Origin of the sequence: Streptomyces sp. BBFR51, from assembly GCF_044591655.1 — a bacterium.
Taxonomy (GTDB): Bacteria; Actinomycetota; Actinomycetes; order Streptomycetales; family Streptomycetaceae; genus Streptomyces.
The window spans coordinates 901,828-957,279 of sequence record NZ_CP172448.1; the positions used below are offsets into that span (position 1 = coordinate 901,828).

The following is a 55,452-nucleotide window of genomic DNA, read 5'->3' on the forward strand; positions in this document are numbered from 1 at the left end:
GCCAGTCCGCGGCCTGGTCGGGGATCACGCCGGGCACGTACACGGTGATCGTCATGTGCTCGAACAACAGCACCGCCGGTACCCAGACGGTCATCGTCTCCTCGGCGCCCTCGCCCTCGGCCTCACCCAGTCGCTCCGCCACCCCCTCCCCGTCCGCGTCGCCGGGTGGTGTCATGGGCGGTCTCGGCGGGGCCGTCCAGGACTACGGCACGGCCACCCTGGTGGCGGGCGGCGCGCTGGTGGGCACCGGCGTCATCGCCGCGGCCTGGTTCCTGCGCCGCCGCTCGAAGCCGTACCGCTTCTGAGCGGGGCGGGGCCCCGGATGAGACGGGCTGCCGCGGTCAGGTCCGTTCGTCGGCGGGCAGCTCGGGGAACTCCGCCAGCGCGTGCCTGAGCCACTGGGTCCAGAACGTCTCCAGATCGATGCCGGCCCGCAGCACCAGGTGCCGCAGCCGGTCCTCGGCGCTGTCCCGGCCGGGCGGGAAGTCCCGCTCCTGGATCTCCTCGTACTCGGCCAACTGCCGTTCGTGCAAATCCAGATGGCGTCGCAGATCCGCCTCGACACCGGCGGTGCCGACCACGGCGGCGGCACGCAGCCGCAGCAGCATCGTGTCCCGCAGGGGTTTGGGGTCGTGTGGGGCGGCGGTCCAGCGGGCCAGTTCGGCGCGGCCCGCCGGCAGCACCTCGTAGGACTTCTTCTGCCCGCGGGCCGGCTGCTGGCCGGGCAGTGCGCGGATCAGGCCCTCCGCTTCCAGTTTTCCCAGCTCGCGATAGATCTGCTGGTGCGTCGCCGACCAGAAGTAGCCGATCGACCGGTCGAACCGGCGGGTCAGCTCCAGCCCCGACGACGGCTTTTCGACCAGGGCGGTGAGGATCGCGTGCGGGAGTGACATGCGCTCATCCTAGGGACGCCCCCGCACCGCCCGGACCGCCCGCTACAGCGCCGCCGCCAGCTCGGTGCCCTGCTTGATCGCACGCTTGGCGTCCAGCTCGGCGGCCACGTCGGCACCGCCGATGAGGTGCGCGGCGCGCCCGGCGGCGACCAGCTCGTCGTACAGGCCGCGGCGCGGCTCCTGGCCCGTGCACAGGACGATCGTGTCGACCTCCAGCACGGTGGACTCGTCGCCGATCGTGAGGTGCAGTCCGGCGTCGTCGATCCGGTCGTAGCGCACGCCGGGGACCATGGTGACGCCGCGGTGCTTCAGCTCGGTGCGGTGGATCCAGCCGGTGGTCTTCCCGAGCCCGGCGCCGACCTTGGACGTCTTGCGCTGGAGCAGGTGGACGGTGCGCGGCGGCGCGGGGCGCTCGGGCGCGGCGAGGCCGCCGGGCGCGCGGTAGTCGGTGTCGACGCCCCAGAGGCGGAAGTACGTCCCGGGGTCCTCGTGCGCCTTGTCGCCGCCGTCGGTGAGGTACTCGGCGACGTCGAAGCCGATGCCGCCCGCGCCGAGGATCGCGACCCGGTCGCCGACGGGCGCGCCGCCGCGGAGCACGTCGAGGTAGCCGACGACGCTCGGGTGGTCGGCGCCGGGGATGTCCGGGGTGCGCGGGGTGACGCCGGTGGCCACGACGACCTCGTCGTGGCCGGCGAGGTCCTCGAGTCCGGCCCGGATGTTCAGGCGTACGTCGACGCCGTGCGCCGCCAGTTGGGTGCGGAAGTAGCGCAGCGTCTCGTCGAACTCCTGCTTGCCGGGGACCTTGCGGGCGACGTTCAGCTGGCCGCCGATCTCGCTCGCGGCGTCGAAGAGGGTGACCTCGTGGCCGCGTTCGGCGGCGCTGACCGCGCAGGCGAGTCCGGCCGGACCGGCGCCGACGACCGCGACGCGCTTGCGCCGCCGGGTCGGGGTCAGGACCAGTTCGGTCTCGTGGCAGGCGCGCGGGTTGACCAGGCAGGAGGTGATCTGCCCGCTGAAGGTGTGGTCCAGGCAGGCCTGGTTGCAGCCGATGCAGGTGTTGATGGCCTCGGGCCGGCCGGCGGCGGCCTTGGCGACGAAGTCGGGGTCGGCGAGCATCGGGCGGGCCATCGACACCATGTCGGCGGCGCCCCCGGCGAGCAACTCCTCGGCGATCTCCGGGGTGTTGATCCGGTTGGTGGTGACCAGCGGGACGCTCACCTCACCCATCAGCCGCCTGGTCACCCAGGTGTAGGCGCCGCGGGGCACGGAGGTGGCGATGGTGGGGATGCGGGCCTCGTGCCAGCCGATGCCGGTGTTGATGATGGTCGCCCCGGCGGTCTCGACGGCCTTGGCGAGGGTGATCACCTCGTCGAGGGTGGAGCCGCCGGGCACCAGGTCCAGCATGGACAGGCGGTAGACGACGATGAAGTCCTCGCCGACCGCCTCGCGCACCCGGCGGACGATCTCGACGGGGAAGCGGGTGCGGTTCTCGTAGGAGCCGCCCCAGCGGTCGGTGCGGTGGTTGGTCCGCGCGACGATGAACTCGTTGATCAGGTACCCCTCGGAGCCCATGATCTCCACGCCGTCGTATCCGGCCTCGCGGGCCAGGCGGGCGGTGCGCACGTAGTCGTCGATGGTGCGCTCGACCTCGGCGTCGGTCAGCTCACGCGGCACGTGCGGGCTGATCGGGGCCTGGAGCGCGCTCGGGGCGACCAGGTCGGCGTGGTAGGCGTAGCGGCCGAAGTGCAGGATCTGCAGGGCGATCCGGCCGCCCTCGCGGTGCACGGCGTCGGTGACGACGCGGTGCCGCTCCGCCTCCGCCGCGGTGGTGAGCTTGGCGCCGCCCTCGTACGGCCGGCCCTCGTCGTTGGGGGCGATGCCGCCGGTGACGATCAGGCCCACTCCGCCACGGGCGCGGGCGGCGTAGAAGGCGGCCATGCGCTCGAAGCCGCGCTCGGCCTCTTCCAGGCCGACGTGCATGGAGCCCATCAGGACCCGGTTGGGGAGCGTGGTGAAGCCCAGGTCGAGCGGGCTCAGCAGGTGGGGGTAGCGGCTCATCGGGCCCTCCGTGCGCGGTGACGTGCCTCTGTTGTAGAGGACGGCCGCCCCTTTTTGCAACTAGTTGCACAAGAGGGCGGCGCACGCCACACTGCCGCGCCCGGCGGGCCTCGTCAGCGACTCCTGAGCCGCACGTGCAGTTCCCGTTCCTGGTCTCCGGAGGCCATGCTCAGGTCCTGCACGGTGAACAGGGAGTCCAGGGTGGTGCGGAACCTCTCGATCGCCCAGTAGCCGCCCTGCACGTCGGCCTCCACGGACGCCCCGAGCCCGGCCGGGTCGCACTCGCCCCGGTGGGCGTCGGCCACGTCGAAGGTGCCGAGCCACACCGTCGGGCGCACCTCGTCGTACTCCCGGGTCACGTCGCCGGCGTGCCGGTCGGAGGAGAAGCGCGCGCACAGGGTGTCGAACACGATCCGGGCATCCTCCTTGCTGCACCCGCTCAGCTCCACCGAGACGGACTCGGGATGCAGTCGCTCACCGTCCATCGTGATCGCTCCCTCTCGCAGTCATGCCCTCGCGTGGTCATGCCCTCTCGCAGTCATGGCCCGTACCACCAGAAAAGCACCACCCGCGGCCCGGCGCGAAGGGGCCGGTTCAGTTCCGGGTGAACCGGTAGGTCTTGCTGTCCGTCAGCACGCAGAAACCGGGCGAGACGACGATCACGCGCAGGGTGCCGCTGCGGCGGTCGTAGTCGATGCCCTCCGCCTCGAAGCCGCCCGAGCAGGCGCTGCGCAGGGGCAGCTGCCGCAGGGCGGTGACGTGGCCGGTCACGTCGGCGGTCCCGTTCGGCGCCGCGGACAGGTCGATCCTCAGCAGCGGCTTGGTGATGCCGAAGAGAGCGCCCTCCGGGTCGTCGGAGGAGCACAGCAGCGTGGTCGCGTCGAGGAAGTCGCAGCCCTGGACGTCGCGCACGGCGTGGTCCAGGTGCACGGTGGCCGCCTGCGGGAGGTCCGCGGAGGGCGAGGTGGCGGGATTGACGCCGGGGGTCGGGAAGACCAGCAGGCGGCTCATGGTGCCCCACTCGCCCGCCAGCATCCACTGACCGTCCGGCGAGATGGCGGACCAGGAGTTGTTCAGCGCCTCGCCGGGGCTCAGCGTGTGCACGTACTCCGCCCAGCCTCCGTCCGGCGCCTGCACGCGGAACATCTTCGTGTTCCCGTCGTCCCGCTGGTACGGCTCGACGTAGTGGCCGTCGTACGAGGCGTCGGGGTCGCCGACGTGGTTCCAGCCGCGGGTGCTCAGGCCGAGCGGGATGGTGCCGATCCCGGTGTAGCGGTTGGGGCTGCCCGCCGGAACCTCGACGGAGGCCAGGCCCTGGCTCTCGGTCAGCGGGTCGGCACGGTCGGAGCCGACCTCGGTCCAGGTGTCGGCGGCGGGAGCGGCCGCCTCCGCCGGGCCGGTGAGGCCGAGGGAGAGGGCGAGGGCGGCGAGTCCGGTCAGGGCTGCGTGACAACGTTGCCGGGCGCGCAGGGGCATGGGGGCTCCTCGTGGGGGTGGCCGGGCGGCACGGGCGGGCGTGGGGCACTCGGCCGACAGTCTGGACTGCCCGCGAGGTCATGTACAGACCAACTCCGGACGCGCTTCGTGCGGCGGTCGCCGCCCTGCGGGGAGATGCTGGAAGAAGACGGCAGAGCCTCGGAGAATCGGCCCTGTGCGCGGTGGAACGCGATAGAACAAGGGAGTCGGCATCAAAGGGCGTGCCGCGTCGACGGTGAAGGCGGGGCGTGGAATGGGTACAGCCGGGGCTGCCGGGTTCGACGGCGACGCGTCGCCGCGCGGACCGGTGCGGCCCAGCGGGCTGCTCGACCTGCTGAACGTGGCCTCGATCGTGCTGGACACCAAGGGCCGGATCGTCCTGTGGAGCCCGCAGGCCGAGGAGTTGTTCGGGTACTCCGCTCCCGAGGCGCTGGGACAGTACGCCGCCCGCATCATGGTCGACGAACGCCATCTCGACCTGGTCGTGAAGCTGTTCGAGGACGTCATGAAGACCGGCCGGAGCTGGGCCGGTGCCTTCCCCGTCCGGCACAAGGACGGCGGGACCCGGCTGGTGGAGTTCCGCAACATGCGCCTGCTGGACGACCGCGGGGACGTCTACGCCCTGGGGCTCGCCGCCGACCAGTCGATGGTGCGCCGGCTGGAGCGGGACGTGGCCCTGTCCACGAGGATGATCATGCAGTCCCCGATCGGCCTGGCCGTCCTGGACACCGAGCTGCGGTACGTCTCGGTCAACCCGGCCCTGGAGCGCCTCAACGGCGTCCCCGCCGGGGATCATCTCGGCCGGACGATCCGCGAGGTGCTGCCGCAGGTGCACGCCGATCCGCTGGAGGCGGCGGCTCGCGGGGTGCTGGAGTCCGGGCTGCCGGTCGTCGACCAGCCCGCGACCGGGCGGACCCCCGCCGATCCGGACGAGGAGCACGCCTGGTCGGTCTCCCTGTACCGGCTGGAGGACGCGCTGGGTGCCGTGCTGGGCGTGGCCGTCTCGGTCACGGACGTCACCGAGCAGCACCGGACGAGCGCCGCAGCCGAGGCCGCGCGGCGCCGGCTGGCCGCCGTGGCGGACGCCTCCGCGCGGATCGGCACCACGCTGCGACTGGACCGCACCGCCTACGAGCTGGCCGACGTGGCCGTGCCGGGCCTCGCCGACATCGCGGCCGTGGATCTCCTGGACGCCGTGGTGGAGGGCAGGCGCAGCACCCTGGGCCCGGCCGAGTCCGCGGTGTTCAGGGCGCTGGCCGTGCGGGCGGACGACGCCCGGGACGCGCTGCGGGCGGCCGACCGGCCCGGCCAGGTCGCCCGGTACGGGCCGGACCGCCTGGTCACCGAGTGCGTGCGCACCGGCCGGGCGGTGATGATGGCGCGGGTGACGCAGGAGGACCTGCCGCGCATCGCCCGCTCGCCGGAGGCGGCCGAGCTGCTGCGCCGGGCGGGCGTGCACTCGTACCTGGCCGTACCGCTGATCGCGCGCGGCGAGGTGCTCGGCGCCCTGGACCTGAAGCGGATCGCCAACCCCCTGCCGTTCGACGAGGACGACCTGTTGCTCGCCCGGGAGCTGGCCGCGCGGGCCGCGCTCCAGATCGACAACGCCCGCTGGTACCAGAACGCCCGCGACACCGCCCTCACGCTCCAGCGCAGCCTGCTGCCGAGCCATCCACCGGTGACGGGCGGCCTCGAGGTCGCCTCCCGCTACCAGCCGGCCGGGGCCACCAGCGAGGTCGGCGGCGACTGGTTCGACGTGATCGAGCTGGAGGGCCGCAAGACCGCCCTCGTGGTGGGCGACGTGATGGGCAGTGGCATCGCGGCGGCGGCCTCCATGGGGCGTCTGCGGACCGCGACGAACACCCTGGCCGCCCTGGAGCTGGACCCTGCGCTGCTGCTCGAGCACCTGGAGCGGACCACCGCGGGCCTGGACCAGGCCATCGCCACCTGCCTCTACGCCGTCCACGACCCGCACCGGCGGCAGTGCCTGATCGCCAACGCGGGGCATCTGCCACCGGTCCGCCTGCGCGCCGGCCGGCCACCCGAACTGCTCGACCTGCCCACCGGGGTGCCGCTCGGGGTGGGCGGCGTCGCCTTCTCCACCACCGCCGTCGACCTGGAGCCGGGCGACCGGCTGGTGTTCTACACCGACGGTCTGGTCGAGACGCGCCGGCATCCGCTGGACGAGCGGCTGGACGCGCTACTCGCCCTCCTGGAGGGGCCGGACCGCCCCCTGGAGGAGGTCTGCGACCTGCTGCTGCGCACCCTGCACGAGCCGGAGAACTCCGACGACGTGGCCCTGCTGATCGCCCGGGCCACACCGCCGTAGCGCACGGTGGACGCGGTCAGCCTCCGACGCCGATCACCACATGGGCGTACAGCTCCTCACAGACCGCGAGGCGGGTCGTCAGGCCGGCCCGGCGGAAGGCGTCCACGGCCGCGGGTGCCTGGCGTTCGCTCGTCTCGACCAGCAGGCAGCCGCCCGGCGCGAGCCAGCGGGGCGCCGCGGCCGCGACCCTGCGCAGTACGTCGAGGCCGTCGGCGCCGCCGTCGAGGGCGACCAGCGGTTCGTGCTCGCGGGCCTCGGCGGGCAGCAGGGCGACCTCGTCGGTGGGGACGTAGGGCACGTTGGCCGCGAGGATGTCCACCCGGCCGCGCAGCGCCTCGGGCAGCGCGTCGAACAGGTCACCGGCGTACACCCGCCCGCCCACGCCCGCGAGGTTGCCGCGGGCGCAGCGCACGGCGGCCGGGTCGACGTCGGCGGCGTGCACCTCGGGCCGGTCGAGCGCGGCGGCCAGGCCGGCGCCGACGGCACCGGAGCCGCAGCACAGGTCCACGACGACGGTCGCGTGCGGTGCGTGCGCGAGGGCCTCGGACACCAGGAACTCGGTGCGGCGGCGGGGCACGAAGACACCGGGGGCGACGGCGATGTGCAGGCCGCGGAACTCGGCCCAGCCCAGGACGAGTTCGAGGGGCAGCCCGGTGACGCGGCGGTCCACCAGCGCGGTGAGTTCCGCGGCGGTGCCGGCGGCGCTCAGGAGAAGCTCCGCCTCGTCCTCCGCGAAGACGCAGCCGGCGGCGCGGAGCGCGGCCACGACGGAGTCACGCGAAGGGAGGGCGGCGGAGAAGAGGGAGGGCGAGGGGGACGCGGGAAACGTGGGAGGCATGGAAGCCGAGAGCCTTTCGGGAACCGAAGGGCGCTCTCGCGGTCACCCGATGCCGGTGACCGCACTGCCGTGGGGTGAGAGCACCCGGACCGACACAGCGGTAATGGGTCTCACCTCCCTGGCGTCCGGCGGCCGGGGCTGTCCGCGGCCGCCGGTCACACTACCTCAGGTGATCAGCCGCCGTCGGCCTTCCCCGTCAGGTTGTCCGGCCTTCCCCGTCAGGTTGTTCGCCCTTCCCCCTTCAAGTTGTACTGTGCAACTGGCAAGGCGGAGGAGGACCCGTGACGGCTGCCGAGACGCCGGACGAGACGGCGGTCGCCCCGGGCGAGCGCCCGGCGGACGCGGCCGTGGAGACCATCCAGCGCGAGATGACGGCCTTCGCCCGCCGAGCCCGGGCCTTGGCGGGGCGCATGCATCCGGAGCTGTCCCTCGTGTCGTACACGCTGCTCGGGCATCTGGAGGAGCGGGACGGCCACCGGGCCACCGACCTGGCCGCCCACTACGCCCTGGACAAGTCCACCGTCAGCCGCCAGGTGTCCGCGCTGGAGCGCGCCGGGCTGATCGAGCGGCGCGTCGACCCGGACGACCACCGCGTCCAGCTCCTGCACCTGACGCGGGCCGGGCGGCACATCCTGGCCCAGGTCACCGAGAGCCGGCGGACGGCCGTACGGCAGCGGCTCGTGGACTGGCCCGAGGAGGACCTGGTCCGCTTCGCGGCGTATCTGGAGCGGTACAACGCGTGGCAGGGTGCGCCGCGAGGTGACGACGAGGCCTGAGCAGCACTCCGGGGCACGTACCGTTGACCGGGTACGCACAGATCACACCGGCCGCGGGCAGCCCGCCCCACGGCCCGAAAGGCCCCACCGCATGAACACCACCCGAGGCTTCACCGGCCGCCCGCGCGCCGCCCGGCCCGGGCTGCCGCCCGGCCAGTACGACGCGGGCGAGGACTGGCCCGTCCTGTCCGCCGAGGTCACGCCCGACATCGAGCCCGCCGACTGGACCTTCCGCGTGGGCGGTCTCGTGGCCGAGCCCCGCACCTGGGACCTGGCCGGGGCCCGTCTGCTGCCGACGTCCGGGTACGCGGGCGACATCCACTGCGTCACCGGCTGGTCGAAGTTCGGTGTGCGGTTCGGGGGCGTGTCCCTGGACGCCTTCCTGGACGCCGCCGGTCCGCTGCCGTCCGCCACGCACGCCGTCGCCCACGCGCACACCGGCTACACCGCGAACCTGCCGCTCGCGGACCTGACCGGCGGACGGGCCTGGATCGTGTGGGAGTACGACGGGCAGCCGCTCGCCCCCGAGCACGGCGGCCCGGCGCGGCTGGTGGTGCCGCACCTGTACTTCTGGAAGAGCGTCAAGTGGATCGCGGGTCTTGAGCTCCTCGACCACGACGAGCCGGGCTTCTGGGAGCAGAACGGCTACCACGCGCGCGGCAACCCATGGCAGGAGCAGCGGTACTCCGGTGACTGAGACAGCCCCGCACACGACGGGGGCCTTCACTCCCCCGACCCGCTTCGCCGTGCCCGGACGCATCGAGGTGACCGGCCAGGTGGCCGGGGTGTGGCAGACGGCCACGCTCACGGAGATCCGCCGCGAGACGCCCCACGCGTCGACCTTCCGCCTCGCCGTGCCCGGCTGGGCGGGCCACCTGCCCGGCCAGCACCTGATGCTGCGGCTGACCGCCGAGGACGGCTACCGGGCCCAGCGCCACTACTCGCTGGCCTCCGCGCCGGACGACTCGGGCCACATCGAGCTGACCCTGGACCGCGTGCCCGGCGGAGAGGTGTCGGGCTGGTTCCACACGGTGGCGCGGCCCGGCGACCGGATCGAGGTGCGCGGCCCGCTCAGCGGATTCTTCGCCTGGCCGGGCGACCGGCCCGCCCTGCTGCTGGGCGCCGGTTCCGGTGTGGTCCCGCTGATGTCGATGGTCCGGCACCACAGGGCGCTGGGTCTGACGGTGCCGGTGCGGCTGCTGGTGTCCGCGCGCGGCCCCGAGGAACTGATCTACGCCCGCGAGTTCGGCGCGGAGACGACACCCGTGTTCACCCGCAGCGCGCCGGCCGGCACCCCCGTGGGACGGTTGTCGGCCGCGCACCTGGCGCCGCTCCTGGCCGAGGCGCCCGCCGGCGGCTGGGAGGCCTACGTGTGCGGATCGAACTCCTTCGCCGAGCACGCGTCACGGCTGCTGGTGGCGGCCGGACAGCCCGTGGACCGGATCCGGATCGAGCGCTTCGGCTGACTCGGGACCCGGACGTGCGCCGGATCCTGAGCGAGGCACGCCGGACTGGGTACCAGAACAGTGCGGGCACTCGCACACGTGGCGCGACACGGAGGCGCGGCGGCCCCCGCGCTCTGACGGCCGCCCGTCCGCTCCTCCGGTCGCGGTGATCGCGGGGAGGTCGACATGCGAACCCGGGTACGCGGCTGGCGCTGGCGGCGCAATCCGCTGCGGCGCCGGTCGGACGTCGTCGAGGCGTGGACCGTGGTGGTCGTCGCCCTCCTGCTGTTCGTGGGCGCACCGCTGCTCGGGGCCGCCACCGCCTGGTGGGGGTACGGGCAGGCCCAGGCGATCGTCGCGGAGCAGCGGGCGGAGCGGCACCGTGTCCGGGCCACGGTGGTCGACAAGACGTCCGACACCCTGTCGTCGAGCCAGCTCGGCGGTCAGCACTCGTATCGCGCGACCGTGCGCTGGAGCGCGCCGGACGGCACGGAGAAGACCACGACGGCGCGGGTGCCGACCGGCACCCGGCACGGGGAGACGGCCGACGTGTGGCTGGACTCCCACGGCAAGAGCGTGCCGCCGCCCTCTGACGGTGCCGAGGTCTGGCAGCACAGCGCCACCGTCGGCTCGTTCACGGCCATCGGGACGGCGCTCACGGTCCTCCTCGCGCACCGCGGCGTACGGGCTGTGGCCCTGCGGCACCGCATGACGGAGTGGGACCGCGACTGGGCCCTCACCGAGCCGCAGTGGACGCACCGCCGGGCCTGACGGCGCCCGGCCCGCGCGGTCCGCGTGAACGGGCCAGACCTGGTGGGCCCGTGGGGCGCTCACGTACGGTGTGATCATCCGCACGGTCCGGCACATCTCCTCGCGAAGGCGGTTCTCGATGGCCCTGTTCGACCTTCCGCTCGACGAACTGCGCGGCCACCGCAGCGCGTCGGCCGAGCCCGAGGACTTCGACGCGTTCTGGGACAAGACGCTCGGGAAGGCCCGCGAGCACGACCTGGACGCCCGCTTCGAACCGGTCGACACGGGACTGTCCACGGTGCGGGTGTACGACGTGACGTTCGCCGGGTTCGGCGGCCACCCCGTGAAGGGCTGGCTGACCCTGCCGGCCGCGACGGCCGAGCCGTTGCCGCTGGTCGTGGAGTTCGTCGGGTACGGCGGCGGGCGCGGACTGCCGCACGAGCACCTGCTGTGGGCGTCCACGGGCCGGGCGCACTTCGTGATGGACACCCGCGGCCAGGGCAGCGCCTGGGGCGGCGGTGGCGGGACCGCGGACCCGGTCGGCGGCGCCCCCGCGTACCCGGGCTTCATGACCCGCGGCCTGGACGCCCCCGAGAACTACTACTACCGCCGGGTCTTCACCGACGCCGTGCGCGCGGTCGAGGCGGCCCGCTCCCATCCGCTGACCGACCCGGCCCGCACGGTGGCGCTGGGCGCGAGCCAGGGCGGCGGCATCACGATAGCGGTGGGCGGCCTGGTGCCGGACCTGACGGCCGTCGCGCCGGACGTGCCGTTCCTGTGCGACTTCCCGCGCGCGACCACACTCACCGACCGGCACCCCTACCGCGAGGTCGGCCTGTACCTGAAGACGCACCGCGGCCGGGCCGAGGACGCGCGGCGGACGCTGTCCTACTTCGACGGCGTGCACTTCGCGGCGCGGGGCCGGGCGCCCGCCCTGTTCTCGGCCGCCCTGGAGGACCAGACCTGCCCGCCGTCGACCGTCTTCGCCGCGTTCAACGCCTGGGCGCACGAGGACAAGGCGATCGAGGTGTACGACTTCAACGACCACGAGGGCGGCGGTCCCTTCCAGGAGGCCGCCAAGCTGCGCTGGCTGCGCTCGTACGTCTGACTTGCGTGGGTGGTGTTTCGGCCGAACCGGCGGACCGGGCTTCCCTGCTGGTTTAGACCAATGATACTTGTGGTGGCGCACCGAGCCCGCGCGGCTACCGTACGTCACCAACAGGAGGGCGCGGCATGGCCCGCACCACCCCGCACGACCACTCCCCCGCCGACGTCCAGCCCCTGTACCTGCGGGTGGCGAACCAGCTGCTCGGCGAGCTGCGCGACGGCGCCGTCCCACCCGGCGAACGACTGCCGGGCGAACGCCGCCTGGCCGAGCACTTCGGGGTGAGCCGGGAGACCGTGCGCCAGGCGCTGGAGGTGCTGCGCCGGGACGGTCTGCTCACCACCGACCGGCGGGGCAGTCACGCCACCCTGCCCGGGCCGCCGGCCGGAAGTCCGGCGCCCCTCGTCTTCCCGGTCGGCGCCCGGGCGGCGGAGCCCCGCACCGGCGACCGTGCCACCGTCGCCTGGGAGGCGCCGCCGCCGGAGCACGCGGCGGAGCTGGGGCTGGCGCCGGGCCGGCCGACCCTGATGCACCGCTACACGTCGGCGAGCGCCGGCGGAAGCGGCCGACGGACGGCCGTGACCTCGTTCTCGGCCGTGGCGCTCGCCGAGGTCGAGGAACTGGCCCGCTACCGCGACCGCGCCGACGGCGTCGCCTCGGCACAGCTGCGGCGGGCCTACGACTGGATGCGCAGGGCGGGCCTGACGCTGCATCACCGCGACACCATCACCCAGCTCACGGACCCCGCGTCGGTGCGGGTCGTGCGGCGGGTGCACGACCAGTACGAGCGGCCACTGGAGATCACGGACCTCCTGGTGGACACCCGACAGGACGCGCTGGTCTACGAGTTCACGCTGCCCGCGGCCGGATGACGCCGCGCGCTACGGCAGTCGCCGGGCCACGACCAGCCGGACGCGCGGGCTGCCGTCGGGCCGGCGCCCGAACTCCGGCAGGGCGTGCAGGTCCGCCCGGAAGCCCGCGCGCGACAACTCGCGGCCCACGTCCCCGAGCCGGAACGTGCGGTAGTACATGACGAACGGCGGCCGCCACAGCGCGTTGCGCACCCGCATCGCCGCGTCGAAGCCCAGCAGCGTCCAGTATCCCGGGGAGCCGGGCCGGGGCGGGGCCACGACGGGGAAGGCGAACCGGCCGCCCGGCCGGAGCACGGAACGCACCTGGCCGAACAGGCCCGGCAGTTCGCGGGGCAGGAAGTGCCCGAACGCACCGAAGCTCACCACGAGGTCGAAAGCGGCCCCGAACGGCAGGTCGCGGGCGTCCGCGCGCACCCAGGAGACGGCCGGGCCCGGCGGCACGGCGCGCCCCCGTGCGACCTCCAGCATTCCCGCGCTGAAGTCGACCCCCGTCACGCTCTCCCGGCACACCCGGGCCAGTACGTGCACGCCCGCGCCGGTGCCGCAGCACAGGTCGAGTCCGGCGCCGAACGGCCCCATCGGCGCCAGCGCGCGGGCCACGGCGTCCAGCACCCGCCCCGGCGTCCGGTACGGGGTGTGGTCGAACTTCGGGGCGAGCAGGTCGTAGCCGCGCTCGACCGACGACAGTGCCTGGACGGCGAGTTCGCGCAGGGTGGGGCCTTCGGGGCTGAACATCCGGTCAGCCTAGGGCGTGTCCGCCGGGTCCGGCCGGGGCACGCCGCCGGCTCAGCACGGTGAGGACGCGCTCGCACCAGCGGGCGTTCTCCCGCTCGAACGTGATGCCGGCGAGCAGTGTCAGGTAGGGGCCGACGCGGTCGGCGTCCCGGAGGTGTTCCTCCTCGGTGCGGCCGTCCAGGAGGCGTTCACGCACGCGCTCGTAGCGGGCGAGCTTGCCCAGGGCCCAGACCCTGCGCTCCTCGACCAGCGCGCGGACGGCCTCCGGGTCGACGCCGTCCATGGCCTGCATCTTGATCAGGAACTCGTCGCGGATGGCGGTGGGGCGGCGGGTCGGTTCGGCCGCGAAGGCGCCCAGTTGTTCCCGGCCGGCCGCGGTGAGCGAGAACAGCCGTTTGGTGGGCCTGCGTTCCTGCGGCACCGTCCGGGCCTCGATCAGCCCGTCGCCCGCGAGGCGCTCCAGCTCCCGGTAGAGCTGCTGCGGCGTGGCGGGCCAGAAGTTGGCGAGCGACACGTCGAACACCTTGGACAGCTCGTATCCCGAGGCCTCGCCCTCCAGCAGGGCGGCCAGGACGGCGTACTTGAGAGACATGTCGACACGCTAGCAAGCACAGACTAATCTACTCCACACCTAGTCAAATAGTTTAGCATGAGGGAGTTGCGATGCGGGCATTCCGCGCGGCGGTCGAGGCGCACGACCTGGACGCCGTCGAGGCACTGCTGGCCGACGACGTGGTCTTCACCAGCCCCGTCGTCTTCAAGCCCTACCGGGGCAAGGCGATCACGGCGGCGATCCTGCGCGCGGTCGAGCGCGTCTTCGAGGACTTCCGCTACGAGCGCGTCATCGGCGAGGCCGACGGCCGCGACCACGCGCTCGTGTTCGCGGCGCGGGTGGGCGACCGGGAGATCAGCGGCTGCGACTTCCTGCACCTCGACGAGTCCGGCCGCATCGACGAGCTGACGGTGATGGTGCGTCCGCTGTCGGGCGCGCAGGCCCTGCAGGCGGCCATGGCCGCGCAGTTCGAGCGGATCGCCGGGGAGGCGCAGGAGGCTCGGGCGCGTTCGGGCGGCTGAGTCCGGCCCGGCACATGCGGTAGACGAAAAGGAAGAGGAAGGAAGACGGAAAGGAAGACGGAATAGGCGGCGCACCGGCCGCGTTGAGGGGTGTGGGACGCCGAATGTCCCACCCCACCGCCACGGCGCCCCTTCCTGTGGTACGGTGCGATCAGCACTTGTGTACGCCCTCCATTGGGCGCCGGTGCCAGTTTCCCTTCGGTTCGCGGATCCGCCCGTCCTGGTGCGACCGACGCGTCCGCTTCTCAGCCCAACCTCGTGAGCAGGGTTTCGCCCCCGCTGTACCCGAGGTGCTGTTCCCGCCGTCCGGAGGCGTGTCGTACGACCCCTCGCGCGGCCTTCCCCCTTCCCCCTCCGCATGTCCCATGCCCGTGTCCTCGAAAGGACCGACCACCATGACCACCACACTCGAACACCCCCCTGTACAGCAGTCCCCTGCCGAGATCGCGAGCGGTGTCCTCGACATCGACACGGGCGGGAAGGGCCGCCTGCGGGGCAAGAGCCTCCAGCCCGAGCCCTCCGACCTCGCCCTCGCACCCGCGCTCATCCGACGGCACGGGCTGCGCAAGGGCGACCTCGTCGAGGGCGTGCGCGGCGACCGGCGCACCCTGACCGACGTCGTCCGCGTCAACGGCCGTACGCCGGACCCGCGGGGCGGCCGGCGGCACTTCTCCGACCTGACCCCGCTGCACCCGCACGAGCGGCTGCGGCTCGAACACCCGGCGGCCGGTCTGACCGGGCGCGTCATCGATCTGATCGCCCCCGTCGGCCGGGGCCAGCGCGGCCTGATCGTCGCTCCGCCGAAGACCGGCAAGACCGTACTGCTCCAGCAGATCGCCGCCGCGGTGGCCGGCAACCACCCCGAGTCCCGGCTGATGGTGGTGCTGCTCGACGAACGCCCCGAGGAGGTCACCGACATGCGGCGCTCGGTGCGGGGAGAGGTGTACGCCTCGACCTTCGACCAGAGCGCCAAGCAGCACATCGCGCTCGCCGACCTGGTGATCGAGCGGGCCAAGCGGCTCGTCGAGGCCGGTGAGGACGTCGTGATCCTCCTGGACTCCCTCACCCGGCTGTGCAGGGCGCACAACAACGCCGCCTCGTCCGGCGGCCGCACCCTCAGCGGCGGCGTCGACGCCGGGGCACTGCTGGGCCCCAAGCGCTTCTTCGGCGCGGCCCGCAAGGTGGAGGAGGGCGGCTCCCTCACCATCCTCGCCACCGCCCTGGTGGAGACCGGCTCGCGTGCCGACGACTTCTACTTCGAGGAGCTCAAGGGCACCGGCAACATGGAGCTGCGGCTCAGCCGGGAGCTGGCCTCCCGCCGGGTCTTCCCCGCCGTGGAGATGATCGGCTCGGGCACCCGGCGCGAGGAGCTTCTGCTGTCCTCCGCGGAGGCGAGTGCCGTGCGCGGCCTGCGGCGTGCCCTGGGGTCCCGGGACGGGCTCTCCGGTCTGGAGACCCTGCTGGAGCGGCTGCGCCGGACGCCGGACAACGCCACCTTCCTGCGCCAGGTACAGCCGACGCTGCCCGTCGACTGACAGCGCGCGCCGGTCTCCTTTACGGCATCCGGGTGCTTGCGTGCGCGAGTCGGCCCGGTCAGCGTGGCGGTTCGGGGGTCCGTTCCTACGTTTGCGGTATGACTATCGGATTCTCATCCTGGGCGGCTCGATCCACCTGCGTGCTCTGCGTGGCAGGGCTGCTGACGCTCATGCCCGCCGCCGCAGCCGCCCGTGCGGAGCGGCCGGACCCCGGTCCGCCCGGCGGGCCCCGGGCCACGGCGCAGCCGTCGGCGCTGTACCGCTCCGGTACCCAGGTCCGGCCGCGCCCCGGGGCGCCCCGGGTCCCCGAAGTCTCCGCGCTGTCCTGGGTCGTGGCCGACGCCGGCAGCGGCGATGTGCTCGCGGCGAACGACGCCCACCGCGAACTGCCCCCGGCCAGCACCCTCAAGACACTGTTCGCCCTCACGGTGCTGCCGGTCCTGCCGGGCGGCATCCGGCACGAGGTCAGCACCCACGACCTGGCCGGCATCGGGCCGGGCAGCAGTCTGGTCGGTGTCGTCGAGGGCCAGACGTACCGGGTCTCCGACCTGTGGAACGGCGTCTTCCTCAACTCCGGCAACGACGCCGTGCACGTCCTGGCCTCGCTCACCGGCGGCTGGAGTGCCACGGCCGACCGGATGCAGGCCAAGGCCCGTGGGCTGGGCGCCCGCGACACCCACGTACGCTCGCCCGACGGGTACGACGCGCCGGGCCAGGTCTCCTCGGCGTACGACCTGGCGGTCTTCGGCCGGGCCGGGCTGCGGCGTCCGGACTTCGCGCGGTACTGCGCCAAGGTCGACGCGATGTTCCCGGGCCGGGACGGGAGTTCGTACGGGATCATGAACACCAACCGGCTGCTCACCGGGGCGGACGGCGTGGAACCGTATCCGGGGCTGATCGGCGTCAAGAACGGCTACACCAGCAACGCGGGCAACACGCTGATCGCCGCCGCCCGCCGCGACGGGCGCACCCTGGTGGTGACCGTGATGAACCCGCAGGAGGGCGGCGGCCACGCGGTGTACGAGGAGGCCCGCTCGCTGCTGGACTGGGGGTTCGAGGCGGCCGGTCGGGTCGAGCCGGTGGGCTCGCTGGCCCCTGGGGACGTCCCGCCCGGACAGGGTCCGCAGGCGGTGCCCGCGGCGGCGACCGCGGCGAAGCCGGCCGAGGGCGACCCGGGCTGGCCGGAGACCGGCGCGATCCTGGGCGTCGCGGGGCTCGGCGCGGGCGTCATGGCGCTCGCCCTGCGGCTCAAGCTCGTGCGGGACGACGGGAGTTGACGAAGCCCCGCACGGTCGAGGCCTTCGAGGCCTTCGAGGCGTTCACCACGTCCGACACATCCGACACGTTCGACGCATCAGAACACGGACAGTCCCGTGAGCGTCGTGAAGCGGTCCAGGGCCGCCACCCCGGCCACCGAGTTGCCCCGCTCGTCCAGGCCGGGGCTCCACACGCACAGCGTGCAGTGGCCCGGCACGACCGCGATGATGCCGCCGCCGACCCCGCTCTTGCCGGGCAGGCCCACCCGGTGGGCGAAGTCGCCGGCCGCGTCGTAGGTCCCGCAGGTCAGCATCACCGCGTTGATCTGCTTGGCCCGGCTGCGGCTGAGCAGCCGGGTGCCGTCGGCGCGGATGCCGTGCCGGGCCAGGAACCCGGTCGCCAGGGCGAGGTCGGCGCAGGACGCGGCGACGGAGCACTGCCGGAAGTACTGGTCCAGGAGCACCGGTACGGGGTTGTCGACGTTGCCGTAGGACGCCATGAAGTGCGCCAGCGCGGCGTTCCGGTCGCCGTGCGCGGCCTCGGAGGCGGCGACCTCCTCGTCGTAGGTCAGGTCCGGGTTGCCGCTCTCCGCGCGCAGGAAGGCGAGCAGTTCGCCGGCCGCGTCGCCGGTACGGGTGTGCAGCCGGTCGGTGACGACGAGGGCGCCCGCGTTGATGAACGGGTTGCGCGGGATGCCGTTCTCGTACTCCAGCTGCACCAGGGAGTTGAACGGGTTGCCGGACGGCTCGCGGCCCACGTGCTCCCACAGGGCGTCGCCCTCCCTGGCCAGGTCGAGGGCGAGGGTGAAGACCTTGGTGATGGACTGGGCGGAGAACGGCTCCCGCCAGTCCCCCACCCCGTACACCGTGCCGTCCGGCTCGGCGACGGCCATGCCGAAACGGCGTGGATCGCGGGCGGCGAGCGCGGGGATGTAGTCGGCGGCCCGTCCCGTGCCCGGGGTCCGCTCGATCTCCTCGGCGATGCGCTCCAGGACCGGCCGGAAGCTCGTCCGTGTGCTCATGATCGCCATTCTCCCTCCGGGCCGGTCCGGACGCGGGAAGGCAGGCAGGGGCAGGCCCCCGGACCGTGGTGGTGCTGGCCACACCCCCGCTTCGGGGGTAGCCGCCATCCCCCCGCCGTGAACCAGCCCACATACTGTGCCCCATGGCCAATCCAACGGTGCTCGTCGAGAATTTGCCCGCGCGCGAACAGGAGAAGGAACGCGAAAAGGGAAGCGACTTTTCCGAACTCTCACGGCGTATAGCCGACGCGGGGCTGCTCCGGCGCCGCCCGCTCTACTACACGGTGCGCTTCGGCGCCGTCGCCCTCGCGCTCGCCGGCGGTGTCGCCGCCTTCGTCGCCCTGGGGGACAGCTGGAGTCAGCTGTTCGTCGCGGTCGCGCTCGCCGTGGTCTTCGGCCAGCTCGGACTGGCGGCCCACGACCTCGCCCACCGGCAGGTCTTCTCACGCCGGCGCCCCAGCGAGACGGGCGGCCTGCTGGCGGCCAACCTGCTGCTGGGCATGAGCTACGGCTGGTGGATGAACAAGCACACGCGCCACCACGCCAACCCCAACCACGAGGAGAAGGACCCGGACGTCTCCCCCGACATCCTGGTGTGGTCGCGGGGTCAGGCGAGCAGGGCGACCGGGCTTCCGCGGTTCATCGGCAAACACCAGGCCGCCCTGTTCTTCCCGCTGCTGACGCTGGAAGGCCTCAACCTGAGCTTCAACAGCTTCAAGGCGCTCGGCAGCCGGGCCGTGAAGCGGCCGGTCCTGGAGGGCACCCTCCTCGTCGCCCACTTCGTCGTGTACTTCGGCGGCCTGTTCACGGTGCTGTCGCCGGGCAAGGCGCTGGCCTTCATCGCCCTGCACCAGGGCCTGTTCGGGATCTACCTGGGCTCGGTCTTCGCGCCCAACCACAAGGGCATGCCGATGATCGAGGAGGGCATGCGGCTGGACTTCCTGCGCCGCCAGGTCCTCACCTCCCGCAACGTGCGGGGCGGCGCCATGATCGACGCCTTCATGGGCGGCCTCAACTACCAGATCGAGCACCACCTCTTCCCCAGCATGCCCACCCCCGCCCTCGGCCGGGCCCAGACCATCACCGAGGCGTACTGCGCCGAGCTGGGCGTCCCGTACCACCAGACGGGGCTGCTGGCCTCCCACCGCGAGGCCCTGCGGCACATGAGGAGCGTCGGGGAGCCGCTGCGCGCCGCCGGCTGAGCGGGGGTGCGCGGGTCGGGGTCGGCGTGCGGCGGCGGTCAGCTGTGCAGCACGCCCGCGCCGAGCAGCCCGAACAGCAGGACACCCACCACGATCCGGTAGATCACGAACGCGTTGAAGGAGTGCTTGGCGACGAACTTCAGCAGCCAGGCGATGGAGGCGTAGGCCACCACGAAGGAGACGAGGGTGCCGACCGCCAGGGGCGCGGCACCCGCCCCCGTGCCCAGGGCGTCCTTGAGCTCGTACAGGCCGGCGCCGGTCAGGGCCGGGATGCCCAGGAAGAACGACAGCCGGGTGGCGGCGACCCGGTCTAGGTCGAGCAGCAGGGCGGTGGACATGGTGGCGCCGGAGCGGGAGAACCCCGGGAAGAGCAGGGCGAGGATCTGGGAGCCGCCGACCAGCATCGCGTCCTTGAAGGACGTGTCGTCCTCGCCGCGCTTGTGCCGGCCGGTGCGGTCCGCCCACCACATCACGCCGCTGCCGACGATCAGCGAGCCGGCGACCACCCACAGCGAGGCCAGCGGGCCCTTGATCAGGGGCTTGGCGGCCAGGCCGACGAGCACGATCGGGATCGTGGCGAAGACGACCCACCAGGCGAACTTGTAGTCGTGGTGGTAGCGCTCCTCCCGGTCGCGCAGCCCGCGCACCCAGGCGGAGACGATGCGCGCGATGTCCTTGGAGAAGTAGACGAGCACGGCGGCGATCGCGCCGACCTGGATGACCGCCGAGAAGCCGATGACGGCGTCGTCGTCGACGGGGATGCCCATCAACCCCTCGACGATCTTGAGATGTCCGGTGGAGGAGACCGGGAGGAACTCGGTCACCCCCTCGACGGCTCCGAGGACGACGGCCTGACCGATGCTGATGGCGCTCATGGAACCCAGTTCCTACTACACGCGGGTGAGCCTCCCGCGTCACGGCCAGAGCGCGTCGGCCAGTGTCACCCCCGCGAACGCCGCCGCGAGGCCGGCCGCCACACTCGCCACCACGTTCACGCCGGCCTGGAGGCGGGCACCGGTCTCGGCCAGCCGGAGCGTCTCGTAGGACAAGGTCGAGTACGTCGTGAGGGCCCCGCACAGTCCGGTCCCCAGCAGCAGCCGCAGGTCGGAACCGGCGGCGCCGGCCAGCGCGGCGCCACTGAGCAGGCCCAGGACCAGACAGCCGACGACGTTCACCGTGAAGGTGCCCCAGGGGAAGACCGAGTCGTGCCGGGACTGCACCGCGCGGTCGGTGAGGTAGCGCAGCGGGGCACCGACCATGCCGCCCGCGACGACCAGCAGCCAGTTCACAACGACCTCTTACCCTCGTACCTGACGACCTCGCAGTCGTCCAGGACGACCAGCCCCTCGGTGACCAGCTCGTCGAGGACGGGCAGGAAGTCCCGTACGCGCTCCTCGGTGTCGACGATGACGACGGCCACCGGCAGGTCCTCGCTCAGGGACAGCAGCCGGGTGGTGTGGATCAGGGAGGAGGCGCCGTAGCCCTCGACGCCGCGGAACACACTGGCGCCCGCGAGGCCCGCCGCGTGGGCCCGGTGGACGATCTCCGAGTACAGGGGGCGGTGGTGCCAGGTGTCGTTCTCGCCGACGAAGACGGTCACGCGCAGCGCGCTGCCGGTCAGCCTCGTCATGACTGCCTCCACTTCAGGACGCGGCGGGCCGCCCATGCGGCGAGCCACACCGCCGTGAGTGCCGCGAGGGGGGTCGCGGCGAGGTAGGCCAGGCCGGTGCGGACCCGGCCGTCGGCGAACAGGTGCCGGCTGTCGACCGCGTAGGTGGAGAAGGTGGTGAAGCCGCCGAGCACGCCGGTGCCGAAGAAGGGCCGGACCAGGCGGTGGGCGGCCCACACCTCGGTGATGACCACCATGAACACGCCGATCACGGCGCAGCCGACGGCATTGACCCCGAAGGTCGTCCACGGGAATCCGCCGGTCTGCGTCGGCCACCACAGGGAGGCCGCGTAGCGGGCGGCGGCTCCGGTGCCGCCGCCGAGGGCCACGACCGAGACGACCGGTGCCTGGGAGCGCCACCTCGACCGCCCCGGGGCGGTCGGCCGGACACCGCCGATACGGTCGGTCTTCGGGGCTGTCATGGTCGTACGTCTCCTACTCGCCGGGCAGGGGGATGCCACCGTTCGCAAGTAGGGACCGTTGGCGGCGACTGTGCCGCGGTTCGGGTACGGCGGGCCCCACCGCCGTGCCGCGCGCGTGAGCCGCGGCCGCCACCCAGCCTAGCGCGGGCGCTTCGTCCGCACCTACCAGCCCTTTTCGAACATCCGCGCCACCTCGGCGATCCGCACCTCGTCGCGCCGGTAGTACGTACGGCGGCGGATCCTGCTGGTGCGCAGCAGCCCGAGCGCGGTGAGGAGGCCGAGGTGCCTGGCGGCCACGCGGCGGGGCACGCCGAGCCTTTCGGCGACGAGGCCCACGTGGACGCCGTGCTCGGCGGCGTCCACGTGACGCTGCGAGGGGAAGTGCGCGACCGGGTCCTTCAGCCACTCCAGGATGTCGAGACGCGTGCCGTGCACGGGGGTCCTCGGCATCTCGTCCTCCCCTTCGTGCGGGCCCGCCCCGTACCGTGTCCCTCCACTGTCCCGCAGCCGGGGTCCCGTTGTCCCCGGACTCCCTCTCGTTGTCCGGTACCGGGAGGTGCTCGTCGCGTCCGACCTGCCGGCGGAGCTGGTGCGGCGGGACTCCGCCTGAGTCCGCCGGCTCCTCGCGCGAAGGTATTTGCGCATTCAACGAATGCTGTCCCGGTGCTACCGTGCGGGTATGGCAGCCATGACGGCCGGTGCGCGGCTCGAGGACCGGTGGCGGGACATCCTGTCGGTGCACGCGCGCACGATGTGCGAGATCGACCGGGCGCTGCATCCGTACGGTCTGGGGGCGAGCGACTTCGAGGTGCTCGACATCCTCGCGACCGAGGCGTCCGAAGCGCTCGGGGAGGGCGACGCCCGGTGCCGGGTGCACAGCCTGGTGGGCCGGGTCCACCTGAGTCAGAGCGCGCTGTCCCGGCTCATCGCGCGACTCGAGAAGGACGGGCTGGTCGAGCGCTCGACGTGCGCGGAGGACCGGCGTGGCGTGCGGGTCGCGCTGACCCGCAGGGGACGCGACCTGCACACCGAGGTACTGCCGCTGCAGCGGGCCGCGCTGGCCCGCGTGCTCGGCGACGGTGAGGGCCCCGAAGGCCCCCTTCCCTAGGGTCGGGCCAGCAGCGAGCGCACCCCGTCCGACGTGAGGGTGAGGCGGTGCTCCGAACCGGCGTCGATGGACAGGGACAGGTCGTCGGCCGGCCACTGCGAGGCGAGGGCACCCAGCGGCACCATGCGGTAGCGGGAGACGTACGGCAGCAGGTCGGCCATTTCCAGCTCGGAGGTGAACACGGGCACCACCTGCCGGCCGCCCTGCTGCTCCAGCACCGGCAGCGCCAGCATCCCGGGGTCGGCGGCGTCCTGGTCGTTCGCGTCGTCGGGCACCGGCACGAGGACGTCGCTGCTCGCGAGCGTGTCGAGCGCCGCCGTGTCCTCGGTGTTCTCGGCCAGCGTGTCCAGCGCCCGCTGGGCGGGCGTGACGGGGTGGTCGTTCGCGGGTGTCTCCATGGCAGATTCCCTGGTAGCGGCGTGGTTCGGCCCGCACGCATGATCGGCACGAGCACGGTCCAGGCTCGCGTACCCGGTGGTCCACGGCGCAATCCTGTTCGACACGCCCGCCCGCGTGGCGAGCCCCGCCCCGGGCCCTTCACCCCTGGCGCCCACCGGCCTCCACCAGCGCGGCCAGTTTCGCCAGGGACATGCGGGTGCCCGTCTCGTTGTCAGCGGCCGGCACGGCGTCGGGGAGACCGTCGTGGGCGACGACGACCTCGGTGCCGCCGTCCACGTCGGTGAGCGTGGTGGTCATCGTCATCGTGCCCTGGAAGGCCGGGCCGGCCGACTCGAACGCGAGCACCTCCACCACCTGCTCGTCGGGCACGAGCCGTGCGAAGTACCCGTGGTAGGTGTCGGTGCGGTCGCCGGACTTGCCGGTGCCCGTGGACGCCTCGTAGGTGAGCGAGACCCGGAAGGCACCGCCCTCGCGGGCATCGAAGGCGTGCACCTGTGCGGTCATGTCGTCCGGGGAGCGCCACGCCGCGACGGCGTCCGCGTCGAGCAGCGCGCGGTACACGGCGGACCGCGGGGCGTTCACGTGGCGGGAGACGCGCGTCGAGTGCATGGACCCACCCTTCCGCCCGCCGTCCACCCGGGCAAGCGGCACGGATCCCGTACTCATCTGATCAGGGAGGGGCCCACTTGATCGACCAGCTAGGCGGTGTGGTTAGCATATGAGCGCCGCCTAGCTCGAAAGATAGAGACGTGACTGTCAACGACGACTCGTTCACCAACTGGAAGAACCGCGAAGAGACCGCGGAATCGATGATCCCGATGATCGGGAAGCTGCACCGGGAGCAGGACGTCACGATCCTGCTGCACAGCCGTTCCCTGGTGAACAAGTCGGTGGTCAGCATCCTCAAGACCCACCGCTTCGCCCGCCAGATAGCCGGCGCGGAGCTGTCGGTCACCGAGACGATGCCCTTCCTGCGAGCCCTCACCACGCTCGATCTCGGTCCCTCCCAGATCGACATCGGCATGCTCGCCGCGACCTACAAGGGCGACGACCGCGGGCTGACGGTGCAGGAGTTCACCGCCGAGGCCGTCGCCGGGGCCACCGGGGCCAACAAGATCGACCTCCGCGAGCCCCGCGACGTCGTCCTGTACGGCTTCGGGCGCATCGGCCGGCTCGTGGCCCGCCTGCTCATCGAGAAGGCGGGCTCGGGCAACGGCCTGCGGCTGCGCGCCATCGTCGTCCGGGGCGGGGGCGAGCGGGCCGCCGAGGACATCGTCAAGCGCGCCTCGCTGCTGCGCCGCGACTCCGTGCACGGCCAGTTCCAGGGCACGATCACCGTGGACGAGGACAACCGCACGATCCTTGCCAACGGCAACGCGATCAAGGTGATCCACGCCGACGACCCGACGCAGGTCGACTACACGGCGTACGGCATCAAGGACGCCATCCTCATCGACAACACCGGCAAGTGGCGCGACCGCGAGGGCCTGTCGAAGCACCTGCGCCCCGGCATCGACAAGGTCGTGCTGACCGCGCCGGGCAAGGGCGACGTCCCGAACATCGTCCACGGCGTCAACCACGACACCATCAAGCCGGACGAGCAGATCCTGTCCTGCGCGTCCTGCACCACCAACGCGATCGTGCCGCCGCTGAAGGCGATGGCCGACGAGTACGGCGTGCTGCGCGGTCACGTGGAGACGGTCCACTCCTTCACCAACGACCAGAACCTGCTGGACAACTACCACAAGTCGGACCGCCGCGGCCGCAGCGCGCCACTGAACATGGTGATCACGGAGACGGGCGCCGCCTCCGCCGTCGCCAAGGCGCTGCCGGACCTCAAGGCGCGGATCACCGGCAGCTCGATCCGGGTGCCCGTGCCGGACGTGTCGATCGCGATCCTCAACCTCCAACTGGCCCGTGACGCCAGCCGCGAGGAGGTCCTCGACCATCTGCGCGAGGTGTCGCTGACCTCGCCGCTCAAGCGCCAGATCGACTTCATCGGCGCCCCCGACGCCGTCTCCAGCGACTTCATCGGCTCGCGGCACGCCTCGATCGTGGACGCCGGCGCGCTCAAGGTCGAGGGCGACAACGCGATCCTCTACCTCTGGTACGACAACGAGTTCGGTTACTCCTGCCAGGTCGTCCGCGTCGTCCAGCACGTCTCCGGGGTGGAGTACCCGACGTACCCGGCGCCGGCGGTCTGATCCGCGACGCCTCCGCAGTGGTACGCCCGAGGGGCGGTGGGAGCCGGTCTCCCACCGCCCCTCGCGCACACCACCCGGTCAGGCGGTGAGGCCCTCCACGAACAGGCGGGTCAGCGCGGTCGGCGCGGTGATGGCGGTGCCGACGACGACACTGTGCGCGCCCGCCGCGAGCGCCCGGGCGGCCTGTTGCGGCGTCGCGATCCGGCCCTCGGCGATCACCGGGGTGTCGAGCGCTTGGGCGAGGTCGGTGACGAGGGCCAGGTCCGGGGCGGTCTGCACCGGGGAGCCCGGCACGTAGCCGGACAGGGTGGTGCCGATGAGGTCGGCTCCCTGGTCGGCGGCCGCGCGGCCCTCGCCCAGGGTCGACACGTCGGCCATGACCTGGGCGCCCGCCGCGTGCACGGCCTCGACGAGTTCGGCGAAGGTGCTGCCGTCGGGGCGCGGGCGCGCGGTGGCGTCGGCCGCGACGACCGCGGCGCCCGCCTCGACGAGGGCGACGGCGTGACGCACGGTCGGCGTGATGAAGACGCCGCTGTCGCCGTCCTTCCACAGGCCGATCACCGGGAGGTCGACGGCCGCGACCGTGGCCGCGACGACCTCCGGGTCGTTGACGCGCACCGCCGCCGCGCCGCCGGACCGGGCCGCGAGGGCCATCCGGACGAGGGTGTCGGTGTGGCGCATCGGGTCGCCGGGAGGTGCCTGGCAGGACACGATCAGGCGGCCTTCCAGCACTTCGGCCAGGGACGACGGGGACGAGGGCTGGGGCGGGGGCGGGGTCATGACGGTGCTCCGGTGGTGTGGGGACGGTGCAGGGGCAGGGTGCCGGGCAGCGCGGCCGCGCCGAGGACCGCGGCGTCGGCGCCGCCACGCGGCGGCACGGGTCGCAACGTCCGCAGCGGGGGCATGAGTTCGGCGGCGAAGGCCGCGTCCAGGGCCTCCCGGTACAGGGGGCCGATCCGCGGCACGCCGCCGGCGACGACGACACGGTGCGGGCCGAGCGCGTTGGCGAGACCGCCCAGGGCCCGGCCCGTCGCGCGGGCGCCGAGCGTGATGGCCGCCGTGGCGTGCGGGTCGCCGTGGGCGGCACGTTCGGCGACGGTCTGCAGACGGTCGGCGCCTTCCCCGCTGAGGCGCGTGTACCGCGCGGTGATGGCGGGACCCGCCGCGATCGCCTCCAGGTGGCCGGTGGCACCGCAGGTGCAGGGCAGCCCGTCCGCCTCGGGGCTGGGCAGGTGCCCGAGGTGCCCGGCGATCCCGGCGGCGCCGTGCAGCATGCGTCCCGACGCGGCGACGGCGCCGCCGACTCCGGTGCCGACGGCGGCGTAGAGCAGGGTGCCGTCGTCGTCCGGGCCGTCCAGTTCCGTCGCGGCGGCGGCGCGTACGTCGTTGTCGCAGGCCACGGGGGATCCCGTGCGGTTCGCGAGGCCCGCGGCCAGGGCGGTGCCGCCCCAGCCGCGGATCGTGTCGGTGGCGCTGGTGACGGTCCCGGTGACGGGGTCGATCACGCCGGCCGCGGCGACGCCGATCGCGGTGGTGCCGGGCGCCCACACGGCGCGGGCGGCCTCGGCCAGGGCGTCGAGCACCGCCCCTGCGCCCCGTGTCGCCGGGGTGGGCAGGGTGTGCCGGGCCAGGACGGTGCCGTCGGCTCCGACCAGGGCGGCGGCGATCTTCGTACCGCCCAGGTCGAGGCCGATCACCGGCGCGTCGAGGTGGCGTGCGGTCATCGGACCGGCAGCAGCCCGGCGCCGCGCAGGTGCCGCTCGACGTGGGCGACGCCGGCCTCGCCCAGCTGGATCTGCGGGGCGGCGGTGGTGCCGTGGGTGAACACCCCGAGCAGCCGCAGCGCGTGCTTGAAGGCGCCGATGGCCGAGGAGTTGCGGCCCATCTCGTGCTCCGGGCCCGCGTCGACCAGGCCGAACAGCTCGACCAGCCGCTCCTGTTCCTTGACGGCGCCGTCCAGGTCGCCGCCGCGCACGGCGTCGTAGAGGCGGACGTAGCCGGCCGGTTCGACGTTGCCGAGGCCCGGGACCACGCCGTCGGCGCCGGCCAGCAGGGCGGCGTCCACGGTGAGTTCGGAGCCGGTGAGGATGCTGAAGGAGGGAGCGGGGCCGTCGGCGCGGCCGTGGCGTCCGCCGAGTTCGACGACGAGCCGGCGCAGGCCGCCCTCGTCTCCGCTGCTGTCCTTGAGGCCGGCCAGCGTGCCGTCCTCGGCGAGTTCGCGCACCAGGGCGGTGGAGAGCTTGGTGTGCACGGAGACGGGCAGGTCGTAGGCGTACAGGGGCAGGTCCACGGCGGAACGGATCGCGCGGAAGTGGCGGGCGACCTCGCGCGGGTGGGTGCGGGCGTAGAAGGGGGCGGTCGCCACGAGGGCGTCGGCGCCCGCCTTCCGGGCGGCCTCGGCGTGGACGAGGACGCGGGCGGTCGTCATGTCGATGACGCCGGCGAGGACGGGGACGCGGCCCGCGGCCGCCTCGACGACGGTGTCCAGGGCAAGGGCACGCTGACGGTCGGTGAGGAAGGCGACCTCGCTGCTGGAGCCCAGGGCGAACAGCCCGTGCACTCCCCCGCCGACGAGGTGCTCGACGAGCCGGGTGAGGGAGGCGGTGTCGACCTCGCCCGACGCATCCAGGGGGGTGCAGACGGGCGGCACGACGCCGCTAAGGGGCTGGGACGAGGACATGGTGTCTCCTGGGCTGTGCGAGTGGTGGAACGGGGTGGAACGGGCCGCCCGCCGCGCGCGTCGCAGGGGCGGGCATGCGGGCGGACCGTGGCCGGACTACGGCGTGCCGACGCCGAGCGTCGAGTCGCCGTAGGAGTGCTGGGTGCCGCGGACCTGGTAGGTCGCGGTGGTGGTCACCGGGCCCGCGGTGGCGTTCGCGGGGACGGTGACGGGGATCCTGACGTCGGCGCCCTGCCCGGGATCGAGCGCGGGCATGGTGACGGTGGGGGCGCTCCAGCCCTGGGGCAGCTTCAGGGAGACCGTGCCCGCCGGGAGCCTCACGTCGTTCTGGCTGACGACGCGCACGGTGACCTCGGTGGTCTTCCCGGCCGGCAGGGACGCGGGCGGGGTGACGGTGACGGGCGCGCAGACGCCGCCGAGCCAGTTGAGGTCGAAGGACGAGTAGGTGATGTTCCGGTACTCGGCGCGCTCCCACAGCAGGCCCACCCGGGAGTTGGGAAGGGTGCCGTCGTCGAGCGGGGTGAGCGTCGAGTAGGCGGCCGCGCCCGCCTCGACGGTCTTGCGGACGGGCCAGTTCCGCCCGTTGTCGCAGGACAGGCGGACGGTGAGGTTGCTGCGGCCGCTGGTGGTCGCCGTGTTGCTGAACAGCAGCCAGGAGGCCCGCGGGTGCGAAGCGGCCACGTCCGGCGCGAAGCGGGCTATGGACCCGTTGTTGGCCGGGTCGGGCAGCTCGGCGTCCTGCTGAAAGGGGGTGTAGGTGACGCCGCCGTCGGCGGAGTACGCCACCGTGCGGTACGGCTTGGAGCGGTTGTTGAGCATGACGCGGCCGTCGGACAGCTCCACGGTCTTGTTCTCGTCGCCGCCGGGACCGACGGGGGTGCCCGTCCTCCAGGTGGCGCCGTGGTCGTCGCTGTAGGCGCTGACCGCGTGGTTGGCGCCGTTGTGGCGGATGGCGTACTGCTGGATCAAGCGGCCCTTGTAGGCGCCGTGGCGCAGCTGGATGCCCTCGCCGGACGCGGCGAACATGCCGGCCCAGGCGGGGTTCTTGATGTCGGCGGTGATCCGCTCGTGCTTCCAGGTGAGGCCGTCGTCGTCGGAGTAGCTGTAGTCGGCCTGGAGAACGTCGGGGTCGCTCTCGTCGTTGCCGGTGGCCGAGCCGAGGAAGCCCTGGTTCACGGAGGCCGCGTAGAAGACGAAGACGCGGCCCGTCTCGCGGTCGACGAGGAGGCTGGGGTCGCCGTAGCCCTTGGGCGCGGCGTCCTTGCGGACGACCTGCTGGGCCTGCCAGGTGGCGCCGCCGTCGGTGCTGCGCCGGAGGACGACGCCGATGTTGCCGGGCAGGTCGCCGAGGGTGGGGCGGGCGTCGTAGGCGGCGATCAGCGTGCCCTTGGTGGTCCGGGTCAGGGCGGGGATGCGGTAGTAGGGGGAGCCGGTGCCCGCGGTGGCCAGGTCCTGCGAGGCGAGGGCGCCGGCGGCCCGCTGCGCCAAGTCCGCTCCGTGGGCGGCGGGGACGGTGGCGCCCAGGACGACCAGGGCGGTGGCGCCGACGGCCAGAGTGACTCTTCGCTGCATGAACGGGCCTCTTCTCGGGTGCGGGATCAGGCGAGTTGGGGATCGTGCAGGGTGGAGACAGCGGTGGGGGCAGCGGTGGAGACAGCGGTGGGGGCCTCGGGGCGGGCCGCGGAGAACCGCTCCCGCACCCAGGCGAGTTGTTCGCGCCGGTGGTGGCCGCCGCCGCCCTCGTGGCCGTTGAACTCGTAGACGCGCAGGTCCTTGGGGCCGCCGTAGCGGTGGTAGGCCGCGAAGCCCGTCGAGGGCGGGCAGATCTCGTCCATCATCGCGATGGAGAAGAGCGACGGGGCCGTGGCCCGGGCGGCCAGCAGGGCAGCGTCGACATAGGACAGCGTGGCGAAGACGGTCTCGGTGCGGTCGCGGTGCAGGCGCAGGTACTCGGCGATCTCGGTGTAGGGCGGCCGGGCCGCGATCGTCGCGCCGCGCCGGATGTCGCAGAGGAAGGGGACGTCGGGCATGACTCCGGCCAGGTCCGGCACGAGGCCGGCCACCGCGAGGGCGATGCCGCCGCCCTGGCTGACGCCGGTGACGACGACCCGGTCCGGGTCGACGGCCGGATGGGCGCGGGCGGCCTCCACGAATCGCACGGCGTCGGTGAACACCCGCCGGTAGTAGTGGTCGTGGGGGCTTTCGACGCCGCGGGTCAGGAAGCCGGGGACGGTGCCGTTCAGGGCGGCGGTGTCGGGGGTGTCGCCGCCGGCGGTGGACCAGCCCTGGCCGCGCGTGTCCATGATGAGGTGCGCGTAGCCGGCGTTGGCCCAAAGCACCTGCTCGTGGGCCAGGCCGCGCCCGCGCCCGTAGCCGAGGAACTCCACCACGCAGCCGAGCGGGCCGTCGGCCCGGGCGGGCAGGTGCAGCCAGCCCCGCACGGGCTCGCCGGCGAAGCCCGGCACCGTGACGTCGTACGTCGCCACCTCGGTCAGGCCGGTGTCCACGGGTGTGAAGCCGGGGGCGCCGCCGTGCTCGCGGGCCTCGCGCAGGGTCAGTTCCCAGAAGGCGTCGAGGTCGGCGGGCTCGTCGAGGTCGGGCCGCAGTGCCAGGCACTGGGCGAGGGTGAGGTCCGTCAGTGGCATGAAGGGGCCCCGGTGGGTGAGGCGTGCGCGCGGCGCAGCGCGGGGGTACGGGAGGGTCCGGCCGGACCGGACCCGGCGTCGAGAGCAGACGTCGGAAGTTAAGAGCAGACGTCTGATGTCTGCTGATCGAGGACATTAGAGATCCGGACGACGACCGTCAAGTGCTCCCCCGGGAAAGGCGTGCGGCGGGCGTACGGCGGGCCGGTCGGCGTCGCGTACGAGAAAGGCGCCCCCGGCGGGGGCGCCCTCGTCGTCCGCGCGATCCGGTCAGCGCCGGGCGCGCGCCTCCTCGATCCGCAGCCGGACCGGCGCGTAGTGCTCGGCGAGTGCCGCCGCGAACTCGACCGGATCACGGTCGCGCACCGCGTCCACGATGCGCTGGTGATTGGTGATGGTGGACGCCTCGTGCTCGCGCGTGAACACGTCGAGGTGGGGCGCGACGATCACGTAGACGTCCCAGAACGCCGTGGACAGCTGGCCGATGAGGTCGTTGCCGAGCGGGGCGAGGAGCAGGGTGTGGAACGCCCGGTCCGCCTCGACGAACCCGTGCCCCTCCCCCGCGCCGGCCCCGCGCATCTCCTCGACGTGGGCGGCGAGGCGGTCGATCTGCTCCTCGTCCAGTGAGGAGACGAGCCGTTCGGCCATGCCCCGTTCGAACAGCTCGCGCACCTCGATGAGGTCGCTCATCACCTGGAAGTCGTCGTCGGGGCTGAGCAGGCCGCGGAAGGTGAGGCTCTCCACCAGGGCGGACAGGCTGAGCCTCCCGACGTAGGTGCCGTGCCCGTGCCGTACCTCGACGATGTCGAGCGCGGTCAGGATCCTGATCGCCTCGCGCACGCTGGACCGGCTCGCGCCGAGCGCCTCGCACAGGGCGGGCTCGGTCGGCAGAGGATCTCCCGGACGCAGTTCGTTGCGCAGGATGTAGGCCTTGATGCCGTCCACGACCTCCTGCCGCAACGGTTGTCGTGCCGTCTTGGGCTCCGGCACCGTGTGCCGAATCGCCCTTTGCCCCACCGCCACCTCTTGACCCCTCTCACTTGCCCGGCTACGTTCCCACGTTATCAAGCATCAGACATCAGACGTCTGATGCACCGTCGGTGAGGCGCCGACCACACTTCGCCTCCTCCACCCGCTCGACAGCTCTCATCCCCCGCCTGGAGGACTCCTTGTCCGCGCGCAGTGCAGCCGGCGTCGACCGCCGCACCTTCATGAGATACACCAGTGCCATCGGTGTGGCGACCGCGATCACCACGGGCCTGACGGCCTGCGGAGGCCCGGCCTCCAGCGGAGACGGTACCGGCGGTTCGGGCAGCGGCGGCGACACCATCGAGGCCGGCATCTCCTACCCGCTGTCCACCGGCTTCGACCCGATGATCACCTCGGGCGCGACCCCGTACGCCGCCAACATGCACATCTTCGAAGGCCTGGTGGACCTCGACCCGGTCACGCTCGTGGCGCGGCCGGCGCTGGCCACCGGGATGCCCAAGAAGATCAACGCGACCACCTACCGGGCCACCCTGCGCGAGGGCGCGACCTTCCACGACGGCTCGGCGGTCACCGCGGACGACGTGGTGTTCAGCTTCGAACGCGTCCTGGACGAGAAGAACGCCTCGCTGATGGCGCAGTTCGTCCCCTTCATCGACGCCGTCAGCGCGGTCGACGCCTCGACGGTCGAGTTCAAGCTGAAGTACGCCTTCGCGCTCTTCCCCTCGCGCATATCCGTGGTCCGGATCGTGCCGAAGAAGATCGCCGGCGCCGACGCGAAGGCCTTCGACTCCAAGCCGGTCGGCTCGGGCCCGTACCGCTTCGTGTCGGCGGTCCGCGAGGACAAGATCGTCATGGAGGCGTACGACAAGTACAACGGCCCGCACCCCGCCAAGGCCAAGAAGATGGTCTGGCGCCTGATCTCCGACCCGTCCGCCCGGGTCAGCGCCCTCAAGTCGGGTCGGGTGCAGGCCATCGAGGACGTGCCCTACATCGACGTCAAGGGCTTCACCGGCGAGGACAAGGTGGAGTCCGTCCAGTCCTTCGGGCTGCTCTTCCTGATGTTCAACTGCGCCGACGAGCGGTTCAAGGACAAGCGGGTGCGCCAGGCGCTGCACTACGCGCTGGACACCGAGAAGATCATCTCCACCGCGCTGCTGGGCAACGCGGCGGCCGCCACCGGGTATGTCCCGGCCACGCATCCCGACTACCACAAGGCCGCCACCGTCTACGGGCACGACGTGGACAAGGCCAGGAAGCTGCTGGCCGAGGCGGGTGTCGGCAAGCTCTCCTTCACGCTGATGCTCACCGACAACGGCTGGGTCAAGGACATCGCGCCGCTGATCAAGGAGAGCTGGGCGGCGGTCGGTGTCGACGCCGAGCTCGACATCCAGCAGTCCGCCGCCCAGTACGCCAAGATCGACAAGGGCGACTTCGACGCCCTGGCCGCGCCGGGCGACCCGTCCGTCTTCGGCAACGACGCCGACCTGCTGCTGCGCTGGTTCTACTACGGCTTCTGGCCGGAGAAGCGGTACGGCTGGGCGGGCTCGGCCGCCTACAAGCAGACCAAGTCGCTGCTCGACAAGGCGGCGGCCGAGGCCGACGAGACCAGGCGCAAGGAGCTGTGGGGCCGGGTGACCGACCTGGTCGCCGACGAGGCCGCCCTGTATCCGCTGCTGCACCGCAAGCTGCCCACCGCCTGGCGGGAGGGGACGCTGACGGACTTCAAGCCGCTGCCCACCACCGGGCTGTCCTTCATCGACGTCGGCCGGGCCTGACCCGGCCCGCCCAGGCCGTCGGGCCGCCGCCGCCCCACCGCGGGCCGCGGCGGCCCCCGCCCCAATCCCTAGGAACCTCACGATGGTTGCATTTCTCCGGCTCGCGCTGCGCCGCGTCGCGATGATGCCGGTGATGGTCCTCGGCATCGCGCTGCTGGTCTTCGTGGTCCTCCAGTTCTCGCCGACCGACCCCGCGTACAACGCGCTGGGCGACTCGGCGAGCCCCGAGGCGCGTGCGGCGTTCGCCGAGGAGCACGGACTCGACGACCCCCTGCCCGTGCGCTACTTCGCCTTCCTGGGCGATCTGCTGCGGGGGGACCTCGGCGTCACGATGTCGCCCAGCCAGCCCGTCACCGAGCGGATCGCCACCGCGTTCCCGCTCACGCTGCAACTGACCCTGCTGGGCCTCGCGCTGGCCGTCGTGCTGGCACTGCTCTTCGGCGTCCTCAGCGCCGTCCACCGGGACCGCTGGCCGGACCAGGTGTTCCGGGTGCTGTCGATGGCCGGCATCGCCCTGCCCTCGTTCTGGATCGGCGTCCTGCTCATCCAGCAGTTCGCGCTGAACTGGCCGCTCTTCCCGACCGGCGGCTACGTCAATCCGGCCGACTCCTTCTCCGGCTGGCTGGAGAGCATGGCGCTGCCCGCGCTGTCCCTCGCGCTGCCGGTCGCCTCGTCGCTGGCCCGGCTGATCCGCACCTCGATGGTCACCGAACTCGACCGCGACTACGTGCGCACCGCCCGGGGCAGCGGCCTGCCGCCGTTCCTGATCATCCGGTCGGTGCTGCGCAACGCCCTGGTCACCCCGCTGACCGTGCTGGGCGTCAAGGTCGGCTACATGCTCAGCGGCGCCGTCGTCATCGAGGCGATCTTCGACATGCCCGGCATGGGCAAGCTGATCCTCGAGGGTGTCAACGGAGGGGACGTCGGGCTGGTCCAGGGCACCGTGCTCACCATCGCGATCGCCTTCCTGGTGGTCAACGTCGTCGTCGACCTGCTCTACCTGCTCGTCAACCCGCTCATCAGGACGGTGTGATGTTCGCTCCACGTTCCCTCGCCGGGCACCTCGCCCGGCCCGGCACCCGCCTGCGCCGGCTGCCCGTGTCCTCCCGGATCGCCCTCGGGATCCTCCTCGTGGTGGTGCTGGGCGCCGTGTTCGCCCCGTTGCTCACCCAGGACCCGCTCGCCACCGGCATCCCCGCCCAGGCTCCGGGCGCCGACCACTGGTTCGGCACCGACCGGGCCGGCCGCGACGTGTTCGCACGCGTCGTGCACGGTGCGCGCTACTCCCTGGTCATCGGTCTCGGCGCGACGCTGCTGGCCCTGGTCGTCGGTTCGGCCCTGGGCTCCCTGGCGGCCACCTCCCGCAAGCTCGCCGACGAGTCGGTGATGCGCACGCTGGACGTCGTGATGTCCTTCCCGCCGATCGCGCTGGCCGCCGTGCTCGTCGCCGTCTTCGGACCGAGCGTCCCGGTCATCATCTTCACCATCGCGTTCGTCTACTCGCCCTCGCTCGCCCGGGTCGTGCGCGCCAACGTGCTGGAGCAGTACGGCGAGGACTACGTCGCCGCCGAACGGGTCATCGGCGCCCACCGCGCCTACATCGTGGCCCGGCACGTCGCCGTCAACTGCGCGGCGCCGGTCCTGGTGTTCGCGACGGTCATGGTGGCCGACTCCATCATCTTCGAGGCGAGCCTGTCCTTCATCGGCGCCGGTGTGCAGGACCCCGACCCGAGCTGGGGCAGCGTGCTGGCCTACGGCCGGCAGATCCTGTTGTCGGGCGGCTGGTGGGCGACCCTCTTCCCCGGCCTGTGCGTGCTGGTCACGGTGCTGGCGCTGAACGTGCTCTCCGAGGGCATGACGGACGCGGCCGCCTCCCCGGACCGGTCCCGCACCGGCGGCACCGACTCCGACGACAACGCCGCCGCGCTCGCGCCCACGGCCGAGGAGACCGACGTGGACGCCGCGCTCGCCGAGCTGGCGACCCGGCTCGAGGCCATGGAGCCCGCCGTCCCGCCGCTCGCCGAGGACGCGCCCGAACTGCTCGTCGTACGGGACCTGTCCATCCGCTTCCCCGACCGCTACGGCGACACCCGCGTCGTCGACGGCATCTCCTTCACCGTGCGCGAGGGCGAGACCCTCGGTCTGGTCGGCGAGTCGGGCTGCGGCAAGTCCATCACCAGCCTCGCGATCATGGGGCTGCTGGCCCGCAACGCCGAGGCCGGCGGCGAGATCCTCTACCGGGGCCGCGACCTGCTGACGCTGGGGGCGAAGGAGCGCCGGGCGCTGATGGGCCCGGAGATCGCGATGGTCTACCAGGACGCCATGTCGTCCCTGAACCCGTCCGTGCTGATCGGCACCCAGCTCAAGTGGCTCACCTCGCGCGGCGGCACCCGCACTCCCGCCGAACTGCTCGAACTGGTGGGCCTCTCCCCCGAGCGCACCCTGCGCAGCTATCCGCACGAGCTGTCCGGCGGTCAGCGCCAGCGGGTGCTCATCGCGATGGCCCTGTCCCGCGGTCCGCGGCTGCTCATCGCCGACGAGCCGACCACCGCCCTCGACGTCACCGTGCAGGCACAGGTCGTCGAGCTGCTGGTCGAGCTGCGCGACGAACTGGGCTTCGCGATGGTCCTCGTCTCCCACGACCTGGCGCTGGTCGGCGACCTCGCCCACCGGGTGGCGGTCATGTACGCCGGTCAGGTCGCCGAGGCCGGAGACACCCGCGCGCTGCTGACCGATCCGGCGCACCACTACAGCAGGGGACTGCTCCGGTCGGTCGTGTCGCTGGAGTCGGGGTCCCGGCGGCTGCACCAGGTCCGCGGTGTCGTGCCGGCCCCGAAGGCGTTCGGCCCGGGCTGCCGGTTCGCGTCCCGCTGCGCCGCCGCCACCGACCTGTGCGCCACCACACCGCCGCCCGCCACCGACCGCGACCCCGGCCTCGACCACCTCTTCGCCTGCCACCACCCGGCAGCGGCGAACCGGTCGGCGAAGTCGCTGGAGAGTGCCCGATGACCGCCACCGAGGACAGCACCATGGACCCACTCGTCCGGCTCGACCGCATCCACGTACGGCACAGGGCCCGCAGCGGCGGCATCCTGCGCCGGGACGCGGTGCACGCGCTCACCGACGCCTCGCTCGAGGTCCGGCGCGGCGAGATCCTCGGCCTGGTCGGCGAGTCGGGCTGCGGGAAGTCCACGCTGGCCCGCGTGGTCACCGGACTCCAGCGCCCCACCGAGGGACAGGTCTACTTCCGGGGGCGGGACCTGTGGACGATGGGCGCCGCCGAGCGCCGCAGCGGGTTCGGGGCCTCCGTCGGCGTGGTCTTCCAGGACGCCTCCACCGCGCTGAACCCGCGGCTGCCCGTGCGCCGGATCCTGCGCGACCCGCTGGACGTGCACCACCGCGGTACGCGTGCCGAGCGCGAGGGCCGGGTCGAGGAGCTGCTCGACCTGGTCGGGCTGCCCGGCCACACCCTGGACGCGCTGCCCGGCCAGCTGTCCGGCGGTCAGCGCCAGCGGGTGGCCATCGCCCGTGCCCTGGCGCTGGAGCCGGAGCTGATCGTCGCCGACGAACCCACCAGCGCCCTGGACGTGTCGGTGCGGGCCCAGATCCTCAACCTGCTGGTGGACCTGCGCGCCCGCCTCGGGCTCGGCATGGTGTTCATCTCGCACGACGTGCAGACGGTGCGCTATCTGGCGGACCGCATCGCCGTGCTGTACCTGGGCCGCGTGGTCGAGGAGGGCGGGGCCGCTCAGGTCGCCGCCGCCTCCCGTCACCCGTACACGCGGGCGCTGCTCTCCGCGACGCCGAGCCTGCTGGAGCGGCCCGAGCGGATCGTCCTGCACGGTCCGGTGCCCTCGGCCACCAACCCGCCCTCCGGCTGCCCGTTCCGTACCCGCTGCTGGAAGGCGGACGACGCCTGCGCCGGCGCCTTCCCGGCGCCGGCGGAGGGTCCCGAGGGGCACCGGTGGCACTGCGTCCATCCTCAGGAGGGCACCGCCCCGGACGGAGTGGTCGGCGCGGCCTGACGGGTATCGGCCGGCCCGGGCCGGGGCATGCGTGTGGTGGCGCTCGGGCACGGGTGCCGTGCGGCACGACGGCCGGCTGATACGAGAATGGTTCCATGGACGCACTGGTTCGGCGCTCGCCCTGGGTCGAGGTGCTGATCTGGTGCGTGGCGGTGCTGAGCCTGACGGTCCTGGCCGCGGCCGCCGTCGTACGCAGCACGGTGCTCGATCCCGGGTTCTACGGTCAGGTGCTGGAGGACGAGCGGGCCTACCAGCGGTTCTACGACGAGGTGCTGGTGGACCCGGGCAGTACGCCGTTCACCAGCGACCTGCTGGAGCGGCTGCCCGTGCCGCAGTCGACCATCACCTCGAACCTCAAGGTCGTGATTCCGCCGGAGACCCTGCGGACCATGGGCGACGGGCAGATCGCGGAGATGGTCCACTACCTGGAGGGCGATCGCGACCGGTTGCGGATCACGGTCGACCTGGAGCCCGTCGTCGCGAACGTCGAGCGGCTCAGCCAGGCGTACTTCGGTGATGCGGTCGCCGCGCTGCAGAAGCGGTCCGAACCCGACTTCCAGGCGTTCGTGCAACGCCTGTCCGAACTGGTGGCGCGGGTGGTGGCCGGCGAGGCGCCGCTGGAGGAGCTGCCGACGCTGCCGCTCTCCCACAGCCAGGCGGTCGCGGCCACCGACGCGTTGATGACACTCGTGCCGGACGCCTCGCGCGCCGGCCTCGGACCCACCGTGCAGACGGCGCTGGACCGGGGGGACGTGGCCGCGGCCCTCGCGGCGATCGCGCCGGTCGCGCTGACGGACCAGGTCCGCGAGACCGCCGAGGAACTGCTGCGGGAGGCGAGACAGGGCACGTGGGTCGTGACCGTCGACGTCGATCCCGGGGCGCAGGCGCTGGCTCCGCTGGACCGCGCCCGTTCCGTCACCCGGCTCTTCCAGGAGGTGGTGGAACCCGCGGCGGCCGTGCTGTGCGCCGCCGCGCTCACCCTGCTGTGGCTGTCCACGCCCTCGCCCGCCAAGCGGCGGCTGATGCCGCTCGGCTGGGTGCCGGCCGCCGCCGCCTCGCTGCTGGCGCTCACCGTGCTCCTGCTGCGTCTCACGCTGGGTGACACGCTGTTCGGCACCCCGTCGTCGTGGCCCCCGGCGGCGTCGGGTCTCCTCGGCGACATCCAGGCCACGGCTCTCGACCGGATCCTGACCACCGCGGTCGTCGTCGCGGTGATCCTGCTGGCCGCCGGGGCGCTGCTGATCACCGTGGGCTGGATCTGGCAGACCAGGCCGGGAGTGCCGGTCCTCACCGATCCCCGGCACGGCCCGACCCTGACCTTCGCCGTGACGGCGTGCGCGCTGGTCGGGACGATGCTGGCGCCGGTGGCGATCACCGGTTCCTCCCCGCGCATCTGCCAGGGCAGCGCCGAGCTGTGCGACGCCCGATACGACGAGATCGCCCAGCTCGCCTCGCACAACGCGATGGCCACGACGGCGGACCGGTTCATCGGCCCCCTCCAGGACCCGGACGTCGTCGGTCAGCTCAACGCGGGGGTGCGTGTGCTGCTCCTCGACACGCATCGCTGGGAGCGGCCCGAGGAGGTCGCCGAGCGGCTGAGCACCTCGGACTTCTCCCCGGCCGAGCGCCGTCGGCTGACCGGAATCCTGGAGCGGGTCAACCCGCCCCACCCGGGGCTGTGGCTGTGCCACTCGGTGTGCGGCGCCGGGGCCCTCGAGCTGGTGCCGACCCTGCGGCAGATCGGTGAGTGGCTTCGCGACAACCCCACGGAGGTCGTCACGCTGATCCTTCAGGACGGGGTGGACTCGGTGACGACGCAGGACGCCTTCGTCCGGGCCGGACTGTCCGATCTGCTGTACGAGCCGAACACGGATCCGGACCGTCCCTGGCCGAAGCTCGAGGACATGATCGACAGCGGCCGGCGGCTGGTGGTCTTCGCGGAGAAGGCGGACGGCCCGGCGCCCTGGTACCGGAACCTCTACCGGTACGGCATGGAGACGCCCTTCGCCTTCCGCAGCCCGGACGAGATGTCCTGTCTGCCCAACCGGGGCGGCTCGGACAAGCGGCTGTTCCTGCTGAACCACTTCGTCACGGCGGGCGGCGGGCTGCGACTGGACGCCGGGGTCGTCAACTCCCGGCAGCGGGTGCTGGAGCGGGCGCACACCTGTGAGCGGCAGCGCGGCAGACCGGTCAACTTCATCGCGGTGGACTACGCGACGATCGGCGACGCGCTCGGCGCGGTGAACGAGCTGAACGCCGAACGCCTGGAGGACGACACCCGGGTTCCGGTCGAACGGTCACCGGGCCGGCTCACGGGCGCGGCGGAAGCCCGGCGACGCGGTGGTGCTCCGCGCCGCCGGGCGGTCTCCTGCTGATTGGTCCCTACTGGCCGGCTCCTACTGGCCGGCTCCTACTGGTTGATCTTGAACTGGGAGCCGGGTTCGATCTGCACGTCCTCCTCGGCCGAGTTGGTGATGGTGACGTCGGTCAGGGTGGCGCTGCCGCGGGCGCCGCCCATCGCGAGGATGCCGGAGCCGTTGTTCGACTTGTCGATGCGGACGTTGTCGATCTTCACGTCCGGCATCGCACCGCCTCCCGTCTTGAACTGGATGCCGTCGTAGGTCGAGTCGAGGATCTCGGTGTCCCGGATGGTCACCCCGGGGATGTCCTGGCCCTGTGCGAAGAGGGTGATGGCGCCGAACTCCTGGTCCTCGTTCCAGAACGCGCCGCCCGTCCGGTGCAGGGCGTTGCCGGCGATGAGGGTCTGCCCGGAGAAGGGCAGCGGGTCGTGGTCGGTGGCGAGCATGATGCCGGGGTAGTTCATGGTGTCGGAGATGACGTTGTTCTCGATGGTGTTGCCGTAACCGCCGTACACCGCGATGCCGTTGGCCCGCCAGGGCAGCTGGATCGTGTTGTTCCGGAAGTGGTTGTCGTGACCGACGTCCACGGAGGTGTCCTTGACGTACTTGCTGGACCACACCGCGAGCGAGTCGTCGCCGGTGTTGCGGAAGGAGGAGTTGTAGACGGTGGAGTTGCGGGTGCCGTTGGCGAAGTTGATGCCGTCCGCGTAGGTGTTGCGGATGCGCACCCCGGTGAACTCCAGGCCGTCGCCGGGGCCCCACAGCTCGGGGATGTTCGAGTAGTCGCGGCCGGCCCAGACGCCGACGTTGGCGTGCTCGATCCACACGTTGGTGATCTTGGTGTCCTCGCCGAAGCGGCCGTTGAGGCCGACGCCGCCCTCCTGGTTGCCGTCGCCGCCGCGGATGGTGCCCGAGCCGAAGATGGCGATGTCGGAGATCTGGGTGTTGTCGTCGATGTCGAAGCCGAAGTTGCCCTCGTGCGGGTGGTTGATGCCGCCGGCCTCGTGCGGCGGGGTCAGGGTGTAGAGCTGGGAGTGCCACATTCCGGCGCCGCGGATGGTGACGTCGCGGATGCCGACCTGGTTGTACTGGCCGCGGTCCTGCGGGTCGTCGGTGAGGATCTTCTGCTCCTGACGCCACTGTCCGGCGGGGATCCACACGCAGTCGATCCGGCCGTTCTGGTCGTCGGTGACGGCGCGCTGGATGGCGTCGGTGTCGTCGAGTCCGTCGCCGGGGACGGCCCCGTACTCGGTGATGGAGGTGCAGTTCGCCGGCTTGGCGGCCGGGGGCGCGACCTGCTCGAGGTCGATCAGGTCGACGACGTAGAAGGCCGCCGTGTCGCCCGCGTCGCGCTGGAGGCGGAACTCGGTGCCCTGCGGGAAGGTCCTGTCCAGCAGCGCGTGGGACTCGTCGAACAGCCGCCGGGCGTCGCCGCCGGGCCGGTTGGTGAGCCCCTCGGGGTCGTCGGTGCTGCCGTACAGCCAGCTGTGCTTGGAGGACAGGTTCAGCTTCTGCACGAACTCGCCGTCGGCGTACAGGCTGAGGGTGGCCTCGGCTCCGCCGCCGCCGGGGGCGTCGGGGATGGAGTTGCGCACCACGACGGAGTTGGTGGGTGTGGTGGAGGTGAACTCGACGTACTCGCCGGTGGAGTCGAGCCGGACGGACTTGCGGCCGGAGGACTCGGTGCCGAAGTTGGTGTGCCCGAAGGTCCGCTTGGCGTCGGTGGTGACCAGCGTGCCGTCGTAACGGCCGTCCTCCGCCTCGTACTCGGTGTACGGCACGGCGGCACCGCGTCCGACGACGAGGGACTTGGCGAGCACGTTGTTGTTCTCGTTGGTCTCCTCGACCCGGCCGGTGGCGTCGGCGGTGGCGGTGAGCGTGACCCCGCCGCCGGCCGCCGTCCAGGTGCCGCTGATCGGCACGTTCACCGTGGCACCGGCCGCGACCTGCCCGGTCGTCCCGTTCAGGGTGGTGGAGCCGGCCTGGATCCGGGTCACCGAACCCGCCTCGACGGCGCTCGTGCCGCGGTTGTGCACGGCGACGGTGAAGGAGACGTCGGCGCCCACGGCCGGGTTGGCCGGGTTGGTGGTGATGGAGCGCACCTCCAGGTCGGGCCCGGGGGCCTGGCCGACGACCAGCCGGTCGGTGGCGGCGCGGCTGTTGTTGGTGTCGTCGAGTTCGGCGACGGTGTCACGCGGGTCGGCCACCGCGGCGACGGCGTAGCTGCCGGCCGCGTGGGTGCCGGTGGAGACCGCGACCTCGGCGGACTCACCGGGGTCGAGCGCGGGGACCGGGGCGCTGCCGGCGGCCGTGCCCTCCACGGTGACCTCGGTGGTCGTCGCGGCCGAGGGCGCGGTGCCCGCGTTGCGGACCGTGGCGTTGACGGTGACCTCGTCGCGCTCGGAGGGCGCGGCGGGCGACCAGTCGAGACCCGTGACCGTCAGGTCGGGCGCCGGCGCGGCGGTGCCCAGGACCTGGAACTCCGCGACCTGGCCGCCGGACGCGCCGGTGTTGGAGAAGAACCGGAGCCGTACGTCGGCGATCCGGCCGCTGACCGGGATGGTCACCGCGTTGTCCTGGCCGGGGCTGAAGGCGTAGTCGGCGCGGTCGCGCAGGGAGGTGAAGTCGTCCTCGCCCTGTGCGCGGCCGAAGACCTGGATGCTCTGGGTGCGGGCGGACCACACCGGGTCCGGGTTGAGCTTGACCACCACGCCGCTGACGTCCGCGTCGGCGCCGAGATCGACGGTGAGGTCGGCCGGTTGGCCGGCGGCCTCCCAGTACGTGGAGGTGGAGTCGTCGGTGGCGTTGGCCGCGACGTAGTTCTGCGTCGTGGAGGTGGCCTCGACCGGCTTGTTGCGGGCAAGGTTGGTGCCGGTGGGCGGCGGTCCGGTGTCGACCTCGTCGCCGTACACCTCCAGTTCGGCCAGTTGCGCGGCGTTCCAGCCGGTGTTGCCGGTGATGTCGACGCGGACGTAGCGGGCCTCGGAGGGGGAGGCGAGGTCGACGGCGACGGTGCCGGCCTGCGCCGGGCCGAACGCCCGTGCGCCGGAGGCGTCGAGGGTGCGGAAGGTGGAGCCGTCGGTGCTGCCCCGCAGGGAGAGCGTCTGGCTGCGGCTCTCCCAGCCGGCGGGCAGCTTGAGCACCACCCGGTCGACGTCGCGGGCGGTGCCGAGGTCGACCTGGAGCCACTGCGGGAAGGAGCCGGCCGGTCCCTCCCAGTAGGTGGCCTGCTGTCCGTCGGTGGCGTTGCCCGCCGGGTACGCACCGTGCGAGCCGCCCGCCCTGGCCGGGCGGCCGAGGGCCAGGTTGACGTCGGCGGCGGCCTCCACCGGCGCGGTCGCGGCCTGCGCGGTCGCGGCGAAGGGCAGTGGCAGCAGCCCGACCGTCATCAGCCCGGCGACGGCGGCGCCCGTGAGCGTCCGTCGGCCGAGAGATCTCCGTCTCATGGGGTCCTCTGTTCCGTGGGGAGTCGGGGAGCGGGCGCGACGGACCGGCGAGTAAGGGAGAAGCACCGACTCTGCGCGCCAATTGAGCAGGACAGTCGATTCTTTGCGGAAAGTGCGTCATCAGGTTTCTAGCGCGTCACCAGTTTGTCAACGGTCGCGGTAGAGGCTGGAGTTGACACGTAAACGACTTGCGTTGATTGCAACGCGCTTGCGTAGCCCTTGAACTGGCAACCATTCGCCGCACGGAAGCGAGCTGGCTCTTCGAAGCTCGCAAGGCACGCAAGGCATGCACGACCTGAAGAAACAGAAGGGCCGGCCCGACGCCCGTAGGCGTCGAGCCGGCCCTCGCCGGTCGCGGGGTCCCCCGCGGGACCGGTCAGTCCGTGCCGGACTCCATCGCGGCGCGGTCCAGCAGCTCGTCGTCGGCGGAGACCTCGCCGCGGGAGGCGATGGCCTGCGCGCCGCCCTCGGGCATGGCGCCGATCAGGCCGGTCGCGGCGGCCTGGGCGGCACCGATGGAGGTGTCGGCGGTGCCGATCAGACCGAGCCCGGCGTACTGCTCCAGCTTGGCGCGCGAGTCGGCGATGTCGAGGTTGCGCATGGTGAGCTGGCCGATCCGGTCCACCGGGCCGAAGGCGGAGTCCTCGGTGCGCTCCATGGACAGCTTGTCCGGGTGGTAGCTGAACGCGGGTCCGGTGGTGTCGAGGATCGAGTAGTCCTCACCGCGCCGCAGCCGCAGGGTGACCTCACCGGTGACCGCCGAGCCGACCCAGCGCTGCAGCGACTCGCGGATCATCAGCGCCTGCGGGTCGAGCCAGCGGCCCTCGTACATCAGCCGGCCCAGGCGCCGCCCCTCGGTGTGGTACTGGGCGAGGGTGTCCTCGTTGTGGATCGCGTTGACGAGACGCTCGTAGGCCGCGTGCAGCAGGGCCATGCCGGGCGCCTCGTAGATGCCGCGGCTCTTGGCCTCGATGATCCGGTTCTCGATCTGGTCGGACATGCCCATGCCGTGCCGGCCGCCGATGGCGTTGGCCTCCATGACCAGGTCGACCGCGGAGGCGAACTCCTTGCCGTTGACCGTGACCGGGCGGCCCTGGTCGAAGCCGATCGTCACGTCCTCGGTGGCGATCTCGACCGACGGGTCCCAGAACCGCACGCCCATGATGGGCTCGACGGTCTCCACACCGGTGTCGAGGTGCTCCAGCGTCTTCGCCTCGTGGGTGGCGCCCCAGATGTTGGCGTCGGTGGAGTACGCCTTCTCGGTGGAGTCCCGGTAGGGCAGGTCGTGGGCGACCAGCCACTCCGACATCTCCTTGCGGCCGCCCAGCTCGGTCACGAAGTCGGCGTCCAGCCACGGCTTGTAGATCCGCAGCTGCGGGTTGGCCAGCAGGCCGTACCGGTAGAACCGCTCGATGTCGTTGCCCTTGAACGTGGAGCCGTCGCCCCAGATCTGGACGTTGTCCTCGAGCATCGCCCGGACCAGCAGCGTGCCCGTGACGGCGCGGCCGAGCGGCGTCGTGTTGAAGTAGGCCCGCCCGCCCGAGCGGATGTGGAACGCCCCGCAGGTGAGCGCGGCCAGCCCCTCCTCGACCAGCGCCTCGCGGCAGTCGACCAGGCGCGCGATCTCGGCGCCGTACGTCTTCGCGCGGTCGGGCACCGAGGCGATGTCGGGCTCGTCGTACTGGCCGATGTCGGCGGTGTACGTGCACGGGACGGCGCCCTTGTCACGCATCCACGCGACCGCGACCGAGGTGTCGAGGCCGCCCGAGAAGGCGATACCGACGCGCTCGCCGGTGGGGAGGGAGGTGAGGACCTTGGACATAGGAAGAGTATGCATGACAACGCATGGCCATGCAAAGCCTGGGTGGTCACCGGGCCGGCAGCGCCACGTACTGGTACTCCAGGAACTCCTCGATCCCCACCCTTCCGCCCTCCCGGCCGAGGCCCGACTGCTTGACGCCGCCGAAGGGCGCGGCGGGGTTGGAGACCAGACCCGTGTTGAGGCCGACCATGCCGACCTCGAGGCGTTCACTGACCCGCAGGGCCCGGTCCAGGCCCTCGGTGAAGACGTAGCCGACGAGTCCCCAGGGGGTGTCGTTGGCCCGGCGTACGACCTCGTCCTCGTCGTCGAAGGTGAGGATCGCCGCGACGGGGCCGAAGATCTCCGTGCCCATGAGCGCGCTGTCCGGGGACACGTCGGTGAGCACCGTGGGCGGGTAGAAGCAGCCGGGGCCCTCGGGCGTGCGGCCGCCGACCAGCACCCGGGCGCCGCGCCGCACCGCGTCGGCGACCAGGTCCTCGACCTTGGCGCGTCCGGCGGCGTCGATGAGCGGGCCGACGTCGACGCCCTCACCGGTGCCGGGGCCCACCACGAGCGCCCCCATCCGCCGCGCGAGCCGGTCCGCGAACTCCTCCGCCACCGAGCGGTGCACGAAGAAGCGGTTGGCGGCGGTGCACGCCTCGCCCATGTTGCGCATCTTGGCGACCATCGCGCCGTCCACGGCCGCGCCCAGGTCGGCGTCGTCGAAGACGACGAACGGCGCGTTGCCGCCCAGCTCCATCGAGGTCCGCACGACGGTGTCCGCGCACTGGGCGAGGAGCAGCCGACCGACGGCCGTCGAACCGGTGAAGGACAGCTTGCGGATGTGCCCGCCGCGCAGGAGCGGTTCGCACACCTGACCCGCCCTGGAGGTGGTGACGACGTTCAGCACGCCGTCGGGCAGTCCCGCCTCCTCGAGGATCGCGGCGAGTGCCAGGCTGGAGAGCGGGGTCTGCGGGGCCGGCTTGAGCACCATCGTGCAGCCGGCCGCGATGGCGGGGCCGATCTTGCGGGTGCCCATGGCGAGCGGGAAGTTCCACGGGGTGATCAGCAGGCAGGGGCCGACCGGGCGCCGGGAGAGCAGCATCCGGTTGCGTCCGTCGGGGAGGATGCCATGGCCTCCGTCGATACGGACGGCCTCCTCGGAGAACCAGCGGAAGAACTCGGCGGCGTACGCGACCTCGCCCCGGGCCTCGGCCAGCGGCTTGCCCATCTCGGACGTCATCAGACGGGCGAGTCCGTCGGCGCGGTCGAGGATGATCTCGTACGCGCGGCGCAGGATCTCGCTGCGGGCCCTGGGGGCCGTGCGGGCCCACTCCTCCCGCGCCTGCACGGCCGCCTCCTCGGCGAGCCGGGCGTCCTTGAGACCCGCGTCGGCGACGTGGCGGAGGATCTCGCCGGTCGCCGGGTCGTCCACGGGCATGACGGCGCCGTCCGCGGCGTCCGTCCAGGTGCCGCCGATGAACAACTGCGTGGGTGTGTCGGTCATGACTTACCTCCCCGCGTGCCGGTACCGGCCTCGACGGCGGCGGCCCACGCCCGGAGTCCTTCGTCGACGGCCGTCTCGTCGACGACCAGTGCCGGGATCATCCGGACCACCTGGTTCCAGGCCCCGCAGAGCAGGAGCAGCAGGCCCTCGTCCACGGCGGCCCGCTGGACCCGGGCGGCGGTGTCGGGGTCCGGCTCGCCGTCCTCGGTGACGAACTCGCTCGCCAGCATCAGCCCCATGCCGCGTACGTCGCCGATGGCCGGGTTCCGGGCCGCCACCGCCTCAAGGCCGTGGCGCAGCCGGGCGCCCATCGCCTCCGCGTTCTCGACGAGCTTCTCGTCGCGTACGACGTCGAGCGTGGCGCAGGCCGCCGCGCACGCGACCGCGTTGGCGCCGTACGTACCGCCCTGCGAGCCGGCCCAGGCCTTGCGCATCAGCTCCTCGGGGGCCGCGATGCCCGACAGCGGGAAGCCGCTGGCCAGGCCCTTGGCGGTGACGAGGATGTCGGGTGCGACGCCGAAGTGGTCATGGCCCCAGAACCGGCCGGTGCGGCCCACGCCGGTCTGCACCTCGTCCAGGATCAGCAGGAAGCCGTGCCGGTCCGCGCGCTCCCGCAGGCCCTCCATGAAGGCGCGGTTCGCGGGGACGTACCCGCCTTCGCCGAGCACGGGCTCGACGACGACGGCGGCGGTGTCGGCGGGCGAGGAGATCGTCTGGAGGGTGTAGTCGAGTTCCCTCAGGGCGAAGCGGGTGGCGGTCTCCTCGTCCCAGCCGTAGCGGAAGGCCGTCGGGAACGGCGTGACGACCACGCCGCTCATCAGCGGCGAGAAGCCGGAGCGGAAGCGGGTGCCGGAGGTGGTCATGGAGGCGGCGGCGACGGTCCTGCCGTGGAAGCCGCCGTGGCAGACCAGGACGTTGGGGCGCCCGGTGGCCTGGCGGGCCAGTCGCAGCGCCGCCTCGACCGCCTCGCTGCCGGAGTTGGTGAAGAACAGGCTGTCCAGACCGGCCGGCAGCACCTCGCCGAGCCGGTCGACGAGGCGCCGCAGCGGCTCGTGCATGACGGTCGTGTACTGGCCGTGGATCAGCGTGCCCACCTGCTCCTGGGCGGCGGCCACGACACGGGGGTGGCAGTGCCCGGTGCTGGTGACGCCGATGCCGGCGGTGAAGTCCAGATAGCGGCGGCCGTCCTCGCCGTGGAGGTGGACGCCCTCGCCCCGGACCGCCACCACGGGGGTGGCCTGGCGAAGGTGCGGCGACAGTGCGGTCATGCTCGTCTCCCGGCCTGCTCGTCGGTCGTGTCGGTCGTGTCGGTCGTGTCGGTCTCGTTGGGCTCCTGTGGTGCCCCGAGCCTTCCCGCCGCGGCGGGCCGGGCAACGCGTGATCTGTCCGGCCGGGGCGCGGTATCCGGACGATGTGTCAGCCGTTCGGCTCCGCTCGCGCCACCCGTTCGCGCCCCTGCCGCCCTCCGAGCGCTCTTGCACAGGTCAACGCGGCTTGTCAGAGTGACCAGGGCGCGCAGGGAGGCACCGTGACCGAGAACCGGCAGCCGGGCCCGGCGGGCCGCTCGCCCACCGTGGCCGACGTGCTGGGGCTGCCCGTTCTGGCGGCGGGTGATCCGCGGGTGGTCACCGGCGCGGACCAGGTCGACCGTCCGGTCCGCTGGGTCCACATCACCGAACTGACGGACCCCGCCTCCTTCCTCAAGGGCGGCGAACTCGTCCTCACCACGGGCATGCCCCTGCCCGAGGACCCGGCCGGGGTGCGCCGCTACGTCGACGAACTCGCCGCCGTCGGTGCCGCGGCCCTTGTCATCGAGCTGGTACGCCGCTACCACCGGCCGCCCGACGCCCTCGTCCAGGCCTGCCGGGCGCGCGGGCTGCCCCTCGTCACGCTCGCCAAGGACGTCAACTTCCTGGAGGTCACCCAGGTCGTCCACACGCTGATCCTCGGCAGCCAGGCGGACGCGATGCGCAGGACCCAGCGCGTCCACGAGGCGTTCACCGCCCTCACGCTGCGCGGAGCGGGTCCCGAGGACGTGCTGCGTGCCGCGGCGGAGATGAGCGGACGCACGGTCGTGCTGGAGAACCTGGTCCACCACGCCCTGGTCTGCGAGCCCTCCGGCACGACGGCGCAGACCGCGCTCACCGACTGGGAACGACGCTCACGAACCACCCCCGCCACCGACCGCACGGATGTCGCGGGCCCCGAGGGCTGGCTCGTGACCCCGGTGGAGTACCAGGGCGAGAGCTGGGGCCGAGTGGTCATGCTCCCGGGCCCACCCCGCGCACCTGACACGCCGGGCTCACCGGGCACGCCCGGGCCGCCGGGCACGCCCGACACACCCGGCGTGTGCGGCACGTCCGGCACGTCCCACCAGCCCGGCACGTCCAGCACGCCGGCCCAGACCGGCCAGCCCAGCCAGACCGGCCCGCCCGGCCAGACCGGCACACCTGGCACGTCCGGCACACCTGGCACGTCCGGCGTGTTCGGCACGTCGAAGCCGCCCGGCGTGTTGGCGCCGCCCAGCCCGCCCAGCCGGACCGGCACCTCCAGCACATCCGGCACGTCCAGCACGCCCGCCCAGACCGACACGCCCAGCACACCCAACCAGCCCGGCACATCCGCCACGTCCAGCACGCCCATCACATCCGGCACGTCCGACGCGCCCAACCAGACCAGCACGTCCAGCCAGACCGGCACGCCCAGCCAGACCGGCACGCCCGCCACGCCCGGCACGTCCGGCGTGTCCGGCACACCCGGCAGCACCCCCGGCAGCCCCGTCCCAGCCGACACAACCGGCTCGACCCGCCCGCCAGGCCCGCACGACCCGCACGGCACAGCGGGCCCTTCCGACCTGCCCGGCACGCCTGACGCCCCCGTCCCGCCCGGCGTTCCGAGCCCTCCGGGCGCTCCGGGCACGACTGGTCCGGCGGCTCCCTGGGGCTTCGGGCCCGAGGACGTCACCGTGTTGGAGAGGACGGCGATGGCCCTCACCATCGCTCGCCTCACCCACCCCACACCCTGGGAGCGCACCGCCCACCGCAACGTCCTGCGCGACCTGGTCGGGCAGCGCCACCGCTCCCCCGCGGACGCGGGCGCCCGCGTCGCGGCCCTGGGGCTGCCGGCGGAGCACGTCCGCTTCGTCGCCGTACTGGCGGACGTCCCGTCGCAGGAGGACGCCGGGGCGGCCGAGATCCGCCTCTCCGAGGAGCTGGGCACCACGGGCGCCATGGCGCTCGTCGGGCTCCTCTCCCCCACCCGCCTCGGCGTGCTGCTGGCACTGCCCCCGTCCCGGCCCTGGCGCGAGGCGGTCGAGCGGGTGAGCCGCAGCGCGCTGGACGCGGCCCCGGGCGCGACCGTGTGCGTCGGCTCCCCGGCGGCCGGCCTCGCCGACGTGGCGCGCTCGTTCCGCGAGGCGGCCCGCGTGGCCGAGGCCACCGAACCGGGGCGACCCCTCCCGGCCGACCGCTCCTTCCACGAACGGTCGGACATCGGCCTGCGCGGCCTGCTGTTCGCGCTCCGCGACGACCTCCGCGTCCAGGACTACACGGAACGCCAGTTGGGCCCGCTCCTCGACCACGACGCCCGGCACGGCACCGACCTCGTGGCGTCCCTGCGCGGCTACCTGGACGCCGCAGGCAACAAGACCGTCGCCGCCCGCTCGGCCGGTCTGTCCCGGGAGACCCTCTACCAACGGCTGCGCACCATCGAGCGGTTGCTGGGCCGCGACCTCGAGTCCGGCGAGGAGCGCACCGAAGTCCACGTGGCGCTGCAGGCACTCGACGCACTGCGGGGCCGCTGACCGTTCACGGCGTCGCGCGTCGTCGTCCGTTCACCCAGCCGAGCAGGACGACCGAGCACACCGCGGCGTACGCGCACCAGGTGGAGACGAACTCCAGCCGCCACAGGGCCCAGCAGATCAGCGCGCCCACGGCGGCCAGGACGCCGAGGACCCGCAACCCCCGGTCGCCGGCCGTGAGCAGGGCGCCGACGGTCGCCACCAGGTAGCCGGCGACCAGCAGTTCGGCATGCGGCAGGTCCACGACGTAGGCGACGGTGTGGCCCCGGATCTCCGCGCGCACGGGACGCGTGGCGAGTACGTACGCGAGGGCCGTCGCGGTAGCGACTCCGGCGGCGAGCGGCACGGTCGACCTGCGCCGCGCACGCGGTGGAGCGGCGCACAGCACGCCCAGCGGAACCCAGAGCGCGAGCAGGGGCAGGGCGATGACGGCCCAGGCCAGGGTGGCCGGGCCGGTGCCTCCCCGCGAGGCCCAGACCGCGGCCTCGACCATCTGGTGGGCTCCGAGCAGCACGGGCAGCGCGGCGAGCGGCAGGTCACGCGGCCGCCGTGTCCGGGCGACACAGGCCACGCCGACGGCCGCGACCCCGGCACCCGCGACGAGGTCGGCCTCCGCGCTCCAGCACATCTCTGCGTCCTCGGGTCGGCCGACGGGCCCCCATCCTCACCGATCCGCCCGGCGACGGCCCCGTCGACACGGCAACGGACCGAGCGACGCCATCGTGCGGGGCCGCACCGTGCGGCACCCCGCCTACGTGCCGGGCTCGTCCGCCAGCGGATGAACCAGTGCTGCCCGTAGGGCACGACCACGCCCTCCTTCAAGCCCGCCCCGGCGGGCGACGCTCCGCGTGTCATTCCGGGGCCGGTCCGGCCCGTGCCACAAGGACGTATCGTTCCGCCATGTCGCTGAGCCGGATCACCCTGTCGTCGCGCCGCTCCATCGCCCTGGCCGAGCTGCGACTCTCCTCGACCTACGACGGACTGCTCGAAGGTGTGCCGACCAAGCGCGTCAACGAGGGCATCGTCGCCGGCCGGCTGCGCGTCGCGCGGGAGGCCTACCCGGGTTGGCCCGTCCACCTCATACCGCCCGAACTCACGGAGACCGGCAGGACCACGCGCCTGGACGAGCCGATCGAGCACCTGCCCGCCGTCGCCTGCGTCGGCGCGTTCGAGTCGGACGAGATCGACCCCGCCCACGACTCCGGCTGGTACTTCTCCGCACTCGTCGTGGTCTGGTTCCAGCACACCCCGGATCCCCCGTCGAACGACGACGCCCCCGCGGCCCTGCGTGAACTCCCGTGGCAAGAGCTGGCGAAGGACTTCGAGGACTGACGGTGGTGCGACGAGCGGTGGTCCCGGACGCCCTCGCCCGGGACCACCGCTCGTTCCACCACCGCTCGTTTACCCGCCCGCGGCTCAGGCGCCCGCGGTGGCCTCCTGGGCGAACACGGCGTGCAGGCGCCGCGTGTGGTCGACCCGGCGTTCCGCGCCGGTGAGGGCGACCGTCGCCGTCAGCAGCGGCTCGGTGCTGGACGCGGCGAACCGCAGCTCCAGGTCCCCCGGTTCGACGACGCGCCGGCCGTCGCGGCCGGTGAAGGCGGCGAGGTCGGCGGGCACCTCGACGCGCACCCGGCGGGCCTCACCGGGGGCCAGCGGCACCCGCGTGTAGCCGATGAGGCGCTGCACCGGCTGGACGACGGAGGCGACCGGGTCGTGCAGGTAGAGCTGCACCACCTCGGTGCCGTGCCGTTCGCCGGTGTTGCGGACGGTGAGTTCCAGGGAGAACTCGCCGTCGGTGGCAGCCTCCTTGGTGTGCACCACGAGGTCGCTCCAGGCGAACGTGGTGTACGTGAGGCCGTGCCCGAAGCCGAAGGCGGGCGTCGGGTCGATGTTGGACACCTCGCTGGCCTGGGCGAGCCGCGCCCCGAGGTAGGTGGTCGGCTGGGCACCCGCTCCGCGCGGCACGCTGACGGGCAGCCTGCCGGTGGGGTCGGTCCGCCCGCTGAGCACGCCGGCGACGGCCGCGGTGCCCTCCTCGCCGGGGAAGAACGACTGCACGATCGCGGCGGACTCGGTCACGGCCCGCCCCAGGGCGTAGGGGCGGCCGGCGAGCAGCACCGTCACGACCGGCTTGCGGGTGTCGAGGAGCGCGTCGAGCAGCTGCTGCTGCGCGCCGGGCAGCGCCAGCGACTCGACGTCGCACCCCTCTCCGCTGGTGCCGCGCCCGAACAGCCCGGCACGGTCGCCCAGGACGGCGACGACGACATCGGCGTCGCGGGCCGCCCGGACGGCCTCGGGGATGCCGAAGACCTCGCCGTCGTCGACCCCCGTACCGTGCACCAGGGTGATCTCGGCGTCGGGGAACTCGGTGGCGAGGGTGTCGCGCAGGGTGGGCAACTCGATGCCGTGCGGGGTTCCGGGGTGTCGGACGCCGATGTGCTGGGGGAAGGAGTAGCAGCCCAGTACGGCGGTGGGTTCGTCGGCGTTGGGGCCGATCAGGGCGATGCGGCGCGGCCTGTCGAGGGGGAGGGTGCCGTCGTTGCTGAGCAGCACGACCGCTTCCTCGGCGACCGTGCGGGCCAGTTCCCGGTTGGCGGGGCCGTCCAGGTCGATCCGGCCGCGCAGGGCGTCCGGGTCGTCCGGGTCGGTGTCCTGCAGCGCGGAGGGCATGGGGTTCCAGTCCGGGTCGAGCAGTCCGAGCATCGCCTTCTGGGTGAGTACCCGGCGCAGCGCCCGGTCGACCAAGCCCTCCGGGACGCGGCCGTCGGCTACGGCTTCGGCGAGGGGCGGCCCGAACGTCTTGACGGTGGGCAGTTCGATGTCGACGCCCGCCCGCAGTGCGGCCCCGGCGGCGCCGGCCCAGTCGGCGGCGATGCCGTGCAGGGTCTTCAGGAACGCGATGCCGAAGTAGTCGGCGACGACGGTGCCGTCGAAGGCCCACGTGTCGCGCAGCAGTCCGGTGAGCAGGTCCTCGTCGGCCGCGGAGGGGATGCCGTCGGTGTCGGTGTAGGCGTGCATCACCGACCTGGCGCCGCCTTCGCGGATCGCCATCTCGAAGGGGGGCAGCAGGACGTCGGCGCGTTCGCGCGGGCCGACGGAGGAGGGGGCGAGGTTGCGTCCGGCGCGGGAGGCCGAGTAGCCGACGAAGTGCTTGAGGGTGGCGACGATCCCGGCCGACTCGAGACCCTTCACGTAGGCCGTTGCGATGGTGCCGACGAGGTACGGGTCCTCGCCGATGGTTTCCTCGACCCGGCCCCAGCGGGCATCGCGCACCACGTCCAGGACGGGCGCGAGTCCCTGGTGGACGCCGACGGACCGCATGTCACGGCCGATGGCGGCAGCCATCCGCCGGACCAGGTCCGGATCGAAGGTGGCGCCCCAGGACAACGGGACCGGGTACGCCGTCGCCCCCCAGGCGGCGAAACCGGCCAGGCACTCCTCATGCGCGAGGGCCGGAATGCCGAAGCGGTTCTCGGCGGCGATCCGGGCCTGCGTGCGCATGAGGGAGAGCGCGCCGAGCGCCGGGTCGACGGGGGCGGTGCCGAAGGGCCGGGTGAGCTGGCCGAGGCCGGTGGGCAGGAGTGCGTCGAGATCGACCGCCTCCTCCATGTCGTGCTGATGCGGGGCGACGTCTCCGCCCTCGTTGGACGCGCCGACCCACACGCCGTACAGCTGGGCGATCTTCTCCTCGGGGGTCATCGCTTCGATCAGCGCGGACACCCGGTCGGAGAGGGAGTGGGCGGGGTCGTTCCAGAGGGGGATTTCGGGGGTGGTCTCAACGGCCACGTCGTGGGTCACTTTCCTCCGACGCCCATCAGGCCCTGGACCAGGGCGCGACGAGCGAACAGGTAGACGAGCAGGATGGGCACCATGGACAGCACCACGGCTCCCAGCAGACCGGGGATGTCGATGCCGTGCGCGGTCTGGAAGTTGTACAGACCCAGGGTGACCACCTTGGTGGACTCGGACTGGGTCAGGACGAGCGGGAACAGGAACCCGTTCCACGCCTGGAGCGCGGAGAACACCACGATCGTGGAGACTCCGCCGCGGGACAGCGGCATGACGAGCTGGAAGAACATCCGCCGCGGGCTGGCGCCGTCCATCGCCATGGCCTCGTACAGCTCCGGCGAGATGTCACGCATCGCGCCGCTGAGGATGAGCGCGGACATCGGCAGGCAGAACGCGGCCGTGGGCAGGATGACGCCGAGGAGGTTGTCGTACAGCCCGGCTTCGCTGATCAGGTAGAACATCGGCACGATCACGGCCTGGGCCGGGATGGCGAGGCCGAGCAGGAACAGCCGGAAGATCGCCGACGTGGTCCTGCCGCGGCTGCGGACGATCGCGTAGGCGAGCGGCGGGACCAGCAGCAGCACGATGCCGATCACGCAGGCGGTGACGACCAGCGTGTTGAAGAAGTACTGGCCGAAGCCCGAGTCGAAGGCACCGGTGAAGTTGTCCAGCGTGAAGCTGTCCGGGAGCGATACCGGGCCGTTCTCTGCGTAGTCCTGGCGGGTGCGCAGCGTCGCCGCGAGCATCACGTACAGCGGCAGGCCCACCAGGAGGAGCCAGACGAGCGAGCCGGCCCCGGCGACGTAGTTCGGTCGGCGCCTCATGACACACCCTCCGCGGAGCTGCGCATCTTGTCGTAGCCGGAGACCCGGACGACGATCAGCGAAATGATCGTGGCCGCGACGACCAGGGCCAGGGCGATCGCGGAGCCGGTGCCGTAGTCGAAGCTCTTGAACGCCTTGTCGTACATGTAGTAGGCGCTGATGGTGGTGTCGGTGCCGGGGCCGCCCTGGGTCAGGATGAGGACGGTCTCGAACGTGGTCAGGCCGCCGACGATCATCAGGATCATCGAGGTGATCATGGAGGTGCGCAGCTGCGGCAGGGTGATGTGGAAGAACTGCCGGTAGCGGCCCGCCCCGTCGATCTCCGCCGCCTGGTACAGCACCGGCGGGATCGCGCGGGCGGCGCCCTGGTAGATCAGCGTGTGGAACGGGGTGAACTGCCAGGTGCTGACGAACGCCAGCACCCCGATGGCGGTGGCCTGTTCACCGAACAGGTTGCCGTCGCCGAACAGCCAGGCGGCCTCGGCCGGGATGCCGAAGTTCGGGTCGAGCAGCGCCCGCCACAGCACGGACACGGCGGTGGCGGACAGCAGCAGCGGGATGAAGTAGACGACCGACAGGACGGCGCGGTTGCGCTGGTGGCCGGCGGCCCAGACACCGAGCAGGATGCTCAGCGGGGTCTGGAGGA

50 protein-coding genes (2 of these 50 cut by a window edge) are annotated in these 55,452 nt (G+C 72.7%); 21 read left to right on the forward strand and 29 right to left on the reverse strand.

From position 1 onward, the window contains the following. Positions 1 to 305, forward strand: partial view of a hypothetical protein gene (locus tag ACGH7X_RS04165; RefSeq protein ID WP_399881720.1) — the 3' portion only. The gene continues 253 nt to the left of window position 1, outside the view; only the last 305 of its 558 coding nucleotides appear in the window; the start codon falls outside the window, past its left edge; the stop codon is at positions 303 to 305. 36 nt (positions 306 to 341) lie between these two features. Here the strand turns inward: ACGH7X_RS04165 and ACGH7X_RS04170 are convergent, their stop codons facing one another. The 4 genes from ACGH7X_RS04170 to ACGH7X_RS04185 all read right to left on the reverse strand — a co-directional run bounded on the left by ACGH7X_RS04170 (position 342) and on the right by ACGH7X_RS04185 (position 4,427). Further along, on the reverse strand, positions 342 to 893 hold the full coding sequence (locus ACGH7X_RS04170) for a PadR family transcriptional regulator (protein ID WP_399881722.1): 552 nt from the start codon (positions 891 to 893) through the stop codon (positions 342 to 344). A gap of 42 nt (positions 894 to 935) precedes the next feature. After that, positions 936 to 2,951, reverse strand: coding sequence for an FAD-dependent oxidoreductase (locus ACGH7X_RS04175; RefSeq protein WP_399881724.1), 2,016 nt, complete (start codon positions 2,949 to 2,951; stop codon positions 936 to 938). Positions 2,952 to 3,064: 113 nt separating this feature from the next. Further along, entirely contained in the window at positions 3,065 to 3,436 is a 372-nt protein-coding gene (locus tag ACGH7X_RS04180; RefSeq protein WP_399881726.1) for a hypothetical protein, read from the reverse strand. Positions 3,437 to 3,545: 109 nt separating this feature from the next. Further along, positions 3,546 to 4,427, reverse strand: a complete 882-nt coding sequence (locus ACGH7X_RS04185; protein WP_399881728.1) for a hypothetical protein — start codon at positions 4,425 to 4,427, stop codon at positions 3,546 to 3,548. 253 nt (positions 4,428 to 4,680) lie between these two features. Here ACGH7X_RS04185 and ACGH7X_RS04190 point away from each other — a divergent pair, with 253 nt between their 5' ends. Next, positions 4,681 to 6,756, forward strand: coding sequence for a SpoIIE family protein phosphatase (locus ACGH7X_RS04190; RefSeq protein WP_399881730.1), 2,076 nt, complete (start codon positions 4,681 to 4,683; stop codon positions 6,754 to 6,756). A gap of 16 nt (positions 6,757 to 6,772) precedes the next feature. Here ACGH7X_RS04190 and ACGH7X_RS04195 read toward each other — a convergent pair whose 3' ends face one another. Further along, on the reverse strand, positions 6,773 to 7,594 hold the full coding sequence (locus tag ACGH7X_RS04195; RefSeq protein ID WP_399881732.1) for a putative protein N(5)-glutamine methyltransferase: 822 nt from the start codon (positions 7,592 to 7,594) through the stop codon (positions 6,773 to 6,775). Between the two features lie 281 nt (positions 7,595 to 7,875). Here ACGH7X_RS04195 and ACGH7X_RS04200 point away from each other — a divergent pair, with 281 nt between their 5' ends. The 6 genes from ACGH7X_RS04200 (at position 7,876) to ACGH7X_RS04225 (ending at position 12,542) form a co-directional block, all read left to right on the forward strand. Further along, a complete protein-coding gene (locus tag ACGH7X_RS04200) occupies positions 7,876 to 8,370 on the forward strand; it encodes a MarR family winged helix-turn-helix transcriptional regulator (protein WP_399881734.1) in 495 nt (164 codons plus the stop codon). Positions 8,371 to 8,461: 91 nt separating this feature from the next. Next, on the forward strand, positions 8,462 to 9,067 hold the full coding sequence (locus ACGH7X_RS04205; RefSeq protein ID WP_399881736.1) for a sulfite oxidase-like oxidoreductase: 606 nt from the start codon (positions 8,462 to 8,464) through the stop codon (positions 9,065 to 9,067). Next, complete coding sequence (locus ACGH7X_RS04210; protein WP_399881738.1) at positions 9,060 to 9,836, forward strand: ferredoxin reductase; 777 nt, start codon at positions 9,060 to 9,062, stop codon at positions 9,834 to 9,836. The genes ACGH7X_RS04205 and ACGH7X_RS04210 overlap by 8 nt, the downstream gene beginning before the upstream one ends. A 165-nt stretch (positions 9,837 to 10,001) precedes the next feature. Further along, complete coding sequence (locus ACGH7X_RS04215) at positions 10,002 to 10,586, forward strand: hypothetical protein (RefSeq protein WP_399881740.1); 585 nt, start codon at positions 10,002 to 10,004, stop codon at positions 10,584 to 10,586. 118 nt (positions 10,587 to 10,704) lie between these two features. Beyond that, the gene (locus ACGH7X_RS04220) at positions 10,705 to 11,673 is read left to right on the forward strand and encodes an acetylxylan esterase (RefSeq protein ID WP_399881742.1); all 969 of its coding nucleotides are present in this window, start codon (positions 10,705 to 10,707) and stop codon (positions 11,671 to 11,673) included. Between the two features lie 125 nt (positions 11,674 to 11,798). After that, positions 11,799 to 12,542 (forward strand): GntR family transcriptional regulator, encoded by a 744-nt coding sequence (locus tag ACGH7X_RS04225; protein ID WP_399881744.1) that lies wholly within the window; start codon positions 11,799 to 11,801, stop codon positions 12,540 to 12,542. 9 nt (positions 12,543 to 12,551) lie between these two features. Here the strand turns inward: ACGH7X_RS04225 and ACGH7X_RS04230 are convergent, their stop codons facing one another. Together ACGH7X_RS04230 and ACGH7X_RS04235 are read right to left on the reverse strand one after the other, a co-directional pair. Then, positions 12,552 to 13,277 carry a class I SAM-dependent methyltransferase gene (locus tag ACGH7X_RS04230; protein ID WP_399881746.1) on the reverse strand — a complete coding sequence of 242 codons (726 nt, stop codon included), beginning with the start codon at positions 13,275 to 13,277 and terminating at the stop codon, positions 12,552 to 12,554. A gap of 4 nt (positions 13,278 to 13,281) precedes the next feature. Then, positions 13,282 to 13,869, reverse strand: coding sequence for a PadR family transcriptional regulator (locus tag ACGH7X_RS04235; RefSeq protein WP_399881748.1), 588 nt, complete (start codon positions 13,867 to 13,869; stop codon positions 13,282 to 13,284). A gap of 71 nt (positions 13,870 to 13,940) precedes the next feature. Between ACGH7X_RS04235 and ACGH7X_RS04240 the strand changes: the two genes are divergently transcribed. The 3 genes from ACGH7X_RS04240 (at position 13,941) to ACGH7X_RS04250 (ending at position 17,163) form a co-directional block, all read left to right on the forward strand. After that, positions 13,941 to 14,351, forward strand: a complete 411-nt coding sequence (locus ACGH7X_RS04240; protein ID WP_399881750.1) for a nuclear transport factor 2 family protein — start codon at positions 13,941 to 13,943, stop codon at positions 14,349 to 14,351. A 395-nt stretch (positions 14,352 to 14,746) separates the two neighbouring features. After that, the gene (gene rho, locus ACGH7X_RS04245; RefSeq protein WP_399881752.1) at positions 14,747 to 15,886 is read left to right on the forward strand and encodes a transcription termination factor Rho; all 1,140 of its coding nucleotides are present in this window, start codon (positions 14,747 to 14,749) and stop codon (positions 15,884 to 15,886) included. Between the two features lie 98 nt (positions 15,887 to 15,984). Then, positions 15,985 to 17,163: a D-alanyl-D-alanine carboxypeptidase family protein gene (locus ACGH7X_RS04250; RefSeq protein WP_399881754.1), complete on the forward strand. Its 1,179-nt coding sequence runs from the start codon at positions 15,985 to 15,987 to the stop codon at positions 17,161 to 17,163. A gap of 77 nt (positions 17,164 to 17,240) precedes the next feature. Here ACGH7X_RS04250 and ACGH7X_RS04255 read toward each other — a convergent pair whose 3' ends face one another. After that, positions 17,241 to 18,173, reverse strand: coding sequence for a glutaminase (locus ACGH7X_RS04255; protein WP_399881756.1), 933 nt, complete (start codon positions 18,171 to 18,173; stop codon positions 17,241 to 17,243). Positions 18,174 to 18,307: 134 nt separating this feature from the next. On the opposite strand from ACGH7X_RS04255, the gene ACGH7X_RS04260 reads away from it, so the two are divergent. Continuing rightward, entirely contained in the window at positions 18,308 to 19,366 is a 1,059-nt protein-coding gene (locus ACGH7X_RS04260) for a fatty acid desaturase family protein (RefSeq protein ID WP_399881758.1), read from the forward strand. 38 nt (positions 19,367 to 19,404) lie between these two features. Here ACGH7X_RS04260 and ACGH7X_RS04265 read toward each other — a convergent pair whose 3' ends face one another. From ACGH7X_RS04265 to ACGH7X_RS04285, 5 genes are all read right to left on the reverse strand, one after another. Beyond that, on the reverse strand, positions 19,405 to 20,241 hold the full coding sequence (locus tag ACGH7X_RS04265) for an undecaprenyl-diphosphate phosphatase (protein WP_399881760.1): 837 nt from the start codon (positions 20,239 to 20,241) through the stop codon (positions 19,405 to 19,407). 39 nt (positions 20,242 to 20,280) lie between these two features. Continuing rightward, on the reverse strand, positions 20,281 to 20,655 hold the full coding sequence (crcB, locus tag ACGH7X_RS04270) for a fluoride efflux transporter CrcB (RefSeq protein WP_399881762.1): 375 nt from the start codon (positions 20,653 to 20,655) through the stop codon (positions 20,281 to 20,283). Further along, positions 20,652 to 20,996: a DUF190 domain-containing protein gene (locus ACGH7X_RS04275; RefSeq protein WP_399881764.1), complete on the reverse strand. Its 345-nt coding sequence runs from the start codon at positions 20,994 to 20,996 to the stop codon at positions 20,652 to 20,654. Before ACGH7X_RS04275 ends, crcB (ACGH7X_RS04270) begins: the two co-directional genes overlap by 4 nt. Continuing rightward, positions 20,993 to 21,457 (reverse strand): fluoride efflux transporter CrcB, encoded by a 465-nt coding sequence (crcB, locus tag ACGH7X_RS04280; RefSeq protein ID WP_399881766.1) that lies wholly within the window; start codon positions 21,455 to 21,457, stop codon positions 20,993 to 20,995. The genes ACGH7X_RS04275 and crcB (ACGH7X_RS04280) overlap by 4 nt, the downstream gene beginning before the upstream one ends. 162 nt (positions 21,458 to 21,619) lie before the next feature. Then, positions 21,620 to 21,907, reverse strand: a complete 288-nt coding sequence (locus ACGH7X_RS04285) for an ArsR family transcriptional regulator (protein ID WP_399881768.1) — start codon at positions 21,905 to 21,907, stop codon at positions 21,620 to 21,622. Positions 21,908 to 22,136: 229 nt separating this feature from the next. Between ACGH7X_RS04285 and ACGH7X_RS04290 the strand changes: the two genes are divergently transcribed. Continuing rightward, positions 22,137 to 22,565 carry a MarR family transcriptional regulator gene (locus tag ACGH7X_RS04290; RefSeq protein WP_399881770.1) on the forward strand — a complete coding sequence of 143 codons (429 nt, stop codon included), beginning with the start codon at positions 22,137 to 22,139 and terminating at the stop codon, positions 22,563 to 22,565. On the opposite strand, the gene ACGH7X_RS04295 is transcribed toward ACGH7X_RS04290, so the two are convergent. Both ACGH7X_RS04295 and ACGH7X_RS04300 read right to left on the reverse strand, forming a co-directional pair. Beyond that, positions 22,562 to 22,963, reverse strand: a complete 402-nt coding sequence (locus tag ACGH7X_RS04295; RefSeq protein ID WP_399881772.1) for an SseB family protein — start codon at positions 22,961 to 22,963, stop codon at positions 22,562 to 22,564. The genes ACGH7X_RS04290 and ACGH7X_RS04295 overlap by 4 nt on opposite strands. A gap of 139 nt (positions 22,964 to 23,102) precedes the next feature. Further along, on the reverse strand, positions 23,103 to 23,573 hold the full coding sequence (locus ACGH7X_RS04300) for an SRPBCC domain-containing protein (protein ID WP_399881774.1): 471 nt from the start codon (positions 23,571 to 23,573) through the stop codon (positions 23,103 to 23,105). Between the two features lie 140 nt (positions 23,574 to 23,713). Here ACGH7X_RS04300 and ACGH7X_RS04305 point away from each other — a divergent pair, with 140 nt between their 5' ends. Further along, entirely contained in the window at positions 23,714 to 25,168 is a 1,455-nt protein-coding gene (locus ACGH7X_RS04305) for a glyceraldehyde-3-phosphate dehydrogenase (protein WP_399881776.1), read from the forward strand. 78 nt (positions 25,169 to 25,246) lie between these two features. Here ACGH7X_RS04305 and ACGH7X_RS04310 read toward each other — a convergent pair whose 3' ends face one another. The 6 genes from ACGH7X_RS04310 to ACGH7X_RS04335 form a co-directional block, all read right to left on the reverse strand. Further along, entirely contained in the window at positions 25,247 to 25,948 is a 702-nt protein-coding gene (locus tag ACGH7X_RS04310; protein WP_399881778.1) for an N-acetylmannosamine-6-phosphate 2-epimerase, read from the reverse strand. Then, a complete protein-coding gene (locus ACGH7X_RS04315; RefSeq protein WP_399881780.1) occupies positions 25,945 to 26,892 on the reverse strand; it encodes an ROK family protein in 948 nt (315 codons plus the stop codon). Before ACGH7X_RS04315 ends, ACGH7X_RS04310 begins: the two co-directional genes overlap by 4 nt. After that, a complete protein-coding gene (locus ACGH7X_RS04320; RefSeq protein WP_399881782.1) occupies positions 26,889 to 27,848 on the reverse strand; it encodes a dihydrodipicolinate synthase family protein in 960 nt (319 codons plus the stop codon). Before ACGH7X_RS04320 ends, ACGH7X_RS04315 begins: the two co-directional genes overlap by 4 nt. 96 nt (positions 27,849 to 27,944) lie before the next feature. Continuing rightward, a complete protein-coding gene (locus tag ACGH7X_RS04325; protein WP_399881784.1) occupies positions 27,945 to 29,420 on the reverse strand; it encodes an exo-alpha-sialidase in 1,476 nt (491 codons plus the stop codon). A gap of 26 nt (positions 29,421 to 29,446) precedes the next feature. Then, a complete protein-coding gene (locus tag ACGH7X_RS04330; RefSeq protein ID WP_399881786.1) occupies positions 29,447 to 30,493 on the reverse strand; it encodes an acetylxylan esterase in 1,047 nt (348 codons plus the stop codon). A 267-nt stretch (positions 30,494 to 30,760) separates the two neighbouring features. Further along, a complete protein-coding gene (locus tag ACGH7X_RS04335) occupies positions 30,761 to 31,513 on the reverse strand; it encodes a FadR/GntR family transcriptional regulator (protein WP_399881788.1) in 753 nt (250 codons plus the stop codon). 188 nt (positions 31,514 to 31,701) lie between these two features. Between ACGH7X_RS04335 and ACGH7X_RS04340 the strand changes: the two genes are divergently transcribed. The 5 genes from ACGH7X_RS04340 (at position 31,702) to ACGH7X_RS04360 (ending at position 39,655) form a co-directional block, all read left to right on the forward strand. Continuing rightward, positions 31,702 to 33,255 carry an ABC transporter substrate-binding protein gene (locus tag ACGH7X_RS04340; protein WP_399881790.1) on the forward strand — a complete coding sequence of 518 codons (1,554 nt, stop codon included), beginning with the start codon at positions 31,702 to 31,704 and terminating at the stop codon, positions 33,253 to 33,255. 82 nt (positions 33,256 to 33,337) lie between these two features. Further along, positions 33,338 to 34,288, forward strand: coding sequence for an ABC transporter permease (locus ACGH7X_RS04345; protein WP_399881792.1), 951 nt, complete (start codon positions 33,338 to 33,340; stop codon positions 34,286 to 34,288). After that, on the forward strand, positions 34,288 to 36,264 hold the full coding sequence (locus tag ACGH7X_RS04350; protein ID WP_399881794.1) for a dipeptide/oligopeptide/nickel ABC transporter permease/ATP-binding protein: 1,977 nt from the start codon (positions 34,288 to 34,290) through the stop codon (positions 36,262 to 36,264). Before ACGH7X_RS04345 ends, ACGH7X_RS04350 begins: the two co-directional genes overlap by 1 nt. Next, a complete protein-coding gene (locus ACGH7X_RS04355) occupies positions 36,261 to 37,280 on the forward strand; it encodes an oligopeptide/dipeptide ABC transporter ATP-binding protein (RefSeq protein ID WP_399881796.1) in 1,020 nt (339 codons plus the stop codon). The genes ACGH7X_RS04350 and ACGH7X_RS04355 overlap by 4 nt, the downstream gene beginning before the upstream one ends. A gap of 95 nt (positions 37,281 to 37,375) precedes the next feature. Continuing rightward, positions 37,376 to 39,655: a PI-PLC domain-containing protein gene (locus ACGH7X_RS04360; protein WP_399881798.1), complete on the forward strand. Its 2,280-nt coding sequence runs from the start codon at positions 37,376 to 37,378 to the stop codon at positions 39,653 to 39,655. A gap of 35 nt (positions 39,656 to 39,690) precedes the next feature. Here ACGH7X_RS04360 and ACGH7X_RS04365 read toward each other — a convergent pair whose 3' ends face one another. The 4 genes from ACGH7X_RS04365 to ACGH7X_RS04380 form a co-directional block, all read right to left on the reverse strand. Then, positions 39,691 to 43,086, reverse strand: coding sequence for a CARDB domain-containing protein (locus tag ACGH7X_RS04365; RefSeq protein WP_399881800.1), 3,396 nt, complete (start codon positions 43,084 to 43,086; stop codon positions 39,691 to 39,693). Between the two features lie 376 nt (positions 43,087 to 43,462). Further along, a complete protein-coding gene (gene argG, locus ACGH7X_RS04370; protein ID WP_399881802.1) occupies positions 43,463 to 44,908 on the reverse strand; it encodes an argininosuccinate synthase in 1,446 nt (481 codons plus the stop codon). A 46-nt stretch (positions 44,909 to 44,954) separates the two neighbouring features. After that, on the reverse strand, positions 44,955 to 46,394 hold the full coding sequence (locus tag ACGH7X_RS04375; RefSeq protein ID WP_399881804.1) for an NAD-dependent succinate-semialdehyde dehydrogenase: 1,440 nt from the start codon (positions 46,392 to 46,394) through the stop codon (positions 44,955 to 44,957). Next, on the reverse strand, positions 46,391 to 47,662 hold the full coding sequence (locus tag ACGH7X_RS04380) for an aspartate aminotransferase family protein (protein WP_399881806.1): 1,272 nt from the start codon (positions 47,660 to 47,662) through the stop codon (positions 46,391 to 46,393). Before ACGH7X_RS04380 ends, ACGH7X_RS04375 begins: the two co-directional genes overlap by 4 nt. 260 nt (positions 47,663 to 47,922) lie before the next feature. Between ACGH7X_RS04380 and ACGH7X_RS04385 the strand changes: the two genes are divergently transcribed. After that, on the forward strand, positions 47,923 to 50,196 hold the full coding sequence (locus ACGH7X_RS04385; RefSeq protein WP_399881808.1) for a PucR family transcriptional regulator ligand-binding domain-containing protein: 2,274 nt from the start codon (positions 47,923 to 47,925) through the stop codon (positions 50,194 to 50,196). 4 nt (positions 50,197 to 50,200) lie between these two features. Here ACGH7X_RS04385 and ACGH7X_RS04390 read toward each other — a convergent pair whose 3' ends face one another. Further along, positions 50,201 to 50,821, reverse strand: a complete 621-nt coding sequence (locus ACGH7X_RS04390; RefSeq protein ID WP_399881810.1) for a DUF6629 family protein — start codon at positions 50,819 to 50,821, stop codon at positions 50,201 to 50,203. A gap of 272 nt (positions 50,822 to 51,093) precedes the next feature. On the opposite strand from ACGH7X_RS04390, the gene ACGH7X_RS04395 reads away from it, so the two are divergent. Continuing rightward, positions 51,094 to 51,525 carry a hypothetical protein gene (locus ACGH7X_RS04395; protein ID WP_399881812.1) on the forward strand — a complete coding sequence of 144 codons (432 nt, stop codon included), beginning with the start codon at positions 51,094 to 51,096 and terminating at the stop codon, positions 51,523 to 51,525. An 84-nt stretch (positions 51,526 to 51,609) separates the two neighbouring features. Here ACGH7X_RS04395 and ACGH7X_RS04400 read toward each other — a convergent pair whose 3' ends face one another. The 3 genes in view from ACGH7X_RS04400 to ACGH7X_RS04410 are tightly spaced (each overlapping or abutting the next) and all read right to left on the reverse strand, a layout consistent with a single transcriptional unit that may run on beyond the window. Beyond that, positions 51,610 to 53,991 (reverse strand): beta-glucosidase, encoded by a 2,382-nt coding sequence (locus ACGH7X_RS04400; RefSeq protein ID WP_399881814.1) that lies wholly within the window; start codon positions 53,989 to 53,991, stop codon positions 51,610 to 51,612. Beyond that, positions 53,988 to 54,806 (reverse strand): carbohydrate ABC transporter permease, encoded by an 819-nt coding sequence (locus ACGH7X_RS04405; protein WP_399881816.1) that lies wholly within the window; start codon positions 54,804 to 54,806, stop codon positions 53,988 to 53,990. The genes ACGH7X_RS04400 and ACGH7X_RS04405 overlap by 4 nt, the downstream gene beginning before the upstream one ends. Continuing rightward, positions 54,803 to 55,452 carry the 3' portion of a carbohydrate ABC transporter permease gene (locus ACGH7X_RS04410; protein ID WP_399881818.1) on the reverse strand. Its footprint extends 307 nt past the window's final position, so the window shows 650 of its 957 coding nt (coding positions 308–957); its start codon lies off the right edge, out of view; it ends in the stop codon at positions 54,803 to 54,805. Before ACGH7X_RS04410 ends, ACGH7X_RS04405 begins: the two co-directional genes overlap by 4 nt.

Bases quoted from the DNA above. Each gene is read 5' to 3' on its own strand.
- ACGH7X_RS04170 (WP_399881722.1), bottom strand. From the start codon at position 893: ATGTCACTCCCGCACGCGATCCTCACCGCCCTGGTCGAAAAGCCGTCG.
- ACGH7X_RS04175 (WP_399881724.1), bottom strand. From the start codon at position 2,951: ATGAGCCGCTACCCCCACCTGCTGAGCCCGCTCGACCTGGGCTTCACC.
- ACGH7X_RS04180 (WP_399881726.1), bottom strand. From the start codon at position 3,436: ATGGACGGTGAGCGACTGCATCCCGAGTCCGTCTCGGTGGAGCTGAGC.
- ACGH7X_RS04185 (WP_399881728.1), bottom strand. From the start codon at position 4,427: ATGCCCCTGCGCGCCCGGCAACGTTGTCACGCAGCCCTGACCGGACTC.
- ACGH7X_RS04190 (WP_399881730.1), top strand. From the start codon at position 4,681: ATGGGTACAGCCGGGGCTGCCGGGTTCGACGGCGACGCGTCGCCGCGC.
- ACGH7X_RS04195 (WP_399881732.1), bottom strand. From the start codon at position 7,594: ATGCCTCCCACGTTTCCCGCGTCCCCCTCGCCCTCCCTCTTCTCCGCC.
- ACGH7X_RS04205 (WP_399881736.1), top strand. From the start codon at position 8,462: ATGAACACCACCCGAGGCTTCACCGGCCGCCCGCGCGCCGCCCGGCCC.
- ACGH7X_RS04215 (WP_399881740.1), top strand. From the start codon at position 10,002: ATGCGAACCCGGGTACGCGGCTGGCGCTGGCGGCGCAATCCGCTGCGG.
- ACGH7X_RS04220 (WP_399881742.1), top strand. From the start codon at position 10,705: ATGGCCCTGTTCGACCTTCCGCTCGACGAACTGCGCGGCCACCGCAGC.
- ACGH7X_RS04225 (WP_399881744.1), top strand. From the start codon at position 11,799: ATGGCCCGCACCACCCCGCACGACCACTCCCCCGCCGACGTCCAGCCC.
- ACGH7X_RS04230 (WP_399881746.1), bottom strand. From the start codon at position 13,277: ATGTTCAGCCCCGAAGGCCCCACCCTGCGCGAACTCGCCGTCCAGGCA.
- ACGH7X_RS04235 (WP_399881748.1), bottom strand. From the start codon at position 13,869: ATGTCTCTCAAGTACGCCGTCCTGGCCGCCCTGCTGGAGGGCGAGGCC.
- ACGH7X_RS04240 (WP_399881750.1), top strand. From the start codon at position 13,941: ATGCGGGCATTCCGCGCGGCGGTCGAGGCGCACGACCTGGACGCCGTC.
- rho (WP_399881752.1), top strand. From the start codon at position 14,747: ATGACCACCACACTCGAACACCCCCCTGTACAGCAGTCCCCTGCCGAG.
- ACGH7X_RS04250 (WP_399881754.1), top strand. From the start codon at position 15,985: ATGACTATCGGATTCTCATCCTGGGCGGCTCGATCCACCTGCGTGCTC.
- ACGH7X_RS04255 (WP_399881756.1), bottom strand. From the start codon at position 18,173: ATGGCGATCATGAGCACACGGACGAGCTTCCGGCCGGTCCTGGAGCGC.
- ACGH7X_RS04260 (WP_399881758.1), top strand. From the start codon at position 18,308: ATGGCCAATCCAACGGTGCTCGTCGAGAATTTGCCCGCGCGCGAACAG.
- ACGH7X_RS04265 (WP_399881760.1), bottom strand. From the start codon at position 20,241: ATGAGCGCCATCAGCATCGGTCAGGCCGTCGTCCTCGGAGCCGTCGAG.
- ACGH7X_RS04275 (WP_399881764.1), bottom strand. From the start codon at position 20,996: ATGACGAGGCTGACCGGCAGCGCGCTGCGCGTGACCGTCTTCGTCGGC.
- crcB (WP_399881766.1), bottom strand. From the start codon at position 21,457: ATGACAGCCCCGAAGACCGACCGTATCGGCGGTGTCCGGCCGACCGCC.
- ACGH7X_RS04285 (WP_399881768.1), bottom strand. From the start codon at position 21,907: ATGCCGAGGACCCCCGTGCACGGCACGCGTCTCGACATCCTGGAGTGG.
- ACGH7X_RS04290 (WP_399881770.1), top strand. From the start codon at position 22,137: ATGGCAGCCATGACGGCCGGTGCGCGGCTCGAGGACCGGTGGCGGGAC.
- ACGH7X_RS04295 (WP_399881772.1), bottom strand. From the start codon at position 22,963: ATGGAGACACCCGCGAACGACCACCCCGTCACGCCCGCCCAGCGGGCG.
- ACGH7X_RS04300 (WP_399881774.1), bottom strand. From the start codon at position 23,573: ATGCACTCGACGCGCGTCTCCCGCCACGTGAACGCCCCGCGGTCCGCC.
- ACGH7X_RS04310 (WP_399881778.1), bottom strand. From the start codon at position 25,948: ATGACCCCGCCCCCGCCCCAGCCCTCGTCCCCGTCGTCCCTGGCCGAA.
- ACGH7X_RS04315 (WP_399881780.1), bottom strand. From the start codon at position 26,892: ATGACCGCACGCCACCTCGACGCGCCGGTGATCGGCCTCGACCTGGGC.
- ACGH7X_RS04320 (WP_399881782.1), bottom strand. From the start codon at position 27,848: ATGTCCTCGTCCCAGCCCCTTAGCGGCGTCGTGCCGCCCGTCTGCACC.
- ACGH7X_RS04325 (WP_399881784.1), bottom strand. From the start codon at position 29,420: ATGCAGCGAAGAGTCACTCTGGCCGTCGGCGCCACCGCCCTGGTCGTC.
- ACGH7X_RS04330 (WP_399881786.1), bottom strand. From the start codon at position 30,493: ATGCCACTGACGGACCTCACCCTCGCCCAGTGCCTGGCACTGCGGCCC.
- ACGH7X_RS04340 (WP_399881790.1), top strand. From the start codon at position 31,702: ATGAGATACACCAGTGCCATCGGTGTGGCGACCGCGATCACCACGGGC.
- ACGH7X_RS04345 (WP_399881792.1), top strand. From the start codon at position 33,338: ATGGTTGCATTTCTCCGGCTCGCGCTGCGCCGCGTCGCGATGATGCCG.
- ACGH7X_RS04350 (WP_399881794.1), top strand. From the start codon at position 34,288: ATGTTCGCTCCACGTTCCCTCGCCGGGCACCTCGCCCGGCCCGGCACC.
- ACGH7X_RS04355 (WP_399881796.1), top strand. From the start codon at position 36,261: ATGACCGCCACCGAGGACAGCACCATGGACCCACTCGTCCGGCTCGAC.
- ACGH7X_RS04360 (WP_399881798.1), top strand. From the start codon at position 37,376: ATGGACGCACTGGTTCGGCGCTCGCCCTGGGTCGAGGTGCTGATCTGG.
- ACGH7X_RS04365 (WP_399881800.1), bottom strand. From the start codon at position 43,086: ATGAGACGGAGATCTCTCGGCCGACGGACGCTCACGGGCGCCGCCGTC.
- argG (WP_399881802.1), bottom strand. From the start codon at position 44,908: ATGTCCAAGGTCCTCACCTCCCTCCCCACCGGCGAGCGCGTCGGTATC.
- ACGH7X_RS04375 (WP_399881804.1), bottom strand. From the start codon at position 46,394: ATGACCGACACACCCACGCAGTTGTTCATCGGCGGCACCTGGACGGAC.
- ACGH7X_RS04380 (WP_399881806.1), bottom strand. From the start codon at position 47,662: ATGACCGCACTGTCGCCGCACCTTCGCCAGGCCACCCCCGTGGTGGCG.
- ACGH7X_RS04390 (WP_399881810.1), bottom strand. From the start codon at position 50,821: ATGTGCTGGAGCGCGGAGGCCGACCTCGTCGCGGGTGCCGGGGTCGCG.
- ACGH7X_RS04395 (WP_399881812.1), top strand. From the start codon at position 51,094: ATGTCGCTGAGCCGGATCACCCTGTCGTCGCGCCGCTCCATCGCCCTG.
- ACGH7X_RS04405 (WP_399881816.1), bottom strand. From the start codon at position 54,806: ATGAGGCGCCGACCGAACTACGTCGCCGGGGCCGGCTCGCTCGTCTGG.